Consider the following 57,671-nt stretch of genomic DNA (forward strand, 5'->3'; position numbering starts at 1 on the left):
ATTGACCTCCGGGACTACTGGTTCCGTATTCTTTGCCGGTGCCGGGGGCACGGCAACCGAAGACAATGCGGAGTTGTTTTGGAACGATGCCGCAAATTCGTTGGGTATCGGGTTGAATGATCAAAGAGCCGATACCAAACTACATCTTAGAGAAGCTAAGCCGTATCAGCTAGCCTACCCACTTATTCTTCAAAATGAGGGTGATGAGTTTACCCCGACGGGAAGTGTCAACACCACAACCGGGATTCTCTTCTCCGTAGAAGCATTATCCGATTACGGCAAAGGGGCATTGGTGTATGAAAGGACCCAAGGTTTCGCCCGTGGGGACTTCCATTTCTTGCAGAATAACGTTGGGAACAACAGCGAGGTCGATTTAGACGATAAAGTAATGACCATCAAAAGCAACGGTAATGTGGGTATCGGTATCGATCCGACTGAAAAATTACATGTCGATGGGGACATCCTTGCAACCGGAACCATTACCCCTGATTATGTCTTTGAAAACTATTTCAATGGTTTCAGTGTTTTGAAACCTACGTATCAAATGATGAGTTTGAAAGAAATCGAAGCGTTTACAAGAACTAATAAACACCTTCCTGGTGTGCCATCCGCGAGTCAAGTTGCCGAAAAGGGTGGAATATTGATCAATCGTGCTACGGAAATCAACCTCGAGAAAATCGAAGAGCTTTTCTTGCACACCATTGAGCAAGAAAAAGAAATCGAGGCCCTCAAAGAAAAAAACGGGGCCTTGACCGAAGCGTTGGAAGCCATGAAAAAGGATATGGAAACCATCAAGGCTTTATTGTTGAACAAAAGCGAAGGACAACAATGAGATCGATCGTCTTTTTGATCGCACTTGGGTTCGCCTTTCCTGGTTTTGGGCAAGCGCTACACAACAGCGGCATGCTTCGTTTGCATGACAACGCCCAAATCGGCTTGCATACCGATTTGATCAATAACGGCCCACTTGAGGCCGATACAGGAAGTGTATTCGGATTTTATGGCACCGAGCAAAGCTTGGTGACCGGCGCCCTAGTACCTCAATTGTACGATATCGAATTGCTCAACGGCCAAGGGGTAGTCTTACAAACAGGCCTTCGAACGACCAATAACTTCAACTTCATCCTGGGCCGGATCTTTACACCAAAAGATAATGCCGGGGTGTTCTTGGAATTTAACGACCAGGCCTTTTATGTAGGTGATAACGATGAAAACCATGTCGATGGTTTCGTGGCCATCACCGACAAACGCGAATTCACCTTCCCAGTCGGGGCGGCGGGGCAGATCCGTAGCCTGTATATCGAATCATCAGGAAACAATGCCTTTTCAAGTTGTGCCTATTTTTTTGAAGATCCTTCCAATCCGGTTTCCATAAACACGAATTTCGATACCGAAACGAAAGTTCGCGATATCGGTATGGTATCGAACAATGAATTTTGGGTTTTGACAGGGGGGGTGAGCTCCCAGGTAACCGTCAGTTGGAATACCAACAGCGGATTGGCAAATATCGCCAACGAAGCTGACGATATCGTATTGGTCGGTTGGTCGAAGAGCAACAACCAATGGGTATTATTGGGTAAAAGCTCCTTGGTCGGTGATGTGAACGAAGGCTTTCTTATTTCAGATTCGTTCGTACCCGACGATTTCGCGGCCATTACCTTCGGCACCGTTCCGCTGCCTTTAGACACCTTTGCCGTCAACAACCCCACCCTAGGCAACTACTTTATGTCGCCCAATGGTGATGGCATCAATGAGAACCTGATCTTTGACAATATCGAGGGTACCGGGCGCAACCAAGTCGCCATTTTTACGCGAACGGGGCAAAAAGTCTTCGAACAAACCGATTATACCAATGAGTTTACCGGGGTTGCCAATGTGAACGGGGTGGTCCTCAATCGCGAAATCGGTCTTCCTGAAGGGATCTATTACTATACCATCTCGCTACTCGATGAAGAGTTGGAGTACCAAGGCTTCGTCTTCATCGATCGTTAAGGATTTTTTGTGGGAATTTCTTTAGTACCTTTGGCATAGCACCTTAACACCGCGCATGCAACGAAGAAATTTCATCAAAACGACCGGGCTCGCAGGGCTGGCCGCCACGGCCTTTCCTTACCCAGCCTTTGCACAGGAAGTCGAATATTCCGTACTCGAACTTATGGGAAAAGTGGATATCGAACTATTCGGCTCCGATATCAACTTACGCCAGGAACCTTATGAGGCCTTCCTCAAAATGAAGAAAGCGGCCTATAACGATGGTTTCGATATCAAAATCGTATCGAGTTACCGAAATTTCTATCGCCAGCAAGCCATTTGGGAGCGTAAATACCTCCAATATACCGATGTCGATGGAATGGCCCCTATGGAAGCCATCACCAAGATCATCGAATACTCTACCATTCCGGGTACGAGCCGGCACCACTGGGGCACTGAAATCGATATTATCGACGGTTACCGCAAGACCACTGGAGACGTATTGTTGGCCGAAAAATTCGAAGGGGAAGGACCCTTCTCGGGATTAAAGCAATGGATGGACGAAAATTCGGAGGATTTCGGTTTTTATCTGGTGTATACCGACAATTACTTCCGGAAAGGCTTCAAATACGAGCCCTGGCATTACAGCTATGCGCCGAATTCGATACCGATGCTCGAACAATTCCGAAAAAAGAACATCTTCAAATTGATCCAAAATGAAGAATTTGAAGGGGTGGAGCATTTTACGACCAGCTTCTTGAAAACCTACATCCACGATAACATCCTTGATATCAATCCTGCATTGCTGTAAGCTTTTTTCGTATCTTGAAAATCGCTTAAAACACTGACACATGAGAAGTAGGGGTAGCTGGAAGATCCGAATATTCATCGGGCTGGCCATCGTGGCATTCGCCTTTATCCAACGTTGCAACAACAAAGAGGAGAACCCGTATACCGGCCGGGTACAGAACATCAATATGACCGCTGATCAAGAAATTGCCATTGGACTTCAAAGTGCACCCGATATGGCACAACAGCACGGCGGGTTGTACCCAGACCAGCGGATGCAGGCCTTTGTCGATGCCGTGGGTCAAAAATTGGTAAACAGCAGTATCGCCAGGGAGACCCCGTATCGGTACGAGTTCCATCTTTTGGCCGATGACCGTACCATCAATGCCTTTGCCCTACCCGGTGGACAATGCTTCATTACTTATGCCCTTTTCAAGCAATTGAACGAAGCGCAATTGGCCGGTGTATTGGGTCACGAAATCGGCCATGTCATCGGTAGGCATTCGGCAGAGCGTATTGCCGAAAGCAGTTTTTGGCAAACCTTGACCATGGGGGCCACGGTAGGGGCCGATATGGGTGGTTTGGTGCAGGGCATCGGACAGAACACCCTATTGAAAAATGGCCGGGGTGACGAGCTCGAAAGCGATGACCTTGGGGTGTTCATCATGATGCAAGCCGGTTACGACCCCTATGAAATGATCAAGGTCATGCAGATTTTAAAGGAAGCGGCAGGTCCCAACCGGGTGCCCGAATTCCAGAGTACGCATCCTGATCCCGAAAACCGTATTGAGAAAATAAAAGCGGCCATCGAAAAATATCGCGGTCGATAAAATCAGGCCACTCACCGATATTCTATGGCCGTTGGCCATATTTTCGTAGCTTTGGTATACCCAAATCAATACAAGTTACTTAACCCTATCGCTTATGCTTCTAAAGGCATAACAATGGGAACAATAACACATTTCAAACAATTGTACACCGAGGCGTTTGACAACTGCAAACCGGAATCCTTGGTATTGATCTTGAAAATCTATTCGATATTTTGCGCGGCCATGTTGTCTATGGCTTTCTATGCATTTATATATAGGGCTTTTACCGGATTTAAATTTTAAGATTCCTTTTACTTGAACACTATTAGGAAGCGAAAAACCCATTGCAATGCAATGGGTTTTTTGATTGATGGACAAACTCCGTTATCTCCTCATAGCTTCTTTGATGACCTTTAGGGCCGCTTTGGCATTCGAAAGTTCGGCGTATTTCTTAACCGTGTAGCCCATATCACAGCGTTTTTTCAGATCCGCCCCATTGGCGATCAATAGTTTCAAGATTTCAGGTCGGTTATACCGGGCCGCGTAATGCGCGGGGGTTTTCCCCAAGGATTTTTGGTTGACGTCTTCCCCCATTTGGATCATCTTCTTGACCATATCCAATTGGCCTTGCATGACCGCTTTGCAAAAGGTGTTGATTTCGAAGGCAGCTACCGCTTTTGCTTCGCGGTGGACTTCATACACTTTCTTGCCTTCATGGGCGTCGAGGGTCGGGAGCGCGAGCAGAAAGGTCGCCCCCAAGGTTAGGATTGTTTTTCTCATGATGAACGAATTTTTGATTATAGATTGTTTCGATATACAAATAGACTGTCGTAATACCCTGAATGTTACGACCTTAACACTTATATAACGATACTTTAACAGCCTCCCGATGATTGTTTACTTTCCCGTCATTTTTTAACCGAAATCATCACTTTTTACCGGTCAAAAACATAAAACACCCTATTTTTGAAGCTTAATGAAAAGCTATGGCCAAACGTGTGATTTTAATGATTTTGGATGGATGGGGTAAATCCCCGGATCCAAAAGTTTCCGCTATCGATCAAGCGAACACCCCTTTTATCGATTCGCTGTACCAAACCTATGCAAGCGCCGATCTATTGACCGATGGGATGCATGTCGGTCTGCCCGAAGGACAAATGGGAAATAGTGAGGTCGGTCATATGAATTTAGGGGCAGGACGGATCGTTTACCAAGATTTGGCCAAAATCAACAAGGCGGTCAAGGAAGACAGCTTGAAAGACGAAACGGTTTTGAAAAATGCCTTTGCCTATGCCAAGGACAACGACAAGTCGGTGCACTTTCTGGGCTTGGTCAGCGATGGTGGTGTACACAGCCATGTCGACCATCTTAAAGCGTTGATCGATGCCAGCGCCTCAGCCGGTGTCGCCCGGTCGTTCATCCATGCCTTCACCGATGGCCGTGATGTCGATCCCAAAAGTGGCAAGGCCTTTTTGGCTGACATTGAAAGCTATTGCGCTGCGACCCCAACGAAAATCGCCAGTGTCATCGGTCGTTATTTCGCCATGGATCGCGACAAACGTTGGGAACGGGTGAAAAAAGCCTATGCCCTATTGACCCAAGGCCAGGGCAACGTGGTCAGCGATTTGGGTGCGGCCATGCAAGCCAGTTACGATAAAGGCACCACCGATGAATTCATAGAACCCTTACTCCTCGATGCCGAAGGCACCATCAAAACCGGTGATGTCGTGGTGTTCTTCAATTTCAGGACCGATAGAGGGCGAGAATTGACCCAGGTCTTAAGTCAAGAGGACTTTGCCGATTACGACATGAAAAAGCTTGATCTGCATTACGTCACCATGACCAATTACGACGATTCTTTTAAGGGTATCGAAGTAGTTTATGATAAGGAGAACATCAAAGAGACCTTAGGGGAGGTGATCGCGAATGCCGGTAAAAAACAAATCCGAATCGCGGAAACCGAAAAATACCCGCATGTTACCTTTTTCTTTAATGGCGGTCGTGAAGCACCTTTTTCGGGGGAATCGCGCTTGCTTTGTCCGTCGCCAAAAGTGGCGACCTACGACCTAAAGCCTGAAATGAGCGCCTTTGACATACGCGATACCATCCTACCCGAACTCCAAAACCAAACGGCCGATTTCGTTTGTTTAAATTTTGCCAATCCCGATATGGTGGGGCATACCGGCGATATGCAAGCCGCTATAAAAGCCTGTGAAACCGTCGATTCCTGCGCGAAGGATGTGATCAACACCGGCTTGGAAAATGGGTACACTACCCTGGTCATTGCCGATCATGGCAATTGTGACACCATGGTAAACCCAGATGGCAGCCCAAATACGGCCCATACCACCAACCCTGTGCCCTTGATCTTGGTCGACCCTAAGTTGCGCGCAATCAACAATGGGGTCTTGGGTGATATCGCCCCGACGATTTTAGATCTAATGGGCATTGCACAGCCGCAGGCCATGACCCAACATTCGTTGCTCAGGTAGTTTACTTTCTTTGGCTTATTCGAACTATCTTTGCTGCCATGCTACGAATCAAGACCCTTGAGGAAATCGAACTGATGCGTGAAAGCGCCTTGGTGGTCTCAAAGACCTTAGGAATGCTGGCCGCGGAAATCAAACCGGGAGCGCATCCGCTCAAATTGGATAAAATGGCAGAGGATTTCATCCGCGACCATCAGGCCGAGCCCGGCTTTTTGGGAATGTATGATTTTCCCAACACCTTGAACTGGAGTCCGAACGCCCAGGTAGTCCATGGGATTCCCGGAAATGAGGTCCTACAAGAAGGGGATATCATTTCAGTCGATTGCGGTGCCTTGAAAAATGGGTTTTACGGCGACCATGCCTATACCTTCGAAGTCGGCGAGGTCGATGAAGCGACCCGCAAATTGCTAAAGGTGGCCAAAGAATCCTTATACCTGGGCATTCGCGAATTCAAAGTCGGCAACCGTGTCGGTGATGTCGGTTTCGCCATCCAACGACATTGTGAGTCCCACGGGTATGGTGTCGTACGGGAATTGGTCGGGCACGGTCTGGGTACCGAACTGCATGAAGACCCCCAAATGCCCAATTACGGGAAACGGGGCCGCGGAAAGAAATTCCAGGACGGAATGGTCGTTGCCATCGAACCTATGATCAATAGGGGCACTCGACGCATCAAGCAATTGAAAGACGGATGGACCATTTTAACGGCCGACAACCAGCCTAGCGCCCATTTCGAGCACGATGTGGCCTTGATCGATGGGCGGCCCGAGTTGTTATCGACCTTCCAATACATCTACGACGCCTTGGGGATCACAAGTGAGGAGGAAAACGAATTTCGAAAGTCGTTGACCCAGAACTGAACCCGAACATGAAAAAGGTCTTTCAATTTTTCCTCAATTTAGTTCCAAGACCATTTTTGATTACGATCAGTTATTGGATCCGACCCGCATTGGCATGGTACTATCGCGGCTCGGCATTCACCGACCCCATTGACGGCAAAGGATTTCGAAGTTTCTTGCCCTATGGGTATGAGCAACCTAGGGAGAACGTATTGTCGCCCTCTACCCTTTCATTGGAGCGGCACCGTTTGTTATGGTTGTTTTTGCAAAACGAGACGGATTTTTTCGAGGCGCCTTTGTCTTTATTGCATTTCGCCCCCGAACAGGCCTTTTACAAGCGTTTTCAAAAACTAGCGAACCTCGATTATACAACAACCGATCTGAATTCCCCTTTGGCCGATGTCAAAGCCGATATCTGTGACCTTCCTTTCGAAGACGATAGTTTTGACGTTATTCTTTGCAATCATGTCTTAGAGCACATCCCTGACGACGAAAAAGCCATATCGGAATTGTTCCGGGTGATGAAAAAAGGGGGTTGGGGTGTATTTCAAATTCCCCAGGATCTAAATAGGGCCGAAACCTTTGAAGACGACTCGATCACCGACAAAAAAGAACGGGCCAAGATTTTCGGCCAATACGACCATGTACGCATTTATGGACGCGATTACTTCGACAAGCTCCGACGGGCCGGATTTACCGTAAAGGAAATACCCTACGCCCAACAGTTGGGAACGGAAAAAATCGACACCTACCGACTCGCTCCTACGGAGGTCATACCCTGGGTCAAGAAATAATTTAGCGCCTAACCCGCGATTCGAAGCCGGGAGTCATGAACTCCGAAGTCAGTCCGGCATCGTCCAAATAGATGATGTACGCTTCCAGGCCGGTGGTTTCGCTAAGTAGCCGTTTCGTTGCCTCCAACTCCATGGCCATAAAAGCCGTAGCATAGGCATCGGCAGTGGCGCAATCAGCAGCGATAACGCTGGTGGCGAGTACTTTTGCATTTTTGGTAAAGCCGGTTTTCGGATCTACGGTATGTACGTATTTTTTACCGGTCTCAGGGTCTTCCCTGAACTTTCGATAGTTGCCCGACGATGCCATGGCGGCATCCTGTAGCGCGACTACGTTTTTTAATTGCCGTACCCCCTCGGCTTGGGGATCATCGATACCCACAGTCCACGATTTTTGGCTGATGGTATTCGTTCCTTTACAGAGGATCTCCCCCCCGAGTTCGATGAGATAATCGGAAATCGCATGCTTATCGAGCAAGGCACCCAACCGATCCAGGGTATACCCCTTAGCAACGGCGTTGAAGTCGAAATAAATAGCCGGATGTGCTTTTTGTATCCGACCGTCTGCCAACAAACGTACTTTTTCAAAACCTACGTAAGTCAGCAGGCTGTCAACCGTGATACTGTCCATTTGTTGTTGTGCTCCGGGCCCAAAACCCCATGCGTTCACCAAAGTACCGACCGTTGGATCGAAATACCCATCAGTGGCTTCGAATATCCCTGCCGACAACTCGAAAACCTCACGGAACATGGTATCGACGACAACGGTAGAATCGCCTTTGTTGATCCTCGAGATATCGGAATCGGGCCAATAGGTCGACATCGAACTATTCACCACGTAGAACACCGAATCAATGGCCTCTTGGAGTGCATGATCTTTTTCGGTGATTATCGTGATGGCATAGGTCGTACCCAAAGCGTTACCGGTATAGCGGCTTTTCTCTGATACGGGGGAATCGGCGCAGCTCATGGCCAAGAGGGTCAAAACGGCTATAAGGCAAGGTGTCAACTTCGATTTCATAGTTCAACAAGTCCTTTATAATCAACGATATATTCTTCATCCAACAGTACCGGACCCATACGATCCCGGGCGTTCGAAAGGCCTACACCCGCATAATAGGTCTTGGCTTCGAACTTATCGGCATGATCTTTCATTTTTTGCAGCAGTTCCACATCATAGGTCGTTGGATCTTCAGGATACGGCACATTACGCACAATGATGAAATGCAAGATCTTGTCCTTAAGACATACGAACTGCGGGTTCTTTTTGGGTTTGCTATTGACTGCCATGAATTCGAAGCCGTCCGCTTCCAGTTGGCGGCCGACAATGTTCATCGCTAAGTTGTGCAATTCTTGTTCCGATAAGGGTTTGCCCATAGCTTTTGACAAAAAAACCGATACGTGGGTCGTATCGGTTGTGTTGTTGTTTGTATTCTGGATGCTCTTGGATTGTCGATCAGCCTCCGAAATCATCGAAGCGGATATGCTCATCGGGAATTCCGAAATCCTCGCCCATTTTTTGAACCGCTTTGTTCATCAATGGTGGGCCACAGAAGTATAACTCGATATCTTCTGGGGCATCGTGATGGTTCAGATAGTTGTCGATCACACAATTGTGAATGAATCCGACAAAACCATCCCCTGCCTCATCGTCAATATCTTTCTTGACCGTCCAATTATCCTCTTCCAAAGGCTCGGAAAGGGCCATATAGAACTTAAAATTCGGAAAGTCACGCTCCAATTGCTTGAAATGATCGATGTAGAACAATTCACGCTTCGAACGACCACCGTACCAATAGGTTACTTTTCTATTGGTTTTCAAGGTTTTGAAGAGGTGGTACAAATGGGAACGCATCGGGGCCATTCCGGCTCCTCCACCTACGTACAACATTTCCGACTCTGATTCATTGATAAAGAATTCACCGAACGGACCTGAAATGGTCACAGGGTCTCCTTCTTTCAAACCGAAGATATAGGAGGAGGCCACCCCTGGGTTGACATCCATCCAGCCGTTTTTCGAACGATCCCATGGTGGGGTCGCAATACGGACGTTCAACATGATCTCACGTCCTTCAGCAGGATAAGAGGCCATGGAGTATGCGCGTTCTACGGTCTCTGGGTTTTTCATCACCAACGGCCATAGGTTGAACTTGTCCCACTCGTTCTTGAACTTATCGGGAGTTTCGTGTTCTTCCGGATGCGCGGTGATATCGATATCTTGGTATTTGACCTCACAAGGTGGGATCTCGATTTGGATATACCCTCCGGCCTTATAGTTCATTTCTTCCGGAATCTCCACAACGAACTCCTTGATAAAGGAAGCTACGTTGTAATTACGGACTACTTTGGCAGCCCATTTCTTGATTCCGAATACTTCTTCAGGAATGGAAATCTCCATATCCTGCTTTACTTTGACCTGACACGCCAAACGAGCCCCATGTTGCAGCTCTTTACGGGAGAAGTGCGGGGTCTCGGTAGGTAAGGCCTCACCACCTCCTGCATGCACATGGCATTCACACTGGATACAGGTTCCACCCCCACCGCAGGCCGAAGGCAAAAAGACCTTCTGGTTTCCTAAGGTCGACAGCAAGGTACCCCCTGAAGGCACTTCGATTTTCTTCTCTCCATTGATGGTCAAGGTAACCGGACCGGATGGCGATAATTTTTCTTTGGTGAAAAGCAAAAGTGCCACCAAAAGCAATAATAAGATCAAAAAGGCTACGACCGTAATCAGGATGGTCCCTCCCGTACTTGTGGCTAAAATCATTTTCCTTGGTTTACTGCTTCGTTATAAGAGATCGCTTTTTCGTCCTCCTCGATCTCGTTTTCAATTTTTTCTTCATCGACCGGTGTTACCGTTTCCGATTGTTCAGCGGTTTGGGTCTCCCCTTCCGGCGGTTCGTTGTCGCCAGTCAACATGCCTCCGAAACTTTGAAAACCGATACCCATTAGTCCTGTAATGATAAAGGTTATCCCTAGTCCGCGTAGCGGTGCCGGAACGTTGGAATAGCGGATTTTCTCGCGAATGGCCGCGATGGCCAAAATGGCCAAAAACCAACCGATCCCGGAGCTGACCCCGTAGTTGAACGCCAATCCCAAGGTAGGTATCTCACGTGCTTGCATGAACAAGGATCCCCCTAAAATCGCACAGTTCACGGCGATCAAGGGCAAGAAAATCCCTAAGGAATTGTATAAGGCCGGAGAGAACTTCTCCACAACGATCTCGACCAATTGAACCATGGTCGCGATAGTAGCGATAAATAGGATGAAGGATAAGAAGCTCAGGTTATAGTCGGCATATTCAGGGCCCAACCAAGCCAAAGCGCCGTCGCGCAATAGGTATTGATCGAGCAACCAGTTCAAGGGTACGGTCACCGCCAATACGAATATTACGGCCGCACCAAGTCCGACGGCGGTACTTACTTTTTTAGAAACCGCCAAATACGAACACATTCCCAAGAACACGGCGAAAACCATGTTGTCTATGAAAATGGACTTAAAAAATAATTCTAGATGTTCTAACATAATCGCTATCTCTTTTAAGCTTCCTCAATCAATGCTTTGTTTCGTGAACGCTGTACCCAAATGATGATCCCCACCACGATCAATGCCGCTGGTGGAATGATCATAAAGCCGTTGTTTTCATAACCGATGGAATACAGTCCGGTCTTCGTAATGGGATCCCCCAATACCGGGATACCCAATAAAGTTCCTGAACCCAAAAGTTCCCTAAAGAACCCGACGATGATCAATATGACCCCATAACCAAGGGCATTTCCGATGCCGTCCAAAAACGACTTCCACGGACCGTTACCCAAAGCGAAGGCCTCGAACCGCCCCATGATGATACAGTTGGTGATGATCAATCCTACGAAGGCTCCAAGGGTCTTGCTCAATTCATAAGCAAAGGCCTTCAACACCTGGTCGACGATAATCACCAGGGTGGCGACCACGATCAATTGTACGATGATCCGAACTTTCGACGGGATGATGTTACGCATTAAGGAAATAACAACATTACCCACACCCAGTACGAAGATGACCGATACGGCCATCACGATGGAGGCCTGTAGTTCAGCGGTAATCGCCAGGGCGGAACAAATCCCCAAAACCTGGATGGTGATCGGGTTGTTATCCGCTAAGGGATCCAAGATGAGATTCGCATCTTTTTTCGATAACAATGCCATATTATTTGGTTCTAATTGTTTCTAAATAAGGTTTGTAGGCTTTCAAGGTTTCTTTGATCATGGCCGAAACCCCATTTCCTGTAATGGTCGCACCTGCCAGGGCATCGACCTCATTATCGGCCTTGTCATTGTTCAAAGGGTCATTATTTCCTTTGACCACATTGACACCGGCATAGCTGTTTCCGTCCATCAAGGATTCCCCTACGAAATCATCCATGAAAAAACGCATCTTGATATTGGCTCCCAACCCCGGGGTTTCCCCCTTATGGTCGAAGTACACGCCTTGTACCACCATTTCCTCATCCAACGAAATGAAGCCCCAGATGGCGTCCCAAAGGCCTTTTCCGTACATCGGGATGATGTAGAATTTCTTGGCATCCTTTTCCCCGATGAACAAGGGCAGCTTGGCGTCCTCGCCGTTTTTCAGCGCACTAAGTTGTTTCTTCAGGTCAATCAAATAGGCTTCTTCTTGGGGTTTCACCTCCCCATTCACGATGACCAATTGCTCTTTGATATATTTTGAAAACTCTTCCTCGACTTCGGTCGTCGGGATAAAATTCACATCACCAGCGCCTTCATTGTTGTTGACACCCATGGCGTACAGGATGTTTTGCTGCTTTTCAAACCGTTCGTTCTCATCGATTTGAGGTCGAAGTCCGGAGGCTAAAAAGGCCAATATGGTACCCACCACCACGACCATGATCACGGCGAACAAGACGGTATAGGAATTCTTTTCGGTATTGATTGCCATAGCGCTAAACTGTTTCTGCTTTTAATTCTTTTGCTTCCCCATCGGTGATTTTCGGATGGATGGTTACCGTTTTCAATCGCTTCATCCTTCGGTTGACGTTGCCGCGAACCACATAGTGATCGATGGTCGGCGCGAATACGTTCATCAACAAGATGGCCAAAAAGACCCCTTCAGGATATCCTGGATTGAAAACCCGGATCATGACCGAGATGAACCCGATAAGGAATCCGTAAATCCATTTACCACGGTTCGTCTGTGCTCCGGTCACTGGATCGGTCGCCATAAAGACGATTCCGAAGGCCAGCCCCCCGACGATCAAATGCTGCCAGAATTCAAAACTCATCAATCCGTAAAACTTACTGTATTCGGGAATCCAGCCCGCATCGACGATACCATTGAACATCAAGCCCATGACCAAGGAACCGATAACGGCACTCAACATGATGCGCCAGCTGGCGATTTTCGTAAAGATCAAGAACAGGCCACCCAACAAAATCAACAAGGTTGACGTTTCACCGACCGAACCTGGGATAAAGCCCATGAACATTTCCATCAAATCGTATTTGGCAAATGCCTCGGCATTGTTGCCTTGGGCCAAATACCCCAAAACGGTTTCCCCGGAAATGGCATCGGCCGTACCTGCGAGGTCGACAGCACCATGAACCCATACTTTATCACCACTCATCCAAGTCGGATAGGCGAAGAACAAAAAGGCACGGATGGTCAATGCCGGGTTAAGGATGTTCATCCCGGTCCCTCCGAATACTTCTTTCCCGATAACCACCCCGAAAGCGACCGCAATGGCCAACATCCATAAGGGGGTATCGACAGGTATGATCAACGGCACCAGCATTCCGGTTACCAGATATCCTTCTTCCACTTCATGCCCTTTGATTACGGCAAAAACGAATTCGATCGCCAGACCGACACCATAGGATACGATGACCAAAGGCAATACGGTGATGGCGCCCAACCAGAAGTTATCCCAAGTCAGGAAATGCTCGAATAGCGAGAACTCGGCAGGAAAGCCATTGATGGCCGAATAGTGTTGGTATCCGGCATTGAAAATACCGAAGATCAAACAAGGCACCAAAGCCATGATCACGGTATTCATCGTGCGCTTCAAATCGTCGACGGCCCTGATGTGCCCCCCGGAATGGGTGGTTTCATTGGGCGTGTACAAAAACGTATGGAGGGCATTGAATGCCGGGGCCATTTTTTTGCCTTGATACTTAAGTTTTAGCTGATGGAGTTTTTCTTTCATTCCCATACTATCCAATTTCTTGATGTAACAAATCGAGTCCTTCCCTGATAATCTGTTGGTGCGGTTGTTTCGAAATACAAATGAATTCCGTTAACGAAAAATCCTCGGGAGCGACTTCATAGAGCCCGAGCTGTTCCATTTCGTCCAGATCTTTGACCATACAGGCTTTCAGTAACTGCATGGGGTAAATATCCAATGGAAAGACTTCTTCATAACGGCCTGTAACCACAAAGGCCCGATGTTCCCCATTGGTATTCGTATCGAGATCGTATTGTTTCTTTTTGTTCAACCAAGAGAAGGTCAATGCCCTGGTCGAGGATATTTTGTTGAAAACGGGTTTGTTCCAGCCGAAGAATTCGTAATCGTCGCCTTCCGGAATGGCACAAACCGTGCTGTTGTAAAAGCCAAGGTACCCATCAGGACTGGCTTTGGTACCCGTCAAGACGTCACCGTTGATCAATCTGAAATTATCACCATTTACCCCACTGGCGTACAAAAAGGTCGAAAGTTCCGCGCCGATTTTGGTCGTGTAATATTTCGGGGCCTTCACGGATGATCCTGCCAACGCTACGGTGCGTTCGGCGTTGAATTTTCCGGTCAAAAGCAATTCCCCGATAATGATCAAATCTTGGGGGTCGACCGTCCAGACCACTTCGCCTTTATTGACCGGGTCTATTTTATTGATCTGCGTACCGACCAAACCAGCCGGGTGAGGCCCGCTTACTTGATGAAGGCTCACCCCATCAATGTTCGCAAAGACGGAACCGGAAGCGTTCTTGACCCCTACATGGATCTTTCCAGGGGTCATTTTCGTTAGGGCGGTAATTGCGGCTTGGATCTCGGCTTCCTTTCCCGCTAGAACGTATTCAACGTCGGCAGCCAGTGGCGCCGTCGCGATGGCCGAAATAAAAATCGCCTTGGGGGTATTCACCGGGTCGGCGATGATCGCATAGGGCCGTTGTTTGATAAAGGGCCAGCAGCCTGAAGCCAAAAGGGTTTCCCTTACGGCTATCCCATCCATTGTATCGATGGCCGCTTTCTTACCCGTGGCGAACTGTTGCTCTTTGTCGGCTAGGATCTTGATCGTCAAGATGCGCCTTCTGGCACCCCTAACGATTTCGACCAACTCTCCGCTGACAGGCGACACGAACTGCATGGACTCGTTGTTCTTATTGTAGAACAACGGTTCACCGGCCTTGACCTCAGCCCCTTGTTTGACCAACATTTTGGGTGTAATTCCGTGAAAATCGTCTAGGTTCAGGGCGTATACGTTGCTCGTTACGGCTTTGGAAGTAGTCTGTTCAGCAGCCCCGACAAGGTTGATGTCCAACCCTTTTTTGATTCGGATGTCTTTAGACATATTGTAGTAGACCTTTTGTTATCAAAATTGCACGCAAATTTACTACTTAAAGCATTATGATTATAATAATTGGCTAGAAAATTGGGATTACGTCGAGCTTAATTTACAGGGCATGCTTTTTGTTTACCTTTACCCCGAAAATTCGATGTAAATGCGCATTTTGATCAAACAATTCATGGCATGTTTGGCTTTGGGCCAGTTGCTGCACGGGCAAGTGCAGGAGGAAGTCAATCCGCCCGCCCATATCAAGACCATCGTTTTCAAGGGACCTACCGAAGATCAATTCCCGGTTTTACAGCTCAACGAATCCTTGACTTTGGAATTCGACGACCTTACGGCCAGCGAACAGGATTATTATTATAAAATCGTGCATTGCGATTACGATTGGACCCCCTCCCAACTGCTTAAATCGCAGTATTTGGTGGGGATGGACAATCAACGCATCATCGATTATGAAAACAGTTATACCACCCTTCAACCGTATTCGAACTATCGCTTGACCCTACCGAACGACCAAATCAGGTTCAAGGTCAGCGGCAATTATGTGCTCGAAGTGTACAACAGTTATGGCGAACTGCAATTTTCGCGTCGCTTTGTCATCTATCGCGATCTGGTGCGCGTGGGCGGAGTCGTCAAACGTTCACGTGATTTCGAATTCCTGAACGAAAAACAAGTGGTGCAATTCAACATCAACACCAGTGGTTTTCCGATCGTCAACCCGAAACGCGAGATCAAGGTCGCTTTGATCCAGAACCATTTTTGGCCCACTGCCATTTACAACATCAAGCCCCAGTTCACTTTGGGCAACGAACTGGTCTATAAATACGACCAAGAAACGAGCTTTTACGGGGGCAACGAATTTTTGAATTTCGACACCAAAGACCTCAGGGCACCCACTTTCGCGATATCGGATATCGAATTCAAGGAACTGTACCACCACTACCTTTTTCCAAACCCTTTTCGAAACGACCAACCATACACCTATTTTCCGGATATCAATGGGGATTTTATCGTCCGCACCCTTCAAGGGGATGATGTGGCCCGTGAAGCCGAATACTCCATGGTACACTTCAGTTTGCCCTATACCAGTGCATTGGGTCTTGACAATGTGTATGTCTATGGAAAATTCAACAACTACGACCTCAACGACGAAAACCGTATGACCTACAATGAGGAGAGCGGGAATATGGAACTGACCTATCCGATAAAACAAGGGTTCTATAACTACAAATACGTCATTGAGCGTGAAGATGGTACGATCAACCTCAACTACGTAAGCGGCAACTTCCATTTTACCGAAAACAACTACATGATCCTCGTGTACTATCGCAATTTCGGCGACCTCTACGACAGCATCATCGGCATCGGCAATACCAATTCGAGGACAATAAGCAATTAAGTATCTTTAAGGCCGTAACCAAACGACCTATGGCGGATAAAAAGGGAGGGCTGATATCCAAAGGACGGTACGAACTCAAATTCAGGGGTACCGAATGCACCAATTGCGGCCACATCATCGATGTGAGCGACAAGTATTGCCCCAACTGCTCCCAAGCCAATAGCACTAAAAGATTGGTCTTAAAGGATTTCTTCGATGAATTCGCCTCAAGTTTGATCAATTACGATTCGAAATTATTCAAGACGCTTTATGCCCTCTTACTAAAACCCGGTACGATCACGAAAGATTACATTAGGGGTAAACGGATTTCATATACCAATCCGTTTCGATTTCTGTTCAGTCTGGCCTTCTTGTATTTTTTGATGGTGACCTATGACAATGGCTTGTCGGATTTGGACGACTTGGACTTGGAAAACAAAATCGAACAGACCGGCCCGATGTCGTTCCGCTTCAACGAAGATGGTGATTCGGCCGAACAGGATACGGTATCCTTCCAAGAAACGACCGAACAGGTCTTTCAACAACTCGATTCGTTGGAGAACATCCCTGAGCAAACCATCCCGGGTATCGGCAGTATTGATTCGTTGCAGACGATCATCAATACCGGTATCCGCGAGGAAGCGCGAAAGGATTCGTTCATGCTTGCCGACCCCAAAGGGTATTTCGCCGCCCTACAAACCGATGGTTCGGGAAGTCTATTGGAACGGATGGAGTTCTTCTTCACCTTTATCCAAAAAGATTCGATCAAGAATTTCGAAGAGGCCCGTGAAAAATTCGCCGTTGACGACAGCTTTAAAAACAGGATGGCCTTCAACGGTTCAAAGAGTTCCTTAAAGGCCATTGCCCAACCCGGCACTTATTTGAACAATACGATTGCCAAAGTCCCGCTGGTGATTTTCTTCTTCCTTCCGATCTTCACGATCTTCATTTATTTGGTTTACATCCGTAAAAACCATACCTATACCGATCATTTGATCTTTAGTTTCCACAACCAGTCCCTTATGTTTATCTTGCTGATCCTTAGCTGGATGATAGATTCCATATTTGGTACTGCCTCTGTGGGCATCTTCTTTCTGATCTTCGGTTTTTACCTGTACAAGGCAATGCGGAGGTTTTACGGCCAAGGAAGGTTTAAAACGATTGTTAAATATTTGTTTCTGAATACGGTTTTTACAATATTGGCATTCTTCACGGTGCTTTTGTTGTTTACCGGAAGCGTATTTACGTATTGATATGATCACACAAGTTACCAAAGGAATCAAAGTATCGGTGCAGACCAGTTTTGAAGGCACCTTCTTCAAGAACTACAAAATGCACTATGCCTTCGGCTATACCATTACCATTGAAAACCAATGCAAAGAACCCATGCAGCTCACCTTGAGGCATTGGGATATTTTCGATTCGTTGAAAGAGATGGAGACTATTGATGGTGAAGGTGTGATCGGCAAGAAACCGGTCATCAAACCGGGCAAATCACACACCTACAGTTCAGGGGCCCTCTTGGCCTCACCCATTGGTGCGATGAAAGGACATTACGAGATGGTCAATTTGGTATCCTCCGAAGAGTTCGTCGTCGAAGTACCGACCTTCAAGTTCGCCGCTCCTTTCGCGCAGAACTAAACCTGGGCACATCCTTTAAATTCGAAAACGGTTTCGTTACCTTTGCCGAAATTCTAATCTTAATAAAATTTCGACCATGGGTAAAGGTTTTTTTCATGTTCCTACAGCGATCAATGAACCCGTAAAAAGTTATGCACCCGGCACCCCGGAAAGGGAAGCCGTACTGCACCAATACAAAGCCTATTTCAACGGTGAGGTAGAGGTACCGCTCTATATCGGATCGGAAGCCGTCAAGACCGGCGCGACCAAGCCGATGTCACCCCCGCACGACCATCAACATGTGGTCGGCACCTATCATACCGCAGACAAAGCCTTGACTGAAAAAGCGATTGCGAATTGCTTGGAAGCCCGAACCGCATGGGCCGATTTGACCTGGGAACAGCGTGCGGCGATATTTTTGAAGGCAGCCGAATTGATCGCAGGGCCTTACCGTGCGAAAATCAATGCCGCTACGATGATCGCCCAATCAAAAACCATTCACCAAGCCGAAATCGATGCCGCCTGTGAGTTCATTGATTTTTTGCGTTTTAACGTAGAATTCATGAGCCAGATCTATGAAGAACAACCGGATTCGGCCGAAGGTATTTGGAACCGGGTCGAATACCGCCCCCTTGAAGGTTTCGTATACGCCATTACCCCCTTTAATTTTACCGCCATCGCAGGAAACCTTCCGGCAAGTGCGGCGATGATGGGCAACGTCGTACTGTGGAAACCCAGTGACAGTCAAGTGTTTTCAGCCAAAGTCATCATGGATGTTTTTAAAGAGGCCGGATTGCCCGATGGCGTAATCAATATGGTCATGGGTGACCCCGTGATGATTACGGAAACCGTATTATCAAGTCCTGACTTTTCCGGACTCCACTTTACCGGATCCACCCATGTATTCAAGGAACTTTGGAAACAGATCGGAACCAACATCCACACCTACAAAACCTACCCAAGGATCGTGGGCGAAACCGGCGGTAAGGATTTTATCATTGCCCACCCCTCCGCAAAACCACAACAAGTCGCAACAGCCATAACCCGCGGAGCTTTCGAATTCCAAGGGCAGAAATGTAGTGCGGCTTCAAGGGTGTACCTCCCAAAATCGACTGCCGATACGATTTTACAAGCCGTCAAAAAAGATGTTGAGAGCTTCAACAAGCCGGGATCCCCTGAAGACATGTCGAATTTCATCACGGCCGTGATACACGAAGGCTCTTTTGATAAATTGGCCAGCTATATCGATGGGGCAAAAGCCGATGCAAACGCTGAAATCGTCGTTGGTGGCGGTTATGATAAATCAAAAGGCTATTTCATCGAACCTACGGTCATCTTGGCCAAAGATCCGAAGTATACCACCATGTGTACCGAACTCTTCGGCCCTGTAGTCACCGTCTATGTCTATGAAGATGCCGATTGGAGCCAAACTTTGGAGTTGGTCGACGGCACATCGGAGTACGCCTTGACCGGTGCGGTTTTGGCCACTGACCGCTATGCGATCGATGAAGCCACCAAAGCCTTGCAGAACTGCGCAGGTAACTTCTACATCAATGACAAACCGACCGGGGCCGTTGTCGGCCAGCAGCCTTTTGGAGGTGCACGGGCATCTGGAACCAACGACAAAGCCGGATCGGCGCAAAACCTCTTGCGTTGGGTTTCACCACGATTGATCAAAGAAACCTTCGTAACCCCTGAAGACTATCGATATCCATTTTTAGGGTAAGCATATGAAAGCACGACCTTGAGCATCATCGTTCAAGGTCGTTTTTTTTCACTTGATGTAAGCAATGGAAGAGAAAGTCGTCTTAGGCAATAAAGCCTATTTTGGACCATAAAAACGTCTTCTTAGCATTGCTGATAGTGGGTTGCCTTTCGGCCTGCAAACTTGCCGATCTTCGAACCCCAGACCTTGCCGACCTTGAAAGGGACCGAGACCCGAAGGCCCTCGCGATACTCAATGAAGCCCTGACCCAACCCTATTATGAACAATTGGCCGCATCGACGGTCTATACCGTCTGGGCCAAGGATAATTGGCGTAGCTACTTGGCGTGGTCAAACCCCCTTCCAAAAGACAACAAAGCCATGGAACTTCGCTATCGCACCCGGTCATTCGACGGACAATTGCGGTACACCGAATCGCGACGGAATCGAACCTACGGCGTACAATCGCACAAAGCGTATCGTTTTGAAAACGAGGGTGCCGCCCGCTTCAAAAACCGTCCAAAATTGGTCTTTGGCCTGACCGCAATCCAATATTTCTTTGAACTCCCCATACGTTTGCGCAACGCACCGATTTTAAAATACGCGGGCAGTACGGAATTCGAAGGACGCCGTTATGAACTGGTTTTGGCCAGCTGGAAGCAGCTTGCCCCCCATCCGGAAAATGACCAATACTTGCTGTACTTCGATAGCGAAACCAAGGTGCTACGGTTTGCCAACTTTACGATCAGGGACCTCAAATTCCCCGTTCCAAAAAGCCAATACGGTTCGATACGGTTCGAAAGCTTCCATAAGGATGCGACAGGCACTACCTATCCCCGCGAATTGATCATCCAATCAAACCACTTAAAAAAAACGAGCCGGTGGATCCATAAAATAGCGATCGATAGTATGGCCTTTGACAATTTCGACCCCGGATTGTTGCGTCCCGACCCTTCACTCCCTTGGTACGGGGATTCAAAAGCGGGCCTCGATTGATTCGCCGAATTTCCCTTCAAAAAAAGACAGCTTCAATACGATTAATCCCTATTTTTGGGTAGTTCGCTGAAAATCAGTGACACGCAATCTAACACAATCACAATGAAAAAATTTGCAGTGCTTGTTCTAACCATGGTCACTAGTGGTCTTCTCGCCCAAGACGCTATGGTTCAGAATACGATTAAAGGAATTTTGACCCAAAATCAAGGTCAAGTCATTCAATTGGCTGAAGCCTTTTCAGAAGACCAATACGATTGGCGGCCCTCAGACGGGGTCAACTCGGTCGGTGAAGCCTTATTGCACGTTGCGGGAGGCAATTACTTTTTGGCATCCAAAATGGGGTTCCCGCCACCTGAAGATGTCGATATGATGGCCTTGGGAAAAATTACCGGCAAGGAGAATATCATCGCTGCCTTGAAGAAATCAAATGCCTTCGTTTTGGAAAAAATCGATATGGTCGAAACCGCAAAGCTAGGGGATGAAGTCGATTTCGGTTTTGCTAAAATGAACATGCTCGGCGGATTACTCGCCATGATGGAACACAATGGCGAACACAAAGGCCAATTGATCGCCTATGCGCGTTCGAACGGCGTGGTACCGCCTTGGAGCCAACAACAATAATCGCAAAAGCCCCGTTTGGGGCTTTTTTTATGTCTTAAGGGAGCTGGCCCACTATTGGGTGAGATATACCACTTTCTTCGTCTCGAAAAAATCTTCCTTGAAAAAGTCCTTTAGATCAAAAATCTCCGCTTCGGGGAAGTTGGCAAGCTCCTCGGTCAAATCCCCTCCTTTCAAGTACAGAATACCGTTTTTACGTTCGTGAAGCGAGCGTTTTTTGAGTTTTCCGTCGGTCCAGTGCACAAAGGTCGGCATGGCGGCCACGGCCCGGCTCACGATGAAATCGAACTTTCCATGATGCGCTTCGACCCTACCGTGAAAGGTAGTAACGTTCTCAAGACCCAGTCCTTCTTTGACTTCTTCGACCACCTTTATTTTCTTACCGATGGAATCGACTAAGGTAAATCGGGTCTTTGGAAATAGGATGGCCAACGGAATACCAGGAAACCCACCACCAGTGCCTACGTCAAGCACATCCGCACCTTCATTGAACCGCTGCACCTTGGCAATGCCCAAAGAATGGAGCACATGCCTCAGGTATAGCTCTTCGATATCCTTTCTTGAAACGACATTGATCTTTTGGTTCCAATCCTGGTAGAGTCCGGCCAACCGCTCGAATTGGTTTTTTTGAACGTCGTTTAGAGTGGTAAAATATTCATAAACTAAGGCTGCATTCATCGACCAATTGTTAATTTGGCCAAAAATAATACTTTTAGGTACCTTACAACCGTTTTCAAAATGGTGGCCTTCCCACTGCAGGTTTGGTTACCTTTGTAAAAAATAAATTTATGGAAAAGGAGACCATCCGATTCTCAAGAAAAGATTCCGCCCAATTCTTCAGAACACTCAACAAAAGGGTCAACACCTATTTTAGCGAAAATAAAATCAAAAAAACGGGGAATTGGAAACTACACCTCAAGACCATCGTCATGTTCGCGATTTTCTTGACCCCCTATTTTCTCATTCTCACTTTGGACCTCCCTTTTTGGGCCTACATGTTACTCACCATCACCATGGGTGTCGGCATGGCCGGTGTGGGCATGAACGTGATGCATGACGGCAACCACGGCTCGTATTCCAACAAAAAATGGGTAAACAAATTGATGGGAAGCAGCATCTACATCCTTGCTGGCAATGTCTACAATTGGCAGGTACAGCACAACGTGCTACACCACACCTATACGAATATCCATGAGCATGACGAAGATATGGAAGCGGGTCGCATCCTTCGGTTCTCCAAGCATGCCGAATGGCGCAAACACCACAAGTTCCAGCATTATTATTCCATATTGCTGTATGGCCTTTTGACCTTCAACTGGGCCATTACGACTGACTTTCAACAGATGTACCGCTATATGAAGCGCAAACTGTCTTATGGCAAATTGCCGAATCCGGTGATCAATTGGAGTACCTTGGTGGTGACCAAATTGATTTATATCACGGTTTGGATCGTATTGCCGATGGTTTTCGTCGATGCTCCTTGGTGGCAAGTATTATTAGGGTTCTTCATCATGCACTATGTTGCCGGAGTGATCTTGAGCGTCATCTTCCAATTGGCCCATATCGTCGATGATGCCGATACCCCGTTGCCCGATGAAAGCGGAACCATGAAAAATACCTGGGCGATCCACCAACTGTTCACTACGGTCAATTTCGGTACCAAAAACCGGATCGTCAACTGGTTTACCGGTGGTCTGAACCATCAGGTCGAACATCATATCTTCCCGAACATCAGCCACATCCATTACACAAAAATTTCGAAAATTGTGAAACAGACGGCCAAGGAATTTAATTTGCCGTACAATGAATATAAAACTACCAGAAAAGCTATAATTTCGCACTTCAAACACTTGAAAGAACTGGGCAAACAGCCCGTTTTGCAATACTAGCAAACCACGACTTATGGACAACCGACTTTCTGACCGCATTAATAGTTTAGTGCCTTCGGCCACCCTAGCTATGGCCGCTAAGGCCAGGGAATTACGAGCCGAGGGAAAGGACATCATCGGACTGAGTTTGGGGGAACCCGATTTCAATACTCCCGATTTCATTAAGGAAGCAGCGAAGCAGGCCGTAGACGACAATTACAACTCCTATACCCCGGTAGACGGCTATGTGGAACTTAAGGAAGCGATCATCACCAAATTCAAACGCGATAACGGGCTCGATTACGAACCTTCACAGATCGTCGTGTCCACTGGGGCGAAACAAGCCCTGTACAATGTCGCCCAAGCTTGTTTGAACGCTGGAGACGAAGTGATCTTGCCTTGCCCGTATTGGGTTAGCTATTCGGATATCGTAAAATTGACGGGCGGGGTGCCGGTCGAAGTGGCCACCACCTTGGAAAACGATTTCAAAATGACACCGGAACAATTGGAAGCGGCTATTACCCCAAAAACCAAAATGCTTTGGTACAGCTCGCCCTGTAACCCCAGTGGTTCGATTTATAGCAAAGAAGAATTGCGCGGACTTGCCGATGTCTTACAAAAACACCCCCAGATCATCGTGGTCAGTGACGAAATCTATGAGCACATCAACTATGGGGGTACGCCGCACGCCTCCATGGCTTCCTTTGAAGACATGTATAACCGTACGGTGACCGTGAACGGTGTGGCCAAAGCCTTTGCCATGACCGGATGGAGGATCGGTTATATCGGCGCACCTAGTTATATCGCCAGGGCTTCGAACAAATTGCAGGGCCAAGTCACCAGTGGAGCGAATTGTATTGCACAGCGTGCCGTAATCACCGCTTTGACCGAATCCCCAGATCGCGTGCAGTATATGGTGGATGAGTTTAAAAACAGACGGCAATTGATCTTGTCGTTGCTCAACGACATCGACGGGTTCGAATGCAATGAACCCCAAGGGGCTTTTTATGTGTTTCCAAATATTTCGGCTTTTTTCGGTAAGGAATTGAATGGGGTCACCATCAACAATGCTTCCGATTTCTCCTTGTACCTTTTGGAACATGCCAACGTAGCCACCGTTACCGGTGATGCCTTCGGAAACGGAACGGGTATCCGAATTTCCTATGCGGCCTCTGAGGCCCAGATTACCGAAGCCATTGCGCGGATCAAAAAAGCGGTAGGCCAATAACTTATCGCACCAAGAAGCCGTTTTTCAGTGGGTCATTGGGGTCGATTACGAAAGTGTGGCTGCCCGTGATATAGGCCATTCCCTCTACTTTGGGAACGACCGCCTGGTAAAGACCATAGGGTAAGCGTTCGACCACACTACCCTTAAAGGTGGACCCCGTAATACTTTCGATTTCTATCGGTTGGTCCAATTGGATCTCTTTTCGACGATCATGGATGGCCATGCGTCCTGAAACCCCGGATCCCGTTGGGCAACGGTCTACCTCGCCATCGGCGAAAATACAGACGTTTTTGCTATGCAAGCCCGCTCTGGATGCGGTATCGATGAATATGGTGCCGTAAAGAAACCCCAAGTCGGATTCAAAGGGATGATCGATGACCCTTTCGCTAGCGATGATCCCTTTTTTGATACGCATACCGACATCGATAAGCCGTGTTACGAGATCTGGTCGGAGTTCGAGTCCCAAGGAGTTCTTCGCCAAATCGACATAGGCATAAAAAGCCCCTCCATAGGCGAGATCATAGCGGACCGTCCCCAAACCGGGCAACTCGATTTGGGCATCCAAGGCCAGTACAAAACTCGGCACACAGTGAAAAGCCACTTTTTGTACGTTTTTTTGGGCATCGAAATCGACAAACGAAGTGATCCGCCCGCATGGCGCATCGATAATCAAGGTATTCGTGCCTGTTTGGATCGGTTTCCAACCTAGGGTAAAGGCCAAGACCGAAATGGCGATAATGGCATGACCGCACATGGTACTATATCCTTCATTATGCATAAAGATGATACCGAAATCAGCGGTAGCATCATTTGGTGGTACCAAGAGGCAACCGTACATGTCGGCATGCCCCCTTGGTTCGAACATCAAGGCACGGCGTAAGGTATCGTGCTTCAAAAGACAATCGTTGCGATACTCAAGAACGTTGTTCCCTTGCAATTCCGGAAAACCGTCCAAAATCACCCGTAAAGGCTCACCACCTGTATGGAGGTCCATGGTTTTAATTTGCAACCAATCATCAGGAAGGTCAGGTTGCCTAAAACGTTTGCTATTCAAATAGGTATTACCCATGGGTGGATTTTTGATAATAATATTGGGCCGCCACCAAATCTTCCAAGGCATGGCCGACCGATTTGAAAACCGTTACCTCCCCATCATTGGTACGGCCTGGTTTCGCACCACTGGTCAATTCAGCCAAATCCGCTCTGATATGGGTAGCATCGATGCGGCCCTTTCGTATTGGTATGGCGAGATCACCGGCTTCTTCGAGTGCCATCATGGAGTCGACATACACTTGCGATCCAATGATGACATCGGTATCCGATTCGCGCATATCGGGTTTATAGGCACCGACTAAATCGACATGCTGACCCGGAACCAATAGCTTACCAAAAACCAAGGGGTCTGGAGAAAGGGTGGCACAAGAAACGATATCCACCGATGAAAGCACCGATTCGATGGTAGCTACGGCTTCAATGGAAAATGTGGCACCACCCAGCGCTTCGACAATGGCCTGTGCTTTGGAAAAATCGCGGCCCCAAACGTAGATTTGAGTCAATGGCCGTACCGAAGCATGGGCCAAAATCAGGTTTTTGGATAAGGCGCCGGTTCCGATCATCAGCAGGGAGCGGGCATCGGATCTCGATAGAAAAGTGGAAGCCAGGGCTGAGGCTGCTGCCGTACGTTTCGCAGTGAGTACTTTGGCGTCCATAATCGCTTTCAGGGTACCGGTAGCGGCATCCATATAGAGATAGATGCCTTGAATGGCCGGCATCCCTTTTTTGGAGTTTTCCGGGTTCACCGTAACCACCTTCACCCCAAGATCTTCACCCAAGGTCCATGCAGGCATGAGAAGCAAGGTATTGCTGGGTGCGTCGGGGCGGTTTTTGAAATCATGATGGTGCCGAGGCGGCACTACGGCCGCACCTGTGGCAAAGGCGACCCCGATGCGTTTTACCAATTCAGGAAAGGAGGTGTGTTCCTCCATGAACGATTTTCCGATAAATAAGGCGTCTTGGAAGTCCAAAGCTATGATTTGATGATCTTAACCGCTCCTAAATGTACACAGAGATTTACAGCTATCCAATCGCGGGTGAAGCTCCGGTTTTACCGACAGTGGAACGATCGTTTCTAGGTACGTCGCCAAAAATAGGGGGTTAATAAAATCAAGACGGTAAACAATTCCAAACGTCCTAAGAGCATCAAGAACGCACACCACCACTTGCCTAAATCGGGCAAGCTGTTGTAATTACTGACGGGATTCAAATCGCCCAAGGCCGGACCTACGTTACCTAAAGAAGAGGCCGCGCCACCAATGGCCGATACGAAATCAAGGCCCATCAAGCCCAATACCAAGGCCCCGATAATGAACAACAACATATAGAGCACGAAAAAGGCGATGATGTTATAGACAATGTGTTCGGTCACCGTTTTGTTGTTATACCGCACCGGTATGATCGCATTGGTATGCAAGGTGCGCTTGAATTCCAGGATCCCGTTTTTGATGATCAATAAGTGCCGCATGACCTTGATCCCCCCTGCCGTGGATCCCGCAGAACCCCCCAGGAACATCAATCCAAAAAAGAAAATGGTGAGAAAAGGGGTCCAAGAGGTGAAATCAGCCGTAACGAATCCGGTGGTGGTCACGATGGCCAACACTTGGAACAAGCCATGTCGGAACGCGCTTTCGAAGCCCCCGAAAACCTGCGGATGAAAATCGGAAACCGGCATGTTCGCCCGAAAATAGACGATCAAGGTCGCCACAATGGTAAAGATGATGATGAAAATGCTATATACCTTGAATTCTTCATCCTTGATCACTCGCTGCACCTTTCCGGTAAAAGCAAAATAGCTCATCACGAAATTGGCACCTGCCAAAAACATGAACAACATGGTTATGTATTGGATCAAAGGCTGGGCGTTCCAATAGGCCAAACTAGCGTTTTTGGTAGAGAACCCACCCGTAGACAAGGTCGCCAAAGCATGATTGGCCGCATCGAAAAAGGACATCCCGGCCAAACGCAACAAAAGGGTTTCGGCAATGGTGTATCCGACATAAATAAGCCAAAGCCGTTTGGCAGTATCGGTAATCCGGGGATGGAGCTTGTCTCCTCCAGGTCCAGGAGCCTCTGCCGCAAAAAGCTGCATACCACCGATTCCGAGCAGTGGCAAAATGGCTATGGCCAAGACGATGATCCCCATACCACCGATCCAATGGGTAAGGCTCCTCCAAAACAGTATCCCTTTGGGCATGGCCTCAATATCATCGAGAATGGAAGCTCCGGTCGTCGTATAGCCCGAAATTGTCTCAAAAAATGCATTGGTCAAACTGGGAATAGTGCCCGAAAAAATATAGGGCAATACCCCGGAGATCGACATGATCAACCATCCGAAAGTCACGATAATGTACCCCTCTTTACGTTTTACCTCTTTGCGATGTCCCCGGGTGTAGAACATAGCCATAACCCCCACCAACATGGTGACGATAGCAGCCAAGGTGATATCAAGTGTCGCCCCATCCTTGTAAATTCCGCTGACCAACGCGGCCACGAACATAAACGAGCCGTTGCAAAGCAATAATAGGCCCATGATGTGAACGATGATCCGGAAATTCAATCCCATCATAAAAAGAGCTTTTCTATCTGGGGAATGGCCTTGGGTAGACTGCAGACCACGACCTTATCCCCTTCGGCGATCTTGAAATCGCCCAAGGCGATGATCCCTTTGCCATCGCGGATGACCCCGCCTATGATGGCTTCCCTTGGAAAATTCAATTCGCGGATGATCTCTCCGTTCACTACGGATGAGGCCTTTACTTCGAACTCCAAAATTTCGGCGTTCAAACTGTTCAACCGGGTCAAAGCCAGCACCTCTCCCCTTCTGACATAGCGGAAAATGTTGTTGGCTGCCAAAAGTTTTTTGTTGATCAAGGTGTCAATACCGATAGACTGCGACAACTGGAAATAATCCATGTTCTCGACCAAGGCAATGGTCTTTTTGATCTTTTTCGATTTGGCCACGAGGCATGACATGATGTTGGTTTCCGAATTCCCCGTGACTGCGATGAAGGCATCCATCGATTCCAAACTTTCCTCTTCCAAAAGCTCCACGTTTCGTCCGTCGCCATTGATCACCAAGGCATTCGGAAGATCATCGGCCATATCAAAAGCTTTTTCTTTGCTCTTCTCAATCAGCTTGACATTGAATTTCTTTGCGCAAAGATCTCGTGCGGTATTGTATCCGACCTTGCTACCACCTAAAATCATCACGTTTTTGATGTCTTTCTTTTGCATCCCGGTGAGCTTGTACAACTCTTCAACCCCTTCAGCAGCTGTGATGAAATAGACCTGATCGCCTTCCTTGAAGACGGTATCACCCCTAGGAATTAGGGTATATTGCGTGCCCATACGTTGTAGGGCGATCGGCATGAAATGGATCTCAGGAAAGATCTTTGCCGCTTCTTTCACCATCTTTCCGACGAAAGGGGCCGATTTCGGTAAGAACACCCCCACCATGGTCAATAGGCCCGCTTCAAATTCGTAGGTATCGTTGAAAGCCGATTGGTTTAGAAGCAATTGAATCTCACTTGCCGCCAATTCTTCGGGTGAGATCAGCTCATCGATGCCCAACTCGTCGAATTTGATCAATTGCCGGTTGTCTACGAATTCGGTATTCGATATCCTGGCAATGGTTTTCTTGCACCCCAATTGTTTGGCCAACAAACAAAGGGTGAGGTTGGTGGTTTCGGACGAAGTTACCCCAATGACCAAATCGGAAGCCGCCACCTTGGCATCTTGCAGTACTTCAATTGAGGTGGCATCACCTCGAAGTACCCTGATGTCCAAATGGTTGTCGGCATAGGAGAGACTTTCTTTATCCGTATCGATCAGGGTAATTTCCTGGGCCTCGTATGACAAGAGTTTGGCCAAATGAAATCCAACTTCACCAGCTCCTGCAATGATTATCTTCATTTTGCTTTTCTACGTTTAAAAAGAATCACCGTATATCATTAACGTTTCTCGGAAAGCGTGTCTGTCATGCGGCATGGGCATGCCCTTCTTAAAATCCAAAGTGTTGATTTTCGGCAAAATTACATAATTTATTTTGTTGCCCTACTACCGGGCATGGGCAACGAGATTGTATCTTTGCACCCAAAATTCCGCTATGTCGCAAAACGTACGACCCTATGACGATTCCGAAAAGGGGAAAAAGGAGCAGGTCACCCAGATGTTCGACGCTATTTCTAAAGAATATGACGGATTGAACCGGGTGATTTCGCTGGGTATTGACGTAAAGTGGCGTAAAAAGGTGGTCAAGGAAGTCGCCAAAGCAAAACCGGAAAGCGTACTTGATATCGCTACGGGCACTGGTGATCTCGCGGTCAATTTGGTCGAAACGGGGGCCAAAAAGATCATTGGCCTCGATATCTCCCCCGGGATGTTGGAAGTCGGCAAGGAAAAGATCCTTAAAAAAGGGCTCGATGCTACCATCACCATGCAATTGGGGGATAGTGAGCACCTTCCTTTTGACGACAACAGCTTTGATGCCATCACGGTATCCTTTGGGGTTCGGAATTTTGAAAATTTGGAAAAAGGGTTAGCCGAGATATACCGGGTATTGAAACCCGGAGGTTCTTTCGTGGTGTTGGAAACCTCGGTACCGGTTAAATTTCCATTCAAACAAGGGTACCACCTGTATTCAGGCTACCTTTTACCCGCCATTGGGCGTTGGTTTTCAAAAGATCGGACAGCCTATCGCTACCTGTCGAAATCAGCGGCCGTCTTTCCACATGGTGAGGAGTTCAACAATATTTTAAGTAAAACGGGGTTTATAGCTATAGAGAACAAACCCCAAACGTTCGGGGTTGCCACTATTTATGTAGCGTCAAAGTAACTGAATGAAAAAAACCTCATCGTTTTTGTTGTTGACCGCGTTCTGCTGTCTAACGATACATGCCCAATTCGGAAAAGATCCGATCCTCAATATCCAAAATGAGGATAAGAAGCTTATCAATTTCGGGTACTTTCTCGGATTCAACCAATATGATTTCCAATTTGAATATGAAAACGACATTGGGCAAGACGTCTTGGTCAATAAAAGTTTTGGCTTCAATGTCGGGGTATTGGGGGAATTACGCATCAATGAATTCCTGGATTTCCGCTTTGAGCCCGGCCTGTTATATACCCAAAGGGATTTGGGCTTTCCGAACTTTGAGGAAGCCAATGATGCCATTCGTGAAGTCCGGTCGACCTATATTCGCTTTCCGTTCCTGCTCAAGGTCAGTACCCGTAGGTTCAATAATATCAAACCTTTTGTCATCGGCGGGGTCTACACCGCACTTAACCTAGGTGCCAAAGAAGACAGTTTGGAAGACAATAGCAGCGGGGAGTTCCGGATGAAGAAAAACGTTTATGGCTATGAATTGGGGTTCGGGATCGATTTCTACACCGAATACTTCAAGTTTACCCCTTCGATTCGCGGCGTGTTCGCCCTAAATGACGAACTGGTGCGGGATGAGGACCCGAATAGCCCATGGACCGGCAACATCAATGCCATGCGTACCCGGGGTATTTTCATCAATTTTACTTTCGAATAAGCTACCTGCGCAATTCACTGAGGCAGATGGCGGTCGCATTGGCCACGTTCAAACTCTCGGCCAGACTGTCACCATGCGATGGGATACCGATTTTTTCAGTGATCCGTTGGGTGACTTCGGTTGAGATTCCAGACCCTTCGTTCCCCATGATCAACACTCCTTTTTCCGGAAACCGTGCCTTATAAATCGAATTTCCTTCCATGAAGGTTCCATAGATCGGTCCGTCATACTGATCCAAAAAGGGAAGCAAATCGGAATAAACCACATTGACCCGCGCGAACGAACCCATTGTAGCTTGCAGCACCTTGGGATTGTATACATCGGCCGTATCCTCAGAGCAAATCAGGGTGCCAACACCGAACCAATCGCAAAGCCGGATGATGGTCCCCAGATTTCCGGGATCCCGAACACCATCCAAAACCAATAGCCAACCTTTGGTATCGGGTGGTCGGGTCTCGGGCATGTGGAAAACCCCTAAAACCCCGTTCGGATTGCGTAACGCACTAATTTTTTCAAGTGCTTTGTCAGGTATGCTTAGCTGTTCGGGATGGCTAAAAAATTCCTGTTGAGCTTCGGTCACTAAAAGTTCAAAGGGTCGCATGCCGGCTTGAACCAGTTCATCGACCATTTTTTTACCTTCCACAAAAAAGAGTCGGTGTTGATTTCGGTACTTTTTTTGATGTAAGCTCTTGATCAGCTTAAGTCGGTTTTTGCTAACCATATGAAATCATGTAATTTTGACCTTTATGAAGCTACGGTTGGTGCTTAAAAAAAGTAAGGCAAAAATAGGTTTATTCTTATTAGCATGTGCCTTAGCTTCTTGCAATGCGATCAAAAAGGTCGGAGACGAGGAGTTATTGCTCACGAAGAACAGCATCTATGCCGATAGTGTCAAAGTCACCGATGACGCCATTAAAAACCTGATTTCACAACGCCCGAACAGCAGTGTACTCGGGTATCCGCTGCGTTTGAACATTTATAATCTCGCCAAGGAAAATCCGGATTCCCTTTACCAAGACTGGTTGCAGCGCAAACCGAAACGCAAAAAACGATTGGGGCGTTTGCTTTCGAACAAACAGGTCGATCGCCTGGGTCAATCCTTTGTTGTAAAAGGCTACAGCAACCTTTTTAAGCGCATTGGTGAAGCACCGGCGATTATCGACACCGTTCGAACGAACAAGTCCATGGAACGCCTTGAAACCTATTACGGAAGCAAGGGGTACTTCAACAACCAAGCGTCTTATGAAATCAAACCCTATGGCAAACGTAAACGGGCTGAAATCAACTATCACGTGGCTTTGGGCAAACCTTATTTTATCGATAGCCTCTCACAGAACATCGCCTCAAAAGACCTCGATTCGATCTTGGCTCGAAATGTGGAAGGCTCATTGGTCAAGGCGGGTGAACAATTCGACTTGGCCAAATTCGGTGGTGAGCGCCAACGCTTGACCAACTTGTTCAGGAATTCAGGCATCTACAATTTTCAAGAGAGTTCGATCAATTATAATATTTTGAGGGATACCACCCAATTGGCCGACGATCAGAAGATGGATGTGGAACTCAATATCGAAAACCTGAAACGTCCGGGCGATTCGGTCGGAACCTTGGCTTATCAAGTCAATCGCTTTAAAAATATCAACATCTACTCGGATTATCGGTTCAATACCGACAAAAGCACCTTGGATTCGATTACGTATGAGAATTACACCATTTTCTTTCAAGAGGAACTCAAATACCGGCCCGAAGCCTTGACCGATGCGATTTTCTTTGAAAAAGACAGCATTTACCGGGAGTTGGATGAGATCCGTAGTAAACGCCAGATTGTCAACCTGAACACCTTCAAATACCCCAGTTTTGAGCTGGTACCTGATGAAACCGGGCGATACCTCACCTCGAACATCTATTTGGTGCCCCGCTCGAAGTATTCGTTGGGCTTGGATTTTGACATCAGCAGGTCCAATATCCAGCAGCTAGGCGCAGGTTTTAGTACTTCGGTCATCACCAGAAATATTTTCGGCGGGGCCGAAACCTTGAGTTTGTCGGCAAGGGGATCCATCGGTTTTTTAAGTGATAATGCGTCCGACGAGACCTTTACCTCCGAAATCGGGGGTGATATCAACCTCACCTTCCCAAGAATTTGGTTCCCGATCAATACGGAAAAAATCATCCCGTATTATATGGTTCCCCAGACCCGGGTATCGATCGGTACCAACTTTCAGCAAAACATCGGTTTGGATCGGCAGTCGTTGAATTCCATTGTGAGCTACAGTTGGTCTCCTTCGAATTTTCAGAAGAACACCCTCGAACTATTGAATATCGAGTTCGTTCGCAATACCGACACTGGGGACTTTTACAATGTGTATGGCAACACCTACAACTCGCTTGACGGTATTGCCGATGCCTACGAGGATGTTGAAGGATTCGAAGGATTTTTCGATGAAAACGTGGATGCTGCATCCGATCCGGACGATGAACCCGAACTGATCATCACCGACGGTACCACGGGGTTCACCGACGCCATCCTCAACCAAGGCCTGGCCTTGGACCAAGATGATTTCGATCAGGTGCGCAGTATTGAAGAGCGGAGGGTACGGTTGACGAGCAACAACCTGATCTTTAGTTCGAACTTCACCTACCAGAAAGACAATCGGGTCGATATCAAGGACAATAATTTCTTCCAATACCGCATCCGTTTGGAAAGTGCGGGGAATATGCTGGCCCTTTTCGAGAATTTCATCCCCTTCAATCAAAACGATAGCGAACAGGGCTTGGTGTTCAACGTACCCTATTCCCAATACGTGAAAACGGAATTCGACTACATCAAACACTGGAGCCTTTCGAACACCAATGTACTGGCGTTTCGGGGCTTTATGGGTTTGGCCATACCCTACGGCAATTCGGACAACATCCCGTTTGTACGCAGTTATTTCGGCGGGGGATCAAATGATAATCGGGCTTGGGATGTATATTCCTTAGGTCCGGGCCGCACCCAGAACCTCAACGATTTCAATGAAGCGAACTTTAAATTGGCCTTTAACCTTGAATACCGATTTCCCATCGTTGGGGATATCAAGGGGGCCTTCTTTGCCGATGCGGGCAATATTTGGAACGTGTTCGATAATGTAGACGACCCCGATGCTACCTTCAACGGTTTTGAATCTTTGGGGGATATCGCCCTGGGTACCGGCTTTGGCCTACGCTACGACTTTACCTATTTCGTCATCCGATTGGATACGGGCTTCAAAACCTACAACCCCGCATTGATCGGTTCAGATCGTTGGTTTACCAACTTCAACCTAAACGAAGCGGTACTCAATATCGGCATCAATTATCCTTTTTAAGCCTGATTATTTTATTACTTTTGCTTACTGTTTTAACCTGTAACCGACGAAACTATGTCTCATTCCATCAAGCCGGGCGTTGCTACCGGCGATGAAGTCCAGAAAATATTCAACTACGCCAAGGAGAAAGGGTTCGCCCTTCCCGCGGTCAATGTGATCGGATCGAATACGGTTAATGCCGTTTTGGAAACCGCAGCCAATTTGAATTCACCCGTCATCATCCAATTCTCGAATGGTGGGGCCCAATTCAATGCGGGCAAAGGGCTTTCCAATGAAAACCAGCGATCGGCCATTCTTGGGGGTATCGCAGGTGCGAAGCACGTACATGAAATGGCCGAGGCCTATGGGGCAACGGTCATCTTGCATACCGACCACTGTGCCAAAAAACTCTTGCCATGGATCGATGGGCTCTTGGATGCCAGTGAAGCACACTACAAAGCCACCGGAAAATCCTTGTACAGTTCCCATATGATCGACCTTTCAGAGGAACCGATCGAAGAAAATATCGAAATCTGCAAGCAGTACTTGGAGCGCATGGCCAAAATGGACATGACCCTTGAAATCGAATTGGGGGTTACTGGTGGTGAGGAAGACGGTGTTGACAATACCGATGTCGATAGCTCCAAACTTTACACACAGCCCGAAGAAGTGGCTTATGCCTACGAGGAGCTTTCCAAAGTATCGCCACGATTCACCGTAGCGGCCGCTTTCGGAAACGTTCACGGGGTGTACAAACCAGGTAACGTTACCTTGACACCGAAAATCTTGAAAAACTCACAGGAGTTTATCTCGAACAAATACGGCGTTGGTCACAACCATATCGATTTCGTTTTCCATGGAGGTTCGGGATCGTCTCTTGAAGAAATCCGTGAGGCCATCGGTTATGGCGTCGTCAAAATGAACATCGACACCGATTTACAGTACGCCTTCATGGCCGGGGTACGTGACTACGTTCAAGGAAAATCAGGTTATTTGCAATCGCAGATCGGCAATCCTGATGGTGATGATCAACCGAACAAGAAATTCTACGATCCACGCGTATGGCTCCGAGATGGCGAAAAGTCATTCGGAGATCGCTTAAAACAGGCTTTCGAAGACCTGAACAATATCAATACCCTCTAAGCTAAATTCAATCATATGACCGCTTGGTTCAAAAGAAAGGAAAAAGGGATACAGACCGCGACGGAGGAGAAAAAAGACACTCCCAAGGGCCTTTGGTACAAATCGCCCACTGGAAAAATCGTCGAATCCGAAGAGCTCGCCAAGAACTTTTATGTCAGCCCTGAAGATGATTACCATGTCAGGGTCGGCAGCAAGGAATATTTCGAAATCCTTTTCGACGATAACGATTATAAGGAGTTGGACGAGAAATTGAGTTCGAAAGACCCCTTGAAGTTCACGGATACCAAAAAATACACCGATCGTTTGAAAGCCGCTAAGGCCAAAACAGGTTTGAACGATGCCGTTCGCACCGCGGTGGGTAAATCTTTGGGGAAAGAGTTGGTCATCGCCTGTATGGATTTCAGTTTTATCGGAGGTTCGATGGGAAGTGTGGTCGGTGAGAAAATCGCCAGGGCCATCGATGTCGCCAAGCGAAAGAAAATCCCATTTTTGATGATTTCGAAATCAGGTGGCGCCCGTATGATGGAAGCGGCCCTTTCCTTGATGCAATTGGCCAAAACATCCGCTAAATTGGCGCAATTGGCCGAAGCCAAGATACCTTACATATCGCTTTGTACCGATCCGACTACCGGAGGTACCACGGCATCCTATGCCATGTTGGGTGATATCAACATCTCCGAACCTGGCGCTTTGATCGGTTTCGCAGGTCCCCGCGTCGTTAAGGATACGACCGGAAAAGACTTGCCCGACGGTTTCCAAACAGCGGAATTCGTCAAGGAGCATGGTTTTTTGGATTTTATCTCACACCGGAGGGATTTGAAAAGAAAGATCAATCTGTATATCGATCTTATCCAGAATAATCCGGTTCGACAATAAAAAAAGCCCTGATGATCAGGGCTTTCTTTTTTTATTTATCGGTCTTATTTCAAAAACCTTCTAAGGAAAACCTCATCGGAACTCCCATCAGGGTAGGTCAGGGTACCCTTGGCATCACAACTACCATCACCGAAGTCTAAATTCGCGGTATTGGCGTTTCTGGATATTTCAAGGACCCCGCTAACGATAAATCGGCATGAAAGCTCGCGACGAAGTGGTACGGTAACCACCTTTTCGAAAGTATTCCCCGCTCTATTGACGAAGGTCCTGTTCCCGGTGATCAAAAATACATTGTCTCCCCAAAAACCACTTCCGTACCCCTCGATCCATTCGCGGGTACGCGTTCCGTTGAAAGAAGCCGTTTCCCCATCGGGCCAGGTAGCGTTAAAGGAGGCATTGGCGGTGGCCTGTGGGTTGCCGCTCTCATTGGAACGCATCCTTAATATATCGGCTCCACCGGCTACGGCCACTCCATTGAACGTAAAATCCTCTAAGGCCAGGGTAATCGTTTTTTCGGCCAACTCCATATCAATGGCGTAGCTCATAACGATTATTCCGCTCAATACATTGCCATTGGGCAATTCACAACCCGCACCGAAATCGATGGTCTTTTCTCGGGTGGTATCGGTTGATACGGTCGTAATGGTCACACAGTCCGGAAGAAAATCCGAACGGTAACTGCTTTTCGAAATCGCCGTGATTTCTTCCGTAGCGTAAACATCTTCGGCTATCGAAGCGACTTCTTCAGCAATTTGATCCGATTCGTCACTGTAGTTCAGTTCGGTCGCGGTGATGACCTCTTGGGTCGTCAAGGATTCCTCGGTCGTCGATTCTTCCGTTTCACATGAGGTGAAGGTCAAGGCACCAAAGGCGGCCATTACCCATACCTGTTTTGAAAAGTTCATTGGTTTGAGACTCTTTTTCATTGTGTAGCTTTTTAATTGTTTAACATTCGTAAAGCCCTAAATCGTATTGGGGCGATTTTTTTCCGAATTTCGCCATCTTGGCTAGCATCTGTTGATAGTGAATCCGGAGATCAAATTTTTGACATACGTTCCTATGACCGACCAAAATCGAAAAGGTTTAATCAGCCCGCAATTTTTCATTTTAAAAAAAGGAAGTATCTTTGCGCCCTGATTGAGAACCAATCGGATACATAAAAATCATTTAAATAATATTGGAATGTATTTAAGCAAAGAAGTAAAAGCCGACATTTTCAAGAAACACGGCGGCTCAGCGACCAACACCGGTTCGACTGAAGGGCAGATCGCGTTGTTCACGCACAGGATCAACCACTTGACCCAACACCTTAAGAAAAACCACAAAGATTTCAACACCGAGCGATCCTTGGTGAAGATGGTTGGTAAAAGACGTAGTCTATTGGACTATTTGAAGAAAAAAGACATCGAAAAGTACCGTTCCTTGATCAAGGAATTGGGTATTCGAAAATAATTTTTTGGGGAGGCGGCTTTTGCCTCCCCTATTTTTTTAAGTCCTTTCCCATGGAAAGGCAACACAAAAAGCTGTACTCAGTTTTTCATTGGTCGACAACACAACACAACCCGACCGTCAGGATGACGGAAGACCAATTGTTGAATTTGCCCCTGTTCAGGGGTAGTATTAATGTATTATGATTCCAAAGACTTTTAAAGAGGTCATTGACCTCGGTGACGGTAGGGAAATCTCTATCGAAACCGGAAAACTGGCCAAACAGGCACACGGTTCCGTTGTGGTCCAGTCCGGCAAGTGCATGATGCTCTGTACCGTAGTATCGAACTACAAGGCTTCAGACGTCGATTTTTTGCCCTTGACCGTTGATTACCGTGAAAAATTCGCATCAGCAGGACGTTACCCTGGAGGTTTCTTCAAACGTGAGGCCCGCCCTAGTGACGGCGAGGTATTGACCATGCGTCTCGTTGACCGCGTATTGCGACCACTTTTCCCGAAAGATTACCACTCTGAGACCCAGGTGATGATCCAATTGATGTCGCATGACGAGAATGTCATGCCCGATGCAATGGCCGGATTGGCAGCATCCGCAGCCATCCAATTATCCGATTTCCCATTCGAATGTGCGATTTCAGAGGTCCGAGTAGGGCGGGTAGACGGTGAACTGATCATCAACCCGACACGGGCCCAATTGAAGGATTCCGACATCGATATGGTCATCGGGGCTTCTGAAGACTCCGTTATGATGGTCGAAGGTGAAATGAGCGAAATCTCCGAAGAGGAAATGGTCGAGGCCATTAAATTCGCCCATGAAGCCATTAAGGTACAATGTGCCGCCCAGGTACGACTTGCCGAAGCGGTCGGTAAAAAAGACGTCCGTGAATACGAACCGGAAGCCGAAGACGAGGCCTTGCAACAAAAGGTACACGGAATGGCTTACGACCGTGTTTATGAAATCGCGAAAAAAGGATCGGCCAAACATGAACGCAGCGAAGCCTTCGGAGCGATCAAAGAAGAGATCAAGGCGTCTTTTTCCGAAGAGGAATTGGAGGAAGTCGGTGATTTGGTTTCCAAGTATTACCACAAGGCCGAAAAAGAAGCCGTACGTAACCTGACCTTGAACGAAGGATTGCGTTTGGATGGACGTAAGACCGATGAGATCCGACCCATCTGGTGTGAGATCGACTATTTGCCTTCGGTTCACGGATCATCGATTTTTACCCGTGGGGAAACGCAAGCCTTGGCAACGGTGACCTTGGGAACTTCAAGGGATGCCAACATCATCGATATGCCTTCATACGAAGGTGAGGAAACGTTTTACCTGCACTACAACTTCCCTCCGTTTTCAACCGGTGAGGCCCGACCTATTCGTGGTACCTCAAGACGGGAAGTCGGTCACGGAAACTTGGCCCAACGGGCTTTGAAAGGCATGATCCCTGATGATTGCCCTTATACCGTACGTGTAGTCTCCGAAGTATTGGAGTCGAACGGCTCTTCTTCGATGGCAACCGTTTGTTCGGGTACCATGGCCCTTATGGATGCCGGTGTGCAATTGAAAAAACCGGTTTCAGGTATCGCCATGGGATTGATTTCCGATGCCGATTCCGGTAATTATGCCGTGCTTTCCGATATTTTGGGTGATGAAGATCACTTGGGGGATATGGATTTCAAGGTGACCGGTACCGCAGATGGTATTACCGCTTGTCAAATGGATATCAAGGTGAAAGGTCTTTCCTATGAGATCTTGGTAAAAGCCTTGATGCAAGCCAAAGATGGCCGTTTGCATATTTTGAACCACTTGACCGATACGATCGCGGCCCCGAATGCCGAGGTCAAATCCTACGCTCCGAAAATCGTCACCAAGATCATTCCAAATGAGTACATCGGTGCCGTTATCGGTTCTGGAGGTAAGGTCATCCAAGAGCTACAGAAGGAAACCAATACCACTATCGTTATCAACGAAGATCCCGATACCGAAGAAGGTATCGTCGAGATCTTGGGTACTGGCCAAGAGGGTATCGACGCGGTTATTGCCAAAATCGATGCCTTAATGTTCAAACCCGAAGTGGGTAGCGTATACGAGGTCAAAGTCATCAAAATGCTTGATTTCGGTGCGGTAGTCGAATATATGGAGGCCCCGGGCAACGAAATTTTGCTCCACGTCTCCGAACTCGCCTGGGAACGTACCGAGAAAGTCTCGGATGTCGTCAACATGGGTGATGTATTCGATGTCAAGTACTTTGGATTGGATCCAAGAACGCGAAAAGAAAAAGTATCGCGTCGGGCATTGTTGCCAAAACCGGAAGGGTATAAAGAGCGTCCTCCACGTAATGACCGTGGTGATCGACGTGGTGGTGGCAACCGCGACAGGAAACCAAGAAGGGACAGGGATTAACCCGTCTTTGATCAAATGATAAACCCTCGGAAGTATCCGGGGGTTTTTTTATGGATACGAAAATTTTTCGGAATAAATTTTACCAAATTGTAACATTTTCAGAATTCTTACGTATAACCATATGAGCCCCAAGCTCGACGACTTAATTAGAAGGGAAATTAGATGAGACAGTTAAAGATTACAAAACAGGTCACCAATAGGGAGACCGCCTCGTTGGACAAGTATTTGCAAGAAATCGGAAAAGTTGATTTGATCACGGCCGATGAAGAAGTGGAATTGGCCCAACGTATCAAGGCTGGTGACCAAATCGCTTTGGAAAAATTGACCAAGGCCAACCTGCGTTTCGTAGTGTCCGTGGCCAAGCAATACCAAAACCAGGGCTTGACCCTGCCCGATTTGATCAACGAAGGCAACTTGGGTTTGATCAAAGCGGCCCAGCGTTTCGATGAGACCCGTGGGTTTAAGTTCATTTCCTATGCGGTATGGTGGATCCGTCAGTCGATTCTTCAAGCTTTGGCGGAACAATCGCGTATCGTCCGTCTTCCTTTGAACAAAATCGGATCGATCAACAAAATCAATAAGACCTTCGCCTTCTTGGAGCAGGCCCACGAAAGGGTACCTTCTGCGGAGGAAATCGCGAAGGAATTGGATATGACCGTCGAAGATGTCAAGCAATCCTTGAAAAATTCAGGACGTCACGTATCCATGGACGCCCCTTTGATCGATGGCGAAGATTCGAATCTATACGATGTACTCCGCAGTGGGGAATCACCGAACCCGGATAAGGAATTGTTGCACGAATCGCTTCGTACCGAAATCGAACGTGCCTTGGAAACCTTGACCCCAAGGGAAGCCGACGTCATTCGACTTTATTTCGGTTTGGCAGGTCAACATTCCATGACCTTGGAAGAAATCGGGGAGACCTTCGACTTGACCCGTGAGCGCGTTCGACAGATCAAGGAAAAGGCGATCCGACGTTTGAAACATACCTCAAGAAGTAAGATTTTAAAGACATATTTGGGATAAATCCCGAGCAAATTACAGTTAAATAAACCTTAAATTGTTTTTTTGGTATTAAAGTTGTAATTTGTAGCACTACAACAGTTTATCATGACTGTTCGTTTTTTGATTGATGAATAAACTCCGGCTGATTACCGGAGTTTTTCATTTATATACACTTCACAATCAGTATTTTACCTTAAATTCTATATGATTTCGGAAGGAAATCCCGACCGTTCTTACCTTGGCTGGGACTGTCAATCATTTGGACATATGGCACTCGGAATCCCCTTTTTCGGGATGACAGGGAAGCTCCCGTAGCAAATTTTACAAAATTCCTTTCCAAGCACTTTTCCGGCCCAAATCAAGCTCACCGCATTTCCGTACTTTTGTACCATATTTCCGTACTATGAGCACCGCACGCATTGCCCCTTCTTTATTGGCCGCCGATTTCGCGAATCTCCAAGATGCCATTGAAATGGTCAACCAAAGTGAGGCCGATTGGTTTCATCTTGATGTGATGGATGGGGTATTCGTACCGAATATCTCTTTCGGTATGCCGGTGATCAAGGCCATAGCCGCACATGCCAAGAAAACGCTGGACGTGCATTTGATGATCATCGATCCGGATCGCTACATCCAAACCTTTGCCGACTTGGGTGCCGATGTACTCACTGTGCACTATGAAGCCTGCACCCATTTGCACCGTACCGTGCAGGCCATTAAAAATGCGGGTATGAAGGCAGGGGTTGCCTTGAATCCGCATACACCGACCCATGTTCTCGATGACATCATGACCGAAGTCGACTTGGTCTGCCTGATGAGCGTCAATCCCGGTTTCGGAGGGCAATCGTTTATCAAGAACACCTATAAAAAAGTTTCCGACCTGAAACGGATGATTACGGAGCAAGAGGCAAAGACCCTGATCGAGATCGATGGGGGCGTTGGTTCGAAAAATGCCAAAAAGTTGGTCACCACCGGGGCTGATGTGCTGGTTGCCGGGAGTTTTGTTTTCGGTAGTGACGATCCGATCCAAACGATTCAAAACCTAAAAAAAGAATTGCCCTAATGCAGCATTTTGATGTGGTCATCATCGGAGGGGGACCCATTGGTATCGCCTGTGGCCTGGAAGCCCAAAAAAACGGCCTGAGCTACACGATTATCGAAAAAGGCCCCATAGTCAATTCCCTTTTCAACTATCCGATCAATATGCAGTTTTTCTCCTCATCGGAGAAATTGGAAATAGACGGCATTCCTTTTATCAGTAAAGAAGCCAAACCCAAACGCAACGAAGCGTTGGAATACTATCGGCGTATCGTCACTTCAAACGACCTGGATATGAAATTGTTCGAGAAGGTCGAACAAGTCTCCAAAACAGATCGGAAGTTCCATATCGAAACCTCCAAAGACCATTACAGCGCCGACAATTTGATCGTGGCCACCGGTTTTTATGATTTGCCCAACCTGATCGACGTGCCGGGAGAATCGCTGCCTAAGGTTTCGCATTATTACAAAGACCCCCATTTTTATGCCAGTCAAAAGCTGGCCGTCATCGGTGCCAGTAATTCGGCCGTTGATGCCGCCTTGGAATGTTGGCGAAAAGGATCGGAGGTTACCCTGATCATACGGCAGCCCGAAGTCGGTCAACGGGTCAAGTATTGGGTACGGCCCGATATCATCAATCGCATCGAAGAAGGCAGCATCAAAGCCTATTTCAATGCCAATGTTTCCGAAATCAGGGAGAATGAACTCGATATCACCACCCCTGACGGTACGCTGACGATTGCCAATGACTTCGTCTTGGCCTTGACCGGATATCGCCCCAACTTCAACTTCCTTGAAGCCCTGGGTATCGTCCTTTCGGATGATGGAAAGAAACTTCCCCAATACGATCCCGAAACCATGGAGTCGAATGTCGAGGGACTCTTCCTCGCCGGAGTGATCTGTGGTGGGATGGAAACCCACAAATGGTTTATCGAAAACTCCCGGGTACACGCCCCGATGATCATCGAGGCGATCAAGCGAAGGAAAAGCAGTGCGCTAACGTAAGTTTCCCATATACATTGCGACTTTAGACTCGTAAGCAACGGCCGCTAGACCGTTGATATTGAAACTATTGCTTACATTTAACTATGTCGCCGACCAAACGCCTTCTTCTCCTTTACCTCTTATGTCACGCATCCTTTTTGTCGGCCCAAGAAGGTTGGATGGTAGGTATCGGACCGACCACCGCACCGGCTACCTCGTTGATCGGTGCCAATGTCAGGGCATATTTTGGGGTGAACGAACGATTTTGTTTTGGTCCGGAGTTTTCCTTTTTCCCCTACCAACAGCTCGATGACACCTATGAAACCTCCGTTTGGGAGATCAATCTGAACGCACACTACCTTTTCGAGCTAGCGCCGCGTTTCGGAATCTATCCCGTTGGGGGATTCAACTTCAGTTCAGACCAAGAGCGCATTCCATCAACGGCCGGGACCCTTTTACGCGAAACGGCTCCCGGCATCAATTATGGTGCGGGCTTCCACTACAATACCGGCGGAGTATTGTTGTTTACCGAATTCAAAGGGGTAATCGGGGCTTTGAGTGATGAGTTCTTTACTATTGGCGCCGTATTCCTACTTCAAAAACCGACCCATCATCAAAACCAAAATTGATCCATGATGAACCGACAACTACATCTCGCTTCCCAATTCCTGGCCATGGCCGGAAAGAGTTTCTCGGCAGCCAAGGCCGATGACAGCCATACGAATGTCAATTTTGACAGTACAAGCCGCAGCTTTGAAAGCTGGCCACTGAATGACCAGGGGCTGCAGTTGCGATTCGATGTCCCCAATTTCAGTTTGTGCTGGACGGATGCGGCAAAAACCCATTTCGAATTGCATGGTAAATCGCATCAAGAAGCCCTCCATTGGTTGGAACGGTCGGCCAAAGACCTTGGTTTTGAAACGCCTTATCGCTTTGACCTTCACTATGCCCTGGATTTCGAATGGGATGCGGACTTTGTCTTTGAAAAGAAAAATGTCGATCAAATCGATGCCTTGCTCGCGTTACGGGTACTGGCCAATGATGCGTTAGGTGCATTCTTGGAAAAAATCAAACTCCCATCGGATGTGCGCGTTTGGCCGCATCACTTCGATACCGGGGCGTTCGTGGTCTTGGAAGATGGTTCTGGGCGTTCGGTGGGAATGGGAATGGCCATTCCTGACAGCATGGTCGACCAACACTATTTCTATATCAGCGGATATCATGGGCATGAGGGTATCGCAACGGAAGATTTCGATCCGCTTCCGCTGGGAGAATGGAAAAACGAGGGATTCAAAGGCGCGGTATTAGCGGTTGGGAATCATAATGAGGAAGCGGTGGTTTCGTTTTTGGATGTCGCTTTTGAGGCACTCACCTCCTGAACTAGTAGTTCATCCCCTATAGCCCAAATTGGAATTGTAAGGAAGCACTGGCGATAAACCCTTGTTCGACCTCTTCACCACTGGTTATCGCATTGATTTCACGACCGAAACCCAAGGAAAACCCGATTTGTGAATTGCTATTTTTTATGGGCAAAAAATACCCGGCTTCCAACCAAGGTTGCACGACCAAGGTATAGGTACTCCCTGAAAGCGGGGCATCGGTAGGAGCGATATCGGTCCAATCAATGGTCAGGCTCCACACATCCAAATTCAAACCGGCGATAAAATCCCCTTTACCCCAAGGATAGCGGTTTCGAACCCCCAATGATCCTCCAAAACCCGTGCCTTCTTCCGTCAGGTTCACATCACTGAAGTCTTGACGGTCGACGATGTTGGCTCCCAAACGGAGCAGCAAGGAGGTTTTTCCTTTGAGGTGATGTTCTAGGTTCACGGTCGGAATGAATCCCGCAGGGTAAAATTGGGCCGAAATCCCTAATTGGTTTTTCGGCATATCAGCCTGTTGGGCTGCAACCGAGGTCACTACACATCCCATCAAAATCAAGATCAACCGTGTTAACTTCATATCATACCAATTTTAGTTGTTCTTCCAAGGCCCCATTTTCGCGAAGCATGGCCCGACCATCTTTAAAACTCAAATATGAAAAACCACGTTGGTGGTTTTTGATACTGATCAAATTCAACTGGTTCCAATGCCGTGTGATCTCTTTCCATGCGAAGAACAGCGAATGTTTGGGGTCGTAGATATGGGTGGCTTCACCTCCTGCCCCATTGATTTCAATGACCGAAAAGTGCTTTCCGGCACTCAGTTCGTCAAATGAACGATACAACACATCGAGACGACCGTAATGGAATTCGGGTATTTGGGTACAGATCGTATCGATGACCTCGACCAAATCCGGATTGATACGGTGCGAATAGTCAATGAATTTAGCACCTCGGGTATGGCTCCCATAGGGCACCAAAATGAACTGTTCCCCTTCACCCAACACCGAATGCAATTTCTTACCGAAACGTTTGCGCAAGGCTTTGAGTTGTAAATGACTACGTGGATTGCGTTTGATCAGCTGCTCAATGGTCGCCATGCCATCACCGACTACAGCGAGAAACTCCTTCGAAACGATGCCTGTTATACGCCCTTTGGGTTCATCCGGATGTCTCACATAGAAAATGCCCACTTCTTTGGGATACTCGATCAACTCCTGGACCAAAAAATCCTCCGGGCTCTGCTTAAGATAAGCCGATAACCCTTGTTCGTCATATACTTTGGCCACCCCAAAGGCTTTCATACCGATATCCGGTTTGGCGATCAAGGGGAAGGAAATGGAAGCCTTTTTGACCTGATCGAGCATCTTGGCTGCGGTATTCCCTTTTTCGATCAAAATCGTTTTTGGGATATACCGGTCAGGAATCATCTCATAAATATCTTTTTTGGATTCCATGGCCATGCCACCGTTTTTCATCATTGGGTTTGCGGCGTTGAAAAAGAAAAAAGAGCGTGCCTTAATCGAAAAATACAGCCAAACGGGAAACAGCGGGTAATAGACCGCCCATAAGGGCCAATACTCCCAATGTGTCAAGCGATGCCATGTCAATTTCAATCGTTCCATCAATTCGTGGGTTCAAGCTGTTGGCCGTCCAATACCGTTCTATAGGTCTTGGCATTCAATAAATCGTGATGATCTAATGTCACCGTGTTTTGCGAAATGATAGCCTGGGTTACGCTAAAAGTCTTTAAACCGGTCTTGCGATCGATTATGAAGCCGTTTTCCGAATCACCATTGTCGCTCGAATGGAAAGCGATTACACCTGCAGCGCTTCGCTCACCCTGGTCAAGAAAATCCTCGAAAAGTCCTTCACGATGGGCTATGGTTTCCGGGTCGTACAGGGTAGCCGATGACCAAATATGGGCTTGACCTATATCCTTGTTTGACAGCGTCTTTCGTAAACCGTCCCATCGAAGTTCGTGTAGTGCTCCCTGCTCGTACACTAGTAAGGTAAAGGGTTCGATACCTTCAAGCTCCATCGACTTTAAAAAAGGCTTTCGATGTTCTTGCGAGGCTACATCCAATACGACCAAACCCCTGCTTTTCCGATAAGGTCCGCTGGAAACATGCTTTTCAAAAGCACCGTTCAACAAAACGACCACCGCACCGTCTTCGGCTACGGCAAACCAAGAACCACCCGCTTTCGGGTCTTTAGGGAACACGACTTTTTTACCATTGATATCCTGCTCGGCCGGAGCCAGGGCATTTTTGCGCATGATGTGCTCATCGCGATTGCTCGTGATCAACACGGTCGGTCCGTTTTTGATATAGCTTACTGTACACATACCTTTCGATATTGCATCGTAGAGGGGGCTACCCCAAAACTTTCGGGAACGATGATGTCGGTCTGGTCTAAAATACCCACCTTGATCAATGCATGATGGTGGATCGCATGTTCCAGGTTGTACATGACCTCGCGGTTGTAATTGGAATCCAAAACCACTTCTTGCCCACCCAATTCATAGGCGACTTGCAAAGGCTTGTTCGGTTTTTTCAAATGCGCTTGGATGGTTTCCAACTGTTCAATGGCATAGGCCACCTCATGTTCGATCTTTTTGTCGCGCTGGCGTTTGTCATAACAGACCATGCTGCCTTCATAGCCAGCGATCAAACAGCTATACAATTCGATCACATGTCTCGAGTGTTGACCGATAGTCGCATTCGATAGCACCTCAATTGGCCGTGAATAACACGCTTCCGGCAACTGGCACAACACGGCTTTGAACTGTTCAAGGGTTTGTATTGAAGATTCGAACATCATTCTGGTTTAGGGTGTTTTAAGATTTGTACGTTTTTTATAGAGCAATATCAGCAAATAACATGAAAAACCGAGGTATAAGATCCCAAGAATGGTATTGGTCACCTCATGGTACCCTTCATAATTCGATACGATGAACCGGCCCAAGAACATAAAGACCAGCAATCCTAAAAAGGTGCCCGATCCAATGCCCATCATATATCCGGCGTATGAAGACCGTTGATGGACCAAAATACCCTTGTCCAATAAATATTTGTTCCAAAGCATCCAAAACGGGATCTGTAATGGATTCAAGGCACTGAGCAATAGGCCCAATAGAATGGGCGAAGCGATTTTGGGAAACAGCATCGGTCCAATAGGGACATCGACTGAAACCTTTGCCGTATAAAAACTGGCTATCGCTAAATACAAAAGGAGGGCCGCCGCAAAAGGCAAGGCATAGCGGGCAAACCGATCGCCAACGACCAATTTGCGATTTCCCAATAGGGTCAAGCGTACATAGATCAGTTCTACGACAATGGCCGCCAAGGCGAACCCGATGGCACTGGTAAAGCCATCATTCGCAGCAATATCAAAGGCCGTGATGTTGAGCGAACCCAAAGGCAGGGCACCAACAAAGCTGATGAGCATCCCTGCGATCACTAATTTGATAAAGTTCCTTAGCTGCAACACTTGATCCGTTGGCTTAGTCGTTCTTGATTTTCTCCCAGTTTTGATCGGCCTTGGCCTTCAATTTTTCCGGTGAATCCTGTTCCCACAGTTCCAAGGTATTCGTACCCCAGGCATTGTAGAACAAAAGTAATCGCCCATCGCGGATTTCGAAAGTTTCAGGGTCGATCGACACCTTATCGCTTTTGGTCGCCACGGCATAGGCACAATATCCTCCGTAAAGGGGAACGTATTTCTCAGGTTCGGCCTTGAAGGTCTTTAGATTTTCGGCCGTTGCGAACTTATACTTGACCCCATCATGGGTCGCTGTATGCTGTTTTTTTCCTTGAACGGCGGTTCCATCAAAATAACTGACGACATCATACCCATTGGCGACATACCCTTTCTTGGTATTGTAATCGATCGATTGGGCAAAACCTGCGAACCCTATCCATAAGACGACAAAAAAGCTTAATGGTAACTTCATTTTCAAAATATTGTTGATGTTTGATCCAACTTTTGGATGCGATCCACGGAAATCTTCATCAACTTCCAATCCCCGATCTGCTCCACTTCCCCGTTTATAAGGGCGGGTTGCCCTATATACGGTAATATGTCTTTGTGGATTGGTTTTCCTTTCAAATCGGTCAATAAAAAATATGCTTCCTCCCCACTTTCAGCGGCACTCACCAATACTGGGGGCATGCCCCCTGCGATACAAAGGGCCGCACAACTTCTGTGGATTTTCCCATGGCCGGGTTTCATCACCCCGAAATAGCATTTGGGATCGATAATCTCCCCTTGGATCGATCTTTGGCCTAAGGCCAGGGTCGCTTCATCGTACTCAGCATCACCCAAGACCGTCACTTTTTGGCTGTCATCGATCTGCAACAAGGTTTTGCCGTTATAATAAATCAACTCCCCTTCGATCTGTAAGGTCTTCGCATGGAGATCGCCATAGGTTTCGCGCACTTCCTTCAAATAGGGGTTCGCTCCGAATTTCCCAAATCCCAATAAGACGATTTCCTTGTATTCGTTTTCCGTCAAACGCACCCTTAACATCGGGTAGGGTGATTCATGGAAAACCCCCGTCACTTCGGTGGGAGCCCCGAAATCAAAGGAACTGTTGGCCGCAGGACGTTGAAAAAACGCGAAGGCCGAACCTGCCAACAACAACAGCCCCAAGGCCAGCATCACAAAGCTTCTCAGCTGCTTTTTCGTCTTTTTGCCTACTGCATTGACATAACCCACATAGAATTCCTCGTTTTCCTGCATGCTAACAAACTAATGGTGATACTTCGGTTCCTTCTTCAAACCCCTGGGGATCGATATAAATCGACCCGTTTTCCAGTTTAAGGGCATAGGTCTTGATTTTTTCGGTAAATGGTGGTGGGGATTGCCCATTATGCGGTAAATATTGGTATCCATGCCATGGACAGGTAATGCAACCATCGATGATCTTACCCTCTCCCAGCGGACCGCCTTGGTGTTTGCAGACATTGTGAACGGCGGAAATGGCACCTTGATGTTTGAATAAGGCCACGCGTTCACCACCGACAGTAAATAGTTTGGCCCTGCCTTCTTTGATCTCTGAAGACGAACAGACCTTTTGCCAGGTGGTGTCGACCAACTGGGCTTTTTGGCCATCGATCCTAGCTTCTTTAAAAGCCGCGCTAAGGTGCAAGGCGCATAACAGTATGAAACCAAGAACCAAGACCAAGCTGGTCACGGTATAGGTCTCTTGTTGAAAGGCCCCAAGGAATACATGCATCAAAATCAGGGCATAGGCCAAGTAAACCATCATGTGCAAACGCTTCCAAACCCGGGCCGAGAGGTTATGCAAAAAGAAATCATGGCTCGTCGAAGCCATGACGAACAGGATGAGCAACGCCAAAAAACCGAGGACTTGGAACGGAAAATCCCGCAAGGATCCATAATCCAGGTTTTCGGTAAAAATCGAATAAATCGGGTTGGTATCGCCCAGGGTATGGAATTGGATGATCGAGATCACCCCATGGATCAAGGCCGCCAAAAACATGCTGACCCCCAAATGCCTACGGTTGTACAACAAGGGCAAGAACTTTGGGTTTAATCGGGACAAAGGTCCGATGATCAAGATGATATGAAGCAATAACAAAGCCAGGGATCCAAAGGCCCGGATGATTAATGTTTCAGCGATCATTTCAGGGTTGGTCAAAAAACCGATCGCAAGGAACAGCACCAAATAAGATACCATACCGATGGCAATGAAGCGATCATATCGCTTTTTCTGCTTGTTCCATAGTACCCAAGTATAATCCAAGCCCATTAAAGTTCGGTTTTAAAGAGTTCATTATTCCGCAGTTCATCGACGATCAGGATTCCTGTCACCGAATCATCGATCTTAAATCGGTAACTTTTCGCGCCCTGCAATTGACCTAGCACCGACTTCCCTTTCGGGGATAGCCCATAAACTACGGCAGAAGCAGCTTTCAACGGCGTATTCAGTTGCAGCTCGATATGGCCTTCGGAACGAACAAGTTGGATATTCTCGGTCTTATCGCTATGAACCGTATCGGTTCGTGCATAATCCAACCGTGGAATGATCTGCACTAAGAGTAGCATAATTACCAGGCTGAGGCCGACCCAGATCCATCGATGGGCACGTCGTTGTGTTGCTATCATCGCTCTTCGGATTTAAGCATTTTCTTCAGCAAGAAGGGCCAGGTGGCCACCATGCCGGGAAACAGTAAGATCCTGACGCTTTTCTTGCTATTGGCCAAAACCGGATCGAGCTTCGAAACGGATCGAAAGACCAGGAACAGGGAAACCAAAATTCCTAGTATCGTATAGGCGGCCAAAGTCCCCAAGAAGATTTGTATCACTAGTTCCATTAGATCAAGTTTACATCGGTCATAACTTCCAATACGGCAGGACCGTCTTGCGCGAATAGGGCCTTCATGGCAGCTTCCAGACCCGCTTGTTCTTCAACTCGATGGCCCCAAGCCCCGCAAGAAATCGCGAAATCCGCAAAATTCGGATTGGAAAGACCGGTCTTCCAAACATCGAACTCCCCGGCCCGTTGTTCTTTGGATATCTTGCCTAATTCGTGGTTGTTCAATACAATAAGTTTGACGTCCATACCATACTTGACCAAGGTGGTGATCTCGGCGAGATACTGACACAGCCCACCATCACCGGCAACGGCAACCACAGGGCGTTTTCCTTCAACTGCCGTCCAGGCACCGATAGCGGCCGGTAGGGCAAAGCCAATGGAACCCAGATACCCCGACATCAAGAAGTCTTGATCAGAAGGTTCGAAATAGCGTCCAAAGGAATAGGCATTGTTGCCGACATCGACACACATTACGGCATTCTTTGGGGTGAGTGCGTTCATCGCTTCGAAAACCGCGATCGAGCTGACCCCTTGATCCGAAGTCTCTTTTAGTCGCTTGGCCTTTTCAGCCTTCCAGATGTCCCATCGTTCAGCGATTTCAGCCGTCTGATCGATGGTATCGATCTGTCCGGTCAAAGCCTCGGTGAATTGCTCCAAAGTTCTTGAAATCTCGCCCCAAACCGCCACTTCGACTTTGTGGAACTTACTGAGCGCCAGAGGATCGAAATCAACTTGGATGATCGGTTTTTTCGGGGTAATACCGGTATGGTTCGAAAAGGAGGCCCCGAAAACGAGCAATAGATCGGATTCGTTCATAAACCATGAGGCGATCGGTGTACCGCTACGGCCCAAGACCCCACCACCCAATCGATGGTCGTCAGGAATCAATCCTTTCCCCTTAAAGGTGGTGACCACGGCGGCGTTCATACTTTCTGCAAATGCGATGATGGCTTTTTTGTGCTTTCGCGCCCCATGCCCCATGATAATGACCGGCCGCTTCGATTTTCTGATCAATGCTACCGCATCTTGAAGGGCTGTTTTCGGGGGAGCGATCTCCAATGAGGTTATCCTTTGCTCGTGAGATTGTGCCTTGGCGTTGGGTTTGGCTTTTCGCTCCTGGACTTCGTCAGGGAAAGTCAAATGGGATACATCACGGTTTAGGATCGCATGTTTGATGGCCAATGACATCAATTCGGCGTGTTTGCTATCGCTTTGCACCCGTTGGTTGAACTCGGCCACGGTATTGAACCCGCGTACCAAATCGACTTCTTGGAAGTTTCCGGTTCCTACCACCTGGGTGGCCACTTGACCGGTCAAAGCGAGTAAAGGGGCGCGATCGACCTTGGCATCCCACATCCCGGTATACATGTTGGTGGCGCCAGGGCCGGCAATGGAGAAACAGGCTGCGGGTCTTCCGGTCAATTTTCCGTAGGCGGAGGCTGCGAAGGCGGCGGCGCCTTCATGCCGGATCCCATAAAAATTCAGTTTTCCTTTGGCCTCTTGACGGCGCATGGCATCGGCAAAGCCCAAATTCGAGTGTCCGACCATTCCGAATACTTTGGTCACGCCCCAATTCACCATGGTTTCTGCCATGATATCGGAAACGGTGGCCTCATGTTCCGGTTCAGGCTCCAATCCAACATAAATCGCATCACCCTCTTCCTTCAATGCATAGGTCGGTATACCATCGTCATAACCCCCGGGCGGTTTTCCGCTGCAGGGATCGAAATCCCAGCCGTGCCAAGGGCAACGGAGCATGCCGTTCTCAATGGATCCCTCACCCAATGGCCCACCTTGATGGGGACATTTGTTATCAAGCGCCGAAAAGGTCCCTTTGAAGTGGGTCAGGCATATGCCTTTATGGGCTGCCGTGACGGTCTTTACGCGACCCTCGGGAAGGTCCTTTTTGTTATCGAGGACTTTGTGCCAAATCAGTTTTTTATCTTCCATAGGTTTATCTTAAGAGTTTGATGACCAGTTTATCAATGGTCAGGCCTTGCACGATGATCGAAAATACCACCACACAATAGGTAGTGAAAATGATGGCCTCGCGGAATTCCCCTTCCGGCAAGGTCAGGGCCAAGGCGATCGATATACCACCTCGAAGGCCGGCCCAGGTCAATATGGCTATTTTTTTGGAATCACTGCGATGGTTCTTTTTCAAGAACAGATTCGAAAGGGTCACCGAAGCGAAACGGGAAGCCAATACCAAGGGAATGGCAAGTAAACCCAACACCAAGTATCCACTTTGGAATTCGAGACTGACGATTTCCAAACCGATCAAAACGAACAGTATGGCATTCAAGACTTCATCCAACACCCTCCAGAATACGGTCATGTTCTCTTTTAATGGATCGTCATTGCAGGTCGTATGCAAATAATTGCCTACCATCAACCCCATGACGACCATCGCCAAAGCTCCGGACACATGGATCATCGAGGCCAACCAATACCCTCCCATGACCATGGCCAAAGTGATATGGACGGCTACTATCGGAGATCCGACGATATGCTTTAAAAAGGTCCTGCCCGCAAATCCCAAAGCAAAACCAAGCACTACCCCACCGAAAGCCTCTTGAACGAATTCCAAGGCGATATGTGAAGGTTCGATCCCATGGCCCCCACTCATCGTGGCAATCGATAATAAGGAAATAAATACCACGATACCGACACCGTCATTGAACAAAGATTCACCGACGATCTTGATTTCCATGTCTTTGGGCGCCCCGGCTTTCTTTAGCAATGCCAGGACCGCGATCGGGTCCGTGGGCGAGATCAGGGCCCCGAATACAAGACAGTATACATAGGGCACTTCCATACCCAAGGCGTGGGCCAGGTAAAAGAACAAACTACCGATCAGCGCGGTTGATATCAAGACCCCGATCGAGGCATAGACCAAAACCGGTCCTTTCTCTTCGACTAGGCTATGGAGATCAACGTGTATCGAACCGGCGAAGAGCAAGAAACCCAACAAGAAATCGAACAATATGGTCCGAAAATCTATGGTATCGATAATCGAACAGACCGAAACGAAAGCTTCTTGATCAAAGACGCCCAGTAAGGCGAGCAATAACGAAGCCACGATGGCCAACACCATGACGCCAATGGTATCGGGAAGTTTTAGCAGTTTTTTATTCAAAAAACTAAGTAGTGATGATAAGGCAACGATGCCTGTAAAAATCTGAAACATGATTACGGATTTACCCCTGCATATGGAATTCCGGTCAGGCGATGGATATCGATATCGTAGGTGGACAAATCATCGGCATTGAATTTGTTGATATCGTCGTACCCACAGGAACGTGCCACGACCCGGATCAAATCGGCAGTCGCCGAAAAGAAATTATGCAATTGTTTGGCTGAGGCATCGATGATCAATCGCTGCCGTAAATGTTCTTTTTGTGTCGCGATCCCCACCGGACAGTTGTTCGAACCGCAAGCCCGCATGCCCAAGCAGCCTATGGCTTGGATGGCCGAATTGGAAACCGCTATGGCATCGGCCCCCATCATCATGGCTTTTGCGAAATCTTCAGCGATCCGCAATCCGCCGGTAATGATCAGGCTCACGTCTGTTGCGCCTACTTTGTCCAAGTACTTTCGGGCCCTGGCCAACGCAGGTATGGTCGGTACGTTGATATTGTCCCTAAGTATGGTCGGGGCGGAACCCGTTCCGCCACCACGGCCATCAAGAATGATGTAATCGACTCCGACATCGAGTGCGAATTGGATGTCCTTTTCGATATGGCTGGCCGCGATTTTGAATCCAATGGGTATGCCCCCGGTGCGCTCCCTGACTTTTTGGGCGAAGGCCTTGAAATCATCGACTCCATGAAAATCCGGAAAGGTGGCGGGACTAATGGCCGTTTCCCCCTCGTTCAATCCACGGACCTCAGCGATCTCTTTGCTGACTTTGGTACCGGGCAAATGCCCTCCGGTTCCGGTTTTCGCTCCTTGTCCTCCTTTGAAGTGAAACGCCTGTACGTTATCGAGTTTGTCCCAAGAGAATCCGAATTGGGCCGAAGCCAATTCATAGAAATACCTGGAGTTGTTTTGTTGTTCTTCAGGCAGCATGCCGCCTTCACCGGAGCAAATGCCCGTTCCGGCCATTTCAGCTCCCTTCGAAAGGGCGATTTTCGCTTCGCGTGACAGGGCCCCGAAACTCATGTCACTCACGAAAATCGGAATCTCAAGTTGTAACGGTTTCTTTGCTTTAGACCCGATGGTGACTTGAGTGGCCACCGCTTCATGATCTAACAAAGGTCTGGAAGCCAATTGGGCCGGTAGAAACTGGATGTCTTTCCATTGGGGCAAGGTGGTACGATCTACGCCCATAGAAGCCGAAAAACCATGGTGTCCGATGTGCTTCAATCCATTTCTGGCCAACTCTTTGATATAGCCCGTAAACGGTTCGGTTTCTTCAGGATGGGTATCGGCATAAAGGCCCAAATACGTCTCACGATCGAAAGGTTGTGGGTGATCGATCTCAAATTGGGCGATTTCATCCCCATCGACCATCAACGAATCCCCCTCGATAAATTCTTGAAACTTATGTAGCTTTTCACTGTTATTGTATTCGCTGACCCCGGTATCGTAGCGGTAATCCCAACCATGCACCCCGCAGATCAGGTTATTCCCTTCCACGTGGCCATCGGCCATCAGTGCCCCACGGTGAAGGCACCTACCATATAAGACCGAAATGCCTTTTTCGTGTTTGACAATGACCAAGTCGGTATTATGGACAAGGGCATAGGTGGGTTGTTTGCTTTGAAGGGTTGAAATCTTAGCGATTTCGATCAGGTTGTTTTTCATGGTGTTGGTGGTTCTCGTAGTTGCTTGGCAGTAGGTCGCAAGCCTTTTTTTAACATTACGCCTTAAGTTATGCTAAAATTTTCTTAATACGGTCAAGGACCAAAAAAAAGTCCAAGAATCGAAATTCCAGGACTTTCTCATTTAAACGCGCCATTGGCTTTGGTGCTATCGCGGGGGTGGCGGACCATTGCGAGGAGGTCGTCTGCCCGGCGGGCCCGGGCGTAAGGCCCCATTGATGATATGCTGTAATTCACGTTTTTGCCTATCGGTACAAAGCGCCTCGATCTGCTTGAAATACGACCGCAGTTCCAGCTCACGTTCTGCCGAAACCGATCCTATCAGAGCGATCAAGGAATCTTGGGAGACCTCTGCCCTGGGTCGTGCACCGATATCGGAAAACAATTGGGCGCGCAGGCTGATGAAGCGTTCGTCTATGCGTTGCATTTGCGCTCGATGGGCTGCTTCGATTTCAGAAAATTCAAGCTGCTGGGCTTCATCGAAACCAAGGCGTTCCGTGATGAATTCCCGCGGTCGTTTGGGTCCGCGATCCGGTTCACGCAATACCAAATACAGCAAAACACTGTTCATGACCATCAAAAAGACCAGCAATACTAGGAGCCATACGTTCTTTTTCATAGCCTTTAATTTAAGATTGAGTCTTCTGACGTGCTCAAACCGAAGTTTTCGGCAAAAGTTTGCAGTTCTTCGGCTTCATTGGCGTTGCTGTATATCCAAAGGCCGCCTACATTCATCAACACAAATAAGACGAATGCCGCCATTTGGATTTTGGGTGTGAACCAGCCATAAGGGATGGGAAGGGCTTCATCGGGGTGAGCTTCCTGCTCTAACCGTTGCAATACCTTGTGCTTGAAGAACGGGGGCACCTCAACGCGGTCGACCTGATCGGCCGAATCCAAGAGGTCTTCGATCAACTGTGGTGTAGTTTTTTTTTCATCCATGGTTTTTGTTGGTGGTTCTACGTATTTAGATGCGCAATGCATCAAAACCTTGCGTCACCTACCTTCTTTTTTATAATATGCCGTTAAAATTCGTTTTAAGTTCTTTCGCGAGCGAAACAACAAGGATTCTATCGATGGAATACTTTTCTGCGTGATATCGGCTATTTCCTTATAGCTCAATCCGTCGATTTTGTTCAGGGTAAAGACCACTTTTTGCGCTTCGGGTAATTTGTCAATGGCATTGAACAGGATTTCTTGCTGCTCTTTGCGCTCCATCAATATGCCAGGGTGATCGAATTCGGTAAAATATCCTGATCGATCGATCGGCACCACGCCACCTGATATCGACTGCATGAACCCGAATCTTTTTTTCGCACTTTTTTTCCTGATGAACTCCAACGACTTGTTTACCGAAATGCGATAAATCCAGGTTGAAAGCTTCGCGTCACCCTTGAATTTCTTTATGGAGCGGTACACTTCAACAAAAACCTCTTGGGCGATATCCTCGGCGTCCTCAGCATTGGGAACAAACGACAAACAGGTATTGAACACCATTTTTTGATAGGTATCCAAAAGCTTGGCATAGGCTTCCTGCTTCTGTGCGATCAAAGCGTCCAAAAAGTCCTTGTCCTCCAAAAGTCAATGGTCTTAGGTGGCTACAAAATAAAGGGATTTCAAAAAAATGCAGTCAAAGCGCAAGTTTTTTTAACCGA

The 57,671-nt window shown here is 47.7% G+C and carries 59 protein-coding genes and 1 pseudogene; 28 read left to right on the forward strand and 32 right to left on the reverse strand.

The window, feature by feature from the left end; translation table 11 throughout:
* From ABV409_RS00005 to ABV409_RS00025, 5 genes and pseudogenes are all read left to right on the forward strand, one after another.
* Positions 1–832, forward strand: a pseudogene (locus tag ABV409_RS00005) (hypothetical protein); the annotation flags it as partial.
* Positions 829–1,992, forward strand: coding sequence for a T9SS type B sorting domain-containing protein (locus ABV409_RS00010; protein ID WP_353875377.1), 1,164 nt, complete (start codon positions 829–831; stop codon positions 1,990–1,992). The pseudogene ABV409_RS00005 and the gene ABV409_RS00010, both read left to right, overlap by 4 nt.
* A 55-nt stretch (positions 1,993–2,047) precedes the next feature.
* On the forward strand, positions 2,048–2,782 hold the full coding sequence (locus tag ABV409_RS00015) for a M15 family metallopeptidase (protein WP_353875378.1): 735 nt from the start codon (positions 2,048–2,050) through the stop codon (positions 2,780–2,782).
* Positions 2,783–2,822: 40 nt separating this feature from the next.
* Positions 2,823–3,590, forward strand: a complete 768-nt coding sequence (locus tag ABV409_RS00020) for a M48 family metalloprotease (protein WP_353875380.1) — start codon at positions 2,823–2,825, stop codon at positions 3,588–3,590.
* 114 nt (positions 3,591–3,704) lie between these two features.
* Positions 3,705–3,872, forward strand: a complete 168-nt coding sequence (locus tag ABV409_RS00025; RefSeq protein ID WP_353875381.1) for a DUF6747 family protein — start codon at positions 3,705–3,707, stop codon at positions 3,870–3,872.
* Between the two features lie 81 nt (positions 3,873–3,953).
* Here ABV409_RS00025 and ABV409_RS00030 read toward each other — a convergent pair whose 3' ends face one another.
* Positions 3,954–4,349: an ankyrin repeat domain-containing protein gene (locus ABV409_RS00030; RefSeq protein ID WP_353875383.1), complete on the reverse strand. Its 396-nt coding sequence runs from the start codon at positions 4,347–4,349 to the stop codon at positions 3,954–3,956.
* 206 nt (positions 4,350–4,555) lie between these two features.
* Here ABV409_RS00030 and gpmI point away from each other — a divergent pair, with 206 nt between their 5' ends.
* The 3 genes from gpmI to ABV409_RS00045 are packed head-to-tail and all read left to right on the forward strand — an operon-like array spanning position 4,556 to position 7,691.
* Positions 4,556–6,061, forward strand: coding sequence for a 2,3-bisphosphoglycerate-independent phosphoglycerate mutase (gene gpmI, locus ABV409_RS00035; protein ID WP_353875385.1), 1,506 nt, complete (start codon positions 4,556–4,558; stop codon positions 6,059–6,061).
* Between the two features lie 38 nt (positions 6,062–6,099).
* Positions 6,100–6,918, forward strand: coding sequence for a type I methionyl aminopeptidase (map, locus tag ABV409_RS00040; RefSeq protein WP_353875387.1), 819 nt, complete (start codon positions 6,100–6,102; stop codon positions 6,916–6,918).
* Positions 6,919–6,926: 8 nt separating this feature from the next.
* Positions 6,927–7,691, forward strand: coding sequence for a class I SAM-dependent methyltransferase (locus tag ABV409_RS00045; protein ID WP_353875389.1), 765 nt, complete (start codon positions 6,927–6,929; stop codon positions 7,689–7,691).
* A 1-nt stretch (position 7,692) separates the two neighbouring features.
* Here the strand turns inward: ABV409_RS00045 and ABV409_RS00050 are convergent, their stop codons facing one another.
* From ABV409_RS00050 to ABV409_RS00085, 8 genes are all read right to left on the reverse strand, one after another.
* Positions 7,693–8,709 (reverse strand): FAD:protein FMN transferase, encoded by a 1,017-nt coding sequence (locus ABV409_RS00050; protein WP_353875391.1) that lies wholly within the window; start codon positions 8,707–8,709, stop codon positions 7,693–7,695.
* Positions 8,706–9,065 (reverse strand): DUF8840 domain-containing protein, encoded by a 360-nt coding sequence (locus tag ABV409_RS00055; protein ID WP_353875393.1) that lies wholly within the window; start codon positions 9,063–9,065, stop codon positions 8,706–8,708. Before ABV409_RS00055 ends, ABV409_RS00050 begins: the two co-directional genes overlap by 4 nt.
* Positions 9,066–9,144: 79 nt before the next feature.
* Positions 9,145–10,455: an NADH:ubiquinone reductase (Na(+)-transporting) subunit F gene (nqrF, locus tag ABV409_RS00060; protein WP_353875394.1), complete on the reverse strand. Its 1,311-nt coding sequence runs from the start codon at positions 10,453–10,455 to the stop codon at positions 9,145–9,147.
* Complete coding sequence (nqrE, locus tag ABV409_RS00065; protein WP_353875395.1) at positions 10,452–11,213, reverse strand: NADH:ubiquinone reductase (Na(+)-transporting) subunit E; 762 nt, start codon at positions 11,211–11,213, stop codon at positions 10,452–10,454. Before nqrE ends, nqrF begins: the two co-directional genes overlap by 4 nt.
* 14 nt (positions 11,214–11,227) lie before the next feature.
* On the reverse strand, positions 11,228–11,875 hold the full coding sequence (locus ABV409_RS00070) for an NADH:ubiquinone reductase (Na(+)-transporting) subunit D (protein ID WP_353875397.1): 648 nt from the start codon (positions 11,873–11,875) through the stop codon (positions 11,228–11,230).
* Between the two features lies 1 nt (position 11,876).
* Positions 11,877–12,626, reverse strand: coding sequence for a Na(+)-translocating NADH-quinone reductase subunit C (locus ABV409_RS00075; protein ID WP_353875399.1), 750 nt, complete (start codon positions 12,624–12,626; stop codon positions 11,877–11,879).
* A 4-nt stretch (positions 12,627–12,630) separates the two neighbouring features.
* A complete protein-coding gene (locus tag ABV409_RS00080; RefSeq protein ID WP_353875401.1) occupies positions 12,631–13,896 on the reverse strand; it encodes an NADH:ubiquinone reductase (Na(+)-transporting) subunit B in 1,266 nt (421 codons plus the stop codon).
* Between the two features lies 1 nt (position 13,897).
* Entirely contained in the window at positions 13,898–15,250 is a 1,353-nt protein-coding gene (locus ABV409_RS00085) for a Na(+)-translocating NADH-quinone reductase subunit A (RefSeq protein ID WP_353875402.1), read from the reverse strand.
* 151 nt (positions 15,251–15,401) lie between these two features.
* Between ABV409_RS00085 and ABV409_RS00090 the strand changes: the two genes are divergently transcribed.
* The 6 genes from ABV409_RS00090 (at position 15,402) to ABV409_RS00115 (ending at position 21,569) form a co-directional block, all read left to right on the forward strand.
* Positions 15,402–16,649 (forward strand): type IX secretion system plug protein, encoded by a 1,248-nt coding sequence (locus tag ABV409_RS00090; RefSeq protein ID WP_353875404.1) that lies wholly within the window; start codon positions 15,402–15,404, stop codon positions 16,647–16,649.
* A 29-nt stretch (positions 16,650–16,678) separates the two neighbouring features.
* Entirely contained in the window at positions 16,679–17,881 is a 1,203-nt protein-coding gene (locus ABV409_RS00095; RefSeq protein ID WP_353875405.1) for a DUF3667 domain-containing protein, read from the forward strand.
* A 1-nt stretch (position 17,882) separates the two neighbouring features.
* On the forward strand, positions 17,883–18,269 hold the full coding sequence (gene apaG / locus ABV409_RS00100) for a Co2+/Mg2+ efflux protein ApaG (protein WP_353875406.1): 387 nt from the start codon (positions 17,883–17,885) through the stop codon (positions 18,267–18,269).
* Between the two features lie 76 nt (positions 18,270–18,345).
* On the forward strand, positions 18,346–19,974 hold the full coding sequence (gene pruA, locus ABV409_RS00105; RefSeq protein WP_353875407.1) for an L-glutamate gamma-semialdehyde dehydrogenase: 1,629 nt from the start codon (positions 18,346–18,348) through the stop codon (positions 19,972–19,974).
* A gap of 101 nt (positions 19,975–20,075) precedes the next feature.
* The gene (locus tag ABV409_RS00110; RefSeq protein ID WP_353875408.1) at positions 20,076–20,948 is read left to right on the forward strand and encodes a hypothetical protein; all 873 of its coding nucleotides are present in this window, start codon (positions 20,076–20,078) and stop codon (positions 20,946–20,948) included.
* 102 nt (positions 20,949–21,050) lie between these two features.
* Positions 21,051–21,569 carry a DinB family protein gene (locus ABV409_RS00115; RefSeq protein ID WP_353875410.1) on the forward strand — a complete coding sequence of 173 codons (519 nt, stop codon included), beginning with the start codon at positions 21,051–21,053 and terminating at the stop codon, positions 21,567–21,569.
* Between the two features lie 51 nt (positions 21,570–21,620).
* On the opposite strand, the gene rsmG is transcribed toward ABV409_RS00115, so the two are convergent.
* A complete protein-coding gene (gene rsmG / locus ABV409_RS00120; RefSeq protein WP_353875411.1) occupies positions 21,621–22,244 on the reverse strand; it encodes a 16S rRNA (guanine(527)-N(7))-methyltransferase RsmG in 624 nt (207 codons plus the stop codon).
* Between the two features lie 110 nt (positions 22,245–22,354).
* Between rsmG and ABV409_RS00125 the strand changes: the two genes are divergently transcribed.
* Together ABV409_RS00125 and ABV409_RS00130 are read left to right on the forward strand one after the other, a co-directional pair.
* On the forward strand, positions 22,355–23,455 hold the full coding sequence (locus tag ABV409_RS00125) for a fatty acid desaturase family protein (protein ID WP_353875413.1): 1,101 nt from the start codon (positions 22,355–22,357) through the stop codon (positions 23,453–23,455).
* Positions 23,456–23,468: 13 nt separating this feature from the next.
* Complete coding sequence (locus ABV409_RS00130; protein ID WP_353875415.1) at positions 23,469–24,662, forward strand: pyridoxal phosphate-dependent aminotransferase; 1,194 nt, start codon at positions 23,469–23,471, stop codon at positions 24,660–24,662.
* 1 nt (position 24,663) lies between these two features.
* Here the strand turns inward: ABV409_RS00130 and ABV409_RS00135 are convergent, their stop codons facing one another.
* The 4 genes from ABV409_RS00135 to trkA form a co-directional block, all read right to left on the reverse strand.
* The gene (locus tag ABV409_RS00135) at positions 24,664–25,731 is read right to left on the reverse strand and encodes a proline racemase family protein (protein ID WP_353875416.1); all 1,068 of its coding nucleotides are present in this window, start codon (positions 25,729–25,731) and stop codon (positions 24,664–24,666) included.
* Positions 25,724–26,686 (reverse strand): bifunctional Delta(1)-pyrroline-2-carboxylate/Delta(1)-piperideine-2-carboxylate reductase, encoded by a 963-nt coding sequence (lhpI, locus tag ABV409_RS00140; protein WP_353875418.1) that lies wholly within the window; start codon positions 26,684–26,686, stop codon positions 25,724–25,726. Before lhpI ends, ABV409_RS00135 begins: the two co-directional genes overlap by 8 nt.
* A gap of 104 nt (positions 26,687–26,790) precedes the next feature.
* A complete protein-coding gene (locus ABV409_RS00145; protein WP_353876867.1) occupies positions 26,791–28,281 on the reverse strand; it encodes a TrkH family potassium uptake protein in 1,491 nt (496 codons plus the stop codon).
* Positions 28,281–29,630, reverse strand: coding sequence for a Trk system potassium transporter TrkA (gene trkA, locus ABV409_RS00150; protein WP_353875419.1), 1,350 nt, complete (start codon positions 29,628–29,630; stop codon positions 28,281–28,283). The genes ABV409_RS00145 and trkA overlap by 1 nt, the downstream gene beginning before the upstream one ends.
* 193 nt (positions 29,631–29,823) lie before the next feature.
* Here trkA and ubiE point away from each other — a divergent pair, with 193 nt between their 5' ends.
* Together ubiE and porT are read left to right on the forward strand one after the other, a co-directional pair.
* Positions 29,824–30,552 carry a bifunctional demethylmenaquinone methyltransferase/2-methoxy-6-polyprenyl-1,4-benzoquinol methylase UbiE gene (gene ubiE / locus ABV409_RS00155; protein ID WP_353875421.1) on the forward strand — a complete coding sequence of 243 codons (729 nt, stop codon included), beginning with the start codon at positions 29,824–29,826 and terminating at the stop codon, positions 30,550–30,552.
* Between the two features lie 4 nt (positions 30,553–30,556).
* A complete protein-coding gene (porT, locus tag ABV409_RS00160; RefSeq protein WP_353875423.1) occupies positions 30,557–31,255 on the forward strand; it encodes a type IX secretion/gliding motility protein PorT/SprT in 699 nt (232 codons plus the stop codon).
* A gap of 1 nt (position 31,256) precedes the next feature.
* Here porT and ABV409_RS00165 read toward each other — a convergent pair whose 3' ends face one another.
* Positions 31,257–31,976, reverse strand: a complete 720-nt coding sequence (locus ABV409_RS00165) for a TrmH family RNA methyltransferase (RefSeq protein ID WP_425589984.1) — start codon at positions 31,974–31,976, stop codon at positions 31,257–31,259.
* A gap of 25 nt (positions 31,977–32,001) precedes the next feature.
* Between ABV409_RS00165 and tamL the strand changes: the two genes are divergently transcribed.
* Genes tamL through accD form a run of 3 tightly spaced genes read left to right on the forward strand, consistent with a single transcriptional unit; the run spans position 32,002 to position 36,594 of the window.
* On the forward strand, positions 32,002–34,596 hold the full coding sequence (tamL, locus tag ABV409_RS00170) for a translocation and assembly module lipoprotein TamL (protein WP_353875425.1): 2,595 nt from the start codon (positions 32,002–32,004) through the stop codon (positions 34,594–34,596).
* Between the two features lie 54 nt (positions 34,597–34,650).
* A complete protein-coding gene (fbaA, locus tag ABV409_RS00175) occupies positions 34,651–35,718 on the forward strand; it encodes a class II fructose-bisphosphate aldolase (protein ID WP_353875426.1) in 1,068 nt (355 codons plus the stop codon).
* A 15-nt stretch (positions 35,719–35,733) separates the two neighbouring features.
* Positions 35,734–36,594: an acetyl-CoA carboxylase, carboxyltransferase subunit beta gene (accD, locus tag ABV409_RS00180; RefSeq protein WP_353875427.1), complete on the forward strand. Its 861-nt coding sequence runs from the start codon at positions 35,734–35,736 to the stop codon at positions 36,592–36,594.
* A 44-nt stretch (positions 36,595–36,638) separates the two neighbouring features.
* Here accD and ABV409_RS00185 read toward each other — a convergent pair whose 3' ends face one another.
* Positions 36,639–37,520, reverse strand: a complete 882-nt coding sequence (locus ABV409_RS00185) for a hypothetical protein (RefSeq protein ID WP_353875428.1) — start codon at positions 37,518–37,520, stop codon at positions 36,639–36,641.
* Between the two features lie 256 nt (positions 37,521–37,776).
* Between ABV409_RS00185 and rpsO the strand changes: the two genes are divergently transcribed.
* From rpsO to ABV409_RS00220, 7 genes are all read left to right on the forward strand, one after another.
* On the forward strand, positions 37,777–38,046 hold the full coding sequence (gene rpsO, locus ABV409_RS00190) for a 30S ribosomal protein S15 (protein WP_353875430.1): 270 nt from the start codon (positions 37,777–37,779) through the stop codon (positions 38,044–38,046).
* 178 nt (positions 38,047–38,224) lie between these two features.
* Positions 38,225–40,438: a polyribonucleotide nucleotidyltransferase gene (locus tag ABV409_RS00195; protein WP_353875431.1), complete on the forward strand. Its 2,214-nt coding sequence runs from the start codon at positions 38,225–38,227 to the stop codon at positions 40,436–40,438.
* Positions 40,439–40,600: 162 nt separating this feature from the next.
* On the forward strand, positions 40,601–41,464 hold the full coding sequence (locus ABV409_RS00200) for a sigma-70 family RNA polymerase sigma factor (RefSeq protein WP_073180565.1): 864 nt from the start codon (positions 40,601–40,603) through the stop codon (positions 41,462–41,464).
* A gap of 382 nt (positions 41,465–41,846) precedes the next feature.
* A complete protein-coding gene (gene rpe, locus ABV409_RS00205; protein WP_353875432.1) occupies positions 41,847–42,506 on the forward strand; it encodes a ribulose-phosphate 3-epimerase in 660 nt (219 codons plus the stop codon).
* Positions 42,506–43,486, forward strand: coding sequence for a YpdA family putative bacillithiol disulfide reductase (locus ABV409_RS00210; protein WP_353875434.1), 981 nt, complete (start codon positions 42,506–42,508; stop codon positions 43,484–43,486). The genes rpe and ABV409_RS00210 overlap by 1 nt, the downstream gene beginning before the upstream one ends.
* An 83-nt stretch (positions 43,487–43,569) precedes the next feature.
* Complete coding sequence (locus ABV409_RS00215; protein WP_353875435.1) at positions 43,570–44,094, forward strand: outer membrane beta-barrel protein; 525 nt, start codon at positions 43,570–43,572, stop codon at positions 44,092–44,094.
* Positions 44,095–44,097: 3 nt separating this feature from the next.
* A complete protein-coding gene (locus ABV409_RS00220) occupies positions 44,098–44,844 on the forward strand; it encodes a hypothetical protein (protein ID WP_353875436.1) in 747 nt (248 codons plus the stop codon).
* 16 nt (positions 44,845–44,860) lie between these two features.
* Here ABV409_RS00220 and ABV409_RS00225 read toward each other — a convergent pair whose 3' ends face one another.
* The 16 genes from ABV409_RS00225 to ABV409_RS00300 form a co-directional block, all read right to left on the reverse strand.
* Positions 44,861–45,427 carry a hypothetical protein gene (locus ABV409_RS00225; protein WP_353875437.1) on the reverse strand — a complete coding sequence of 189 codons (567 nt, stop codon included), beginning with the start codon at positions 45,425–45,427 and terminating at the stop codon, positions 44,861–44,863.
* 1 nt (position 45,428) lies between these two features.
* Positions 45,429–46,472: an ATP-grasp domain-containing protein gene (locus ABV409_RS00230; protein WP_353875439.1), complete on the reverse strand. Its 1,044-nt coding sequence runs from the start codon at positions 46,470–46,472 to the stop codon at positions 45,429–45,431.
* Positions 46,472–47,194 (reverse strand): NRDE family protein, encoded by a 723-nt coding sequence (locus ABV409_RS00235; protein ID WP_353875440.1) that lies wholly within the window; start codon positions 47,192–47,194, stop codon positions 46,472–46,474. Before ABV409_RS00235 ends, ABV409_RS00230 begins: the two co-directional genes overlap by 1 nt.
* A complete protein-coding gene (locus ABV409_RS00240) occupies positions 47,182–47,667 on the reverse strand; it encodes a DinB family protein (RefSeq protein ID WP_353875441.1) in 486 nt (161 codons plus the stop codon). Before ABV409_RS00240 ends, ABV409_RS00235 begins: the two co-directional genes overlap by 13 nt.
* Positions 47,668–47,676: 9 nt before the next feature.
* Entirely contained in the window at positions 47,677–48,297 is a 621-nt protein-coding gene (locus ABV409_RS00245) for a LysE family transporter (RefSeq protein ID WP_353875443.1), read from the reverse strand.
* Positions 48,298–48,352: 55 nt separating this feature from the next.
* Positions 48,353–48,802 carry a YHS domain-containing (seleno)protein gene (locus ABV409_RS00250; RefSeq protein ID WP_353875444.1) on the reverse strand — a complete coding sequence of 150 codons (450 nt, stop codon included), beginning with the start codon at positions 48,800–48,802 and terminating at the stop codon, positions 48,353–48,355.
* A gap of 2 nt (positions 48,803–48,804) precedes the next feature.
* Positions 48,805–49,590 carry a hypothetical protein gene (locus ABV409_RS00255; protein ID WP_353875446.1) on the reverse strand — a complete coding sequence of 262 codons (786 nt, stop codon included), beginning with the start codon at positions 49,588–49,590 and terminating at the stop codon, positions 48,805–48,807.
* Between the two features lies 1 nt (position 49,591).
* Entirely contained in the window at positions 49,592–50,623 is a 1,032-nt protein-coding gene (locus ABV409_RS00260; RefSeq protein WP_353875447.1) for a Rieske 2Fe-2S domain-containing protein, read from the reverse strand.
* Positions 50,623–50,979, reverse strand: coding sequence for a hypothetical protein (locus tag ABV409_RS00265; RefSeq protein WP_353875449.1), 357 nt, complete (start codon positions 50,977–50,979; stop codon positions 50,623–50,625). The genes ABV409_RS00260 and ABV409_RS00265 overlap by 1 nt, the downstream gene beginning before the upstream one ends.
* On the reverse strand, positions 50,976–51,188 hold the full coding sequence (locus ABV409_RS00270; protein ID WP_353875451.1) for a hypothetical protein: 213 nt from the start codon (positions 51,186–51,188) through the stop codon (positions 50,976–50,978). The genes ABV409_RS00265 and ABV409_RS00270 overlap by 4 nt, the downstream gene beginning before the upstream one ends.
* Positions 51,188–53,140, reverse strand: coding sequence for a thiamine pyrophosphate-binding protein (locus ABV409_RS00275; protein WP_353875453.1), 1,953 nt, complete (start codon positions 53,138–53,140; stop codon positions 51,188–51,190). Before ABV409_RS00275 ends, ABV409_RS00270 begins: the two co-directional genes overlap by 1 nt.
* 4 nt (positions 53,141–53,144) lie before the next feature.
* Positions 53,145–54,380, reverse strand: coding sequence for a cation:proton antiporter (locus ABV409_RS00280; protein ID WP_353875455.1), 1,236 nt, complete (start codon positions 54,378–54,380; stop codon positions 53,145–53,147).
* A 2-nt stretch (positions 54,381–54,382) separates the two neighbouring features.
* On the reverse strand, positions 54,383–55,999 hold the full coding sequence (locus ABV409_RS00285; RefSeq protein ID WP_353875457.1) for a glutamate synthase-related protein: 1,617 nt from the start codon (positions 55,997–55,999) through the stop codon (positions 54,383–54,385).
* Positions 56,000–56,164: 165 nt separating this feature from the next.
* The gene (locus tag ABV409_RS00290) at positions 56,165–56,635 is read right to left on the reverse strand and encodes a hypothetical protein (RefSeq protein ID WP_353875459.1); all 471 of its coding nucleotides are present in this window, start codon (positions 56,633–56,635) and stop codon (positions 56,165–56,167) included.
* Positions 56,636–56,640: 5 nt separating this feature from the next.
* Positions 56,641–56,958 (reverse strand): hypothetical protein, encoded by a 318-nt coding sequence (locus ABV409_RS00295; protein WP_353875461.1) that lies wholly within the window; start codon positions 56,956–56,958, stop codon positions 56,641–56,643.
* 54 nt (positions 56,959–57,012) lie between these two features.
* Positions 57,013–57,594, reverse strand: coding sequence for an RNA polymerase sigma factor (locus tag ABV409_RS00300; protein ID WP_353875462.1), 582 nt, complete (start codon positions 57,592–57,594; stop codon positions 57,013–57,015).
* Positions 57,595–57,671: the final 77 nt, after the last annotated feature.

The organism is Flagellimonas algarum (genome assembly GCF_040513375.1).
GTDB classification, from domain to species: Bacteria; Bacteroidota; Bacteroidia; order Flavobacteriales; family Flavobacteriaceae; genus Flagellimonas_B; species Flagellimonas_B algarum.

Bases quoted from the DNA above. Each gene is read 5' to 3' on its own strand.
- ABV409_RS00010 (WP_353875377.1), top strand. From the start codon at position 829: ATGAGATCGATCGTCTTTTTGATCGCACTTGGGTTCGCCTTTCCTGGT.
- ABV409_RS00015 (WP_353875378.1), top strand. From the start codon at position 2,048: ATGCAACGAAGAAATTTCATCAAAACGACCGGGCTCGCAGGGCTGGCC.
- ABV409_RS00020 (WP_353875380.1), top strand. From the start codon at position 2,823: ATGAGAAGTAGGGGTAGCTGGAAGATCCGAATATTCATCGGGCTGGCC.
- ABV409_RS00025 (WP_353875381.1), top strand. From the start codon at position 3,705: ATGGGAACAATAACACATTTCAAACAATTGTACACCGAGGCGTTTGAC.
- ABV409_RS00030 (WP_353875383.1), bottom strand. From the start codon at position 4,349: ATGAGAAAAACAATCCTAACCTTGGGGGCGACCTTTCTGCTCGCGCTC.
- gpmI (WP_353875385.1), top strand. From the start codon at position 4,556: ATGGCCAAACGTGTGATTTTAATGATTTTGGATGGATGGGGTAAATCC.
- map (WP_353875387.1), top strand. From the start codon at position 6,100: ATGCTACGAATCAAGACCCTTGAGGAAATCGAACTGATGCGTGAAAGC.
- ABV409_RS00045 (WP_353875389.1), top strand. From the start codon at position 6,927: ATGAAAAAGGTCTTTCAATTTTTCCTCAATTTAGTTCCAAGACCATTT.
- ABV409_RS00050 (WP_353875391.1), bottom strand. From the start codon at position 8,709: ATGAAATCGAAGTTGACACCTTGCCTTATAGCCGTTTTGACCCTCTTG.
- ABV409_RS00055 (WP_353875393.1), bottom strand. From the start codon at position 9,065: ATGGGCAAACCCTTATCGGAACAAGAATTGCACAACTTAGCGATGAAC.
- nqrF (WP_353875394.1), bottom strand. From the start codon at position 10,455: ATGATTTTAGCCACAAGTACGGGAGGGACCATCCTGATTACGGTCGTA.
- nqrE (WP_353875395.1), bottom strand. From the start codon at position 11,213: ATGTTAGAACATCTAGAATTATTTTTTAAGTCCATTTTCATAGACAAC.
- ABV409_RS00070 (WP_353875397.1), bottom strand. From the start codon at position 11,875: ATGGCATTGTTATCGAAAAAAGATGCGAATCTCATCTTGGATCCCTTA.
- ABV409_RS00075 (WP_353875399.1), bottom strand. From the start codon at position 12,626: ATGGCAATCAATACCGAAAAGAATTCCTATACCGTCTTGTTCGCCGTG.
- ABV409_RS00080 (WP_353875401.1), bottom strand. From the start codon at position 13,896: ATGGGAATGAAAGAAAAACTCCATCAGCTAAAACTTAAGTATCAAGGC.
- ABV409_RS00085 (WP_353875402.1), bottom strand. From the start codon at position 15,250: ATGTCTAAAGACATCCGAATCAAAAAAGGGTTGGACATCAACCTTGTC.
- ABV409_RS00090 (WP_353875404.1), top strand. From the start codon at position 15,402: ATGCGCATTTTGATCAAACAATTCATGGCATGTTTGGCTTTGGGCCAG.
- ABV409_RS00095 (WP_353875405.1), top strand. From the start codon at position 16,679: ATGGCGGATAAAAAGGGAGGGCTGATATCCAAAGGACGGTACGAACTC.
- apaG (WP_353875406.1), top strand. From the start codon at position 17,883: ATGATCACACAAGTTACCAAAGGAATCAAAGTATCGGTGCAGACCAGT.
- pruA (WP_353875407.1), top strand. From the start codon at position 18,346: ATGGGTAAAGGTTTTTTTCATGTTCCTACAGCGATCAATGAACCCGTA.
- ABV409_RS00115 (WP_353875410.1), top strand. From the start codon at position 21,051: ATGAAAAAATTTGCAGTGCTTGTTCTAACCATGGTCACTAGTGGTCTT.
- rsmG (WP_353875411.1), bottom strand. From the start codon at position 22,244: ATGAATGCAGCCTTAGTTTATGAATATTTTACCACTCTAAACGACGTT.
- ABV409_RS00125 (WP_353875413.1), top strand. From the start codon at position 22,355: ATGGAAAAGGAGACCATCCGATTCTCAAGAAAAGATTCCGCCCAATTC.
- ABV409_RS00130 (WP_353875415.1), top strand. From the start codon at position 23,469: ATGGACAACCGACTTTCTGACCGCATTAATAGTTTAGTGCCTTCGGCC.
- ABV409_RS00135 (WP_353875416.1), bottom strand. From the start codon at position 25,731: ATGGGTAATACCTATTTGAATAGCAAACGTTTTAGGCAACCTGACCTT.
- ABV409_RS00145 (WP_353876867.1), bottom strand. From the start codon at position 28,281: ATGGGATTGAATTTCCGGATCATCGTTCACATCATGGGCCTATTATTG.
- trkA (WP_353875419.1), bottom strand. From the start codon at position 29,630: ATGAAGATAATCATTGCAGGAGCTGGTGAAGTTGGATTTCATTTGGCC.
- ubiE (WP_353875421.1), top strand. From the start codon at position 29,824: ATGTCGCAAAACGTACGACCCTATGACGATTCCGAAAAGGGGAAAAAG.
- porT (WP_353875423.1), top strand. From the start codon at position 30,557: ATGAAAAAAACCTCATCGTTTTTGTTGTTGACCGCGTTCTGCTGTCTA.
- ABV409_RS00165 (WP_425589984.1), bottom strand. From the start codon at position 31,976: ATGGTTAGCAAAAACCGACTTAAGCTGATCAAGAGCTTACATCAAAAA.
- tamL (WP_353875425.1), top strand. From the start codon at position 32,002: ATGAAGCTACGGTTGGTGCTTAAAAAAAGTAAGGCAAAAATAGGTTTA.
- fbaA (WP_353875426.1), top strand. From the start codon at position 34,651: ATGTCTCATTCCATCAAGCCGGGCGTTGCTACCGGCGATGAAGTCCAG.
- accD (WP_353875427.1), top strand. From the start codon at position 35,734: ATGACCGCTTGGTTCAAAAGAAAGGAAAAAGGGATACAGACCGCGACG.
- ABV409_RS00185 (WP_353875428.1), bottom strand. From the start codon at position 37,520: ATGAAAAAGAGTCTCAAACCAATGAACTTTTCAAAACAGGTATGGGTA.
- rpsO (WP_353875430.1), top strand. From the start codon at position 37,777: ATGTATTTAAGCAAAGAAGTAAAAGCCGACATTTTCAAGAAACACGGC.
- ABV409_RS00195 (WP_353875431.1), top strand. From the start codon at position 38,225: ATGATTCCAAAGACTTTTAAAGAGGTCATTGACCTCGGTGACGGTAGG.
- ABV409_RS00200 (WP_073180565.1), top strand. From the start codon at position 40,601: ATGAGACAGTTAAAGATTACAAAACAGGTCACCAATAGGGAGACCGCC.
- rpe (WP_353875432.1), top strand. From the start codon at position 41,847: ATGAGCACCGCACGCATTGCCCCTTCTTTATTGGCCGCCGATTTCGCG.
- ABV409_RS00210 (WP_353875434.1), top strand. From the start codon at position 42,506: ATGCAGCATTTTGATGTGGTCATCATCGGAGGGGGACCCATTGGTATC.
- ABV409_RS00215 (WP_353875435.1), top strand. From the start codon at position 43,570: ATGTCGCCGACCAAACGCCTTCTTCTCCTTTACCTCTTATGTCACGCA.
- ABV409_RS00220 (WP_353875436.1), top strand. From the start codon at position 44,098: ATGATGAACCGACAACTACATCTCGCTTCCCAATTCCTGGCCATGGCC.
- ABV409_RS00225 (WP_353875437.1), bottom strand. From the start codon at position 45,427: ATGAAGTTAACACGGTTGATCTTGATTTTGATGGGATGTGTAGTGACC.
- ABV409_RS00230 (WP_353875439.1), bottom strand. From the start codon at position 46,472: ATGGAACGATTGAAATTGACATGGCATCGCTTGACACATTGGGAGTAT.
- ABV409_RS00235 (WP_353875440.1), bottom strand. From the start codon at position 47,194: ATGTGTACAGTAAGCTATATCAAAAACGGACCGACCGTGTTGATCACG.
- ABV409_RS00240 (WP_353875441.1), bottom strand. From the start codon at position 47,667: ATGTTCGAATCTTCAATACAAACCCTTGAACAGTTCAAAGCCGTGTTG.
- ABV409_RS00245 (WP_353875443.1), bottom strand. From the start codon at position 48,297: ATGCTCATCAGCTTTGTTGGTGCCCTGCCTTTGGGTTCGCTCAACATC.
- ABV409_RS00250 (WP_353875444.1), bottom strand. From the start codon at position 48,802: ATGAAGTTACCATTAAGCTTTTTTGTCGTCTTATGGATAGGGTTCGCA.
- ABV409_RS00255 (WP_353875446.1), bottom strand. From the start codon at position 49,590: ATGCAGGAAAACGAGGAATTCTATGTGGGTTATGTCAATGCAGTAGGC.
- ABV409_RS00260 (WP_353875447.1), bottom strand. From the start codon at position 50,623: ATGGGCTTGGATTATACTTGGGTACTATGGAACAAGCAGAAAAAGCGA.
- ABV409_RS00265 (WP_353875449.1), bottom strand. From the start codon at position 50,979: ATGATAGCAACACAACGACGTGCCCATCGATGGATCTGGGTCGGCCTC.
- ABV409_RS00270 (WP_353875451.1), bottom strand. From the start codon at position 51,188: ATGGAACTAGTGATACAAATCTTCTTGGGGACTTTGGCCGCCTATACG.
- ABV409_RS00275 (WP_353875453.1), bottom strand. From the start codon at position 53,140: ATGGAAGATAAAAAACTGATTTGGCACAAAGTCCTCGATAACAAAAAG.
- ABV409_RS00280 (WP_353875455.1), bottom strand. From the start codon at position 54,380: ATGTTTCAGATTTTTACAGGCATCGTTGCCTTATCATCACTACTTAGT.
- ABV409_RS00285 (WP_353875457.1), bottom strand. From the start codon at position 55,999: ATGAAAAACAACCTGATCGAAATCGCTAAGATTTCAACCCTTCAAAGC.
- ABV409_RS00290 (WP_353875459.1), bottom strand. From the start codon at position 56,635: ATGAAAAAGAACGTATGGCTCCTAGTATTGCTGGTCTTTTTGATGGTC.
- ABV409_RS00295 (WP_353875461.1), bottom strand. From the start codon at position 56,958: ATGGATGAAAAAAAAACTACACCACAGTTGATCGAAGACCTCTTGGAT.